This is a genomic window from Kitasatospora sp. NPDC096140 (assembly GCF_040303045.1).
Lineage (GTDB): Bacteria > Actinomycetota > Actinomycetes > Streptomycetales > Streptomycetaceae > Kitasatospora.
Genome location: NZ_JBEOUW010000002.1, coordinates 234,275 through 289,548 on the forward strand (window position 1 = coordinate 234,275; position 55,274 = coordinate 289,548).

The 55,274-nt window shown below is 75.1% G+C and carries 54 protein-coding genes and 1 pseudogene (1 of these 55 cut by a window edge); 30 read left to right on the forward strand and 25 right to left on the reverse strand.

The genetic code is table 11. The annotated features are described in order from the left end of the window. The coding region (locus tag ABT048_RS02800) for a hypothetical protein (RefSeq protein WP_350519499.1) at nt 1–210 on the reverse strand (210 nt) is incomplete at its 3' end. A gap of 24 nt (nt 211–234) precedes the next feature. On the opposite strand from ABT048_RS02800, the gene ABT048_RS02805 reads away from it, so the two are divergent. Further along, nucleotides 235–843, forward strand: a complete 609-nt coding sequence (locus ABT048_RS02805; RefSeq protein WP_350519500.1) for a hypothetical protein — start codon at nt 235–237, stop codon at nt 841–843. Nucleotides 844–909: 66 nt separating this feature from the next. On the opposite strand, the gene ABT048_RS02810 is transcribed toward ABT048_RS02805, so the two are convergent. Further along, nucleotides 910–1,920 carry an endonuclease/exonuclease/phosphatase family protein gene (locus tag ABT048_RS02810; protein ID WP_350519501.1) on the reverse strand — a complete coding sequence of 337 codons (1,011 nt, stop codon included), beginning with the start codon at nt 1,918–1,920 and terminating at the stop codon, nt 910–912. Nucleotides 1,921–1,931: 11 nt separating this feature from the next. After that, nucleotides 1,932–2,552, reverse strand: a complete 621-nt coding sequence (locus ABT048_RS02815) for a M15 family metallopeptidase (RefSeq protein ID WP_350519502.1) — start codon at nt 2,550–2,552, stop codon at nt 1,932–1,934. Between the two features lie 158 nt (nt 2,553–2,710). Here ABT048_RS02815 and ABT048_RS02820 point away from each other — a divergent pair, with 158 nt between their 5' ends. Both ABT048_RS02820 and ABT048_RS02825 read left to right on the forward strand, forming a co-directional pair. Further along, entirely contained in the window at nt 2,711–3,385 is a 675-nt protein-coding gene (locus ABT048_RS02820; RefSeq protein ID WP_350519503.1) for a response regulator transcription factor, read from the forward strand. Beyond that, entirely contained in the window at nt 3,382–4,563 is a 1,182-nt protein-coding gene (locus tag ABT048_RS02825) for a sensor histidine kinase (protein WP_350519504.1), read from the forward strand. The genes ABT048_RS02820 and ABT048_RS02825 overlap by 4 nt, the downstream gene beginning before the upstream one ends. A 14-nt stretch (nt 4,564–4,577) precedes the next feature. Here the strand turns inward: ABT048_RS02825 and ABT048_RS02830 are convergent, their stop codons facing one another. The 3 genes from ABT048_RS02830 to ABT048_RS02840 all read right to left on the reverse strand — a co-directional run bounded on the left by ABT048_RS02830 (nt 4,578) and on the right by ABT048_RS02840 (nt 9,265). Further along, nucleotides 4,578–5,000 carry a carboxymuconolactone decarboxylase family protein gene (locus ABT048_RS02830; protein ID WP_350519505.1) on the reverse strand — a complete coding sequence of 141 codons (423 nt, stop codon included), beginning with the start codon at nt 4,998–5,000 and terminating at the stop codon, nt 4,578–4,580. Between the two features lie 218 nt (nt 5,001–5,218). Continuing rightward, nucleotides 5,219–6,322 carry an NADH:flavin oxidoreductase/NADH oxidase gene (locus ABT048_RS02835; RefSeq protein ID WP_350519506.1) on the reverse strand — a complete coding sequence of 368 codons (1,104 nt, stop codon included), beginning with the start codon at nt 6,320–6,322 and terminating at the stop codon, nt 5,219–5,221. 156 nt (nt 6,323–6,478) lie between these two features. Then, nucleotides 6,479–9,265 (reverse strand): ATP-binding protein, encoded by a 2,787-nt coding sequence (locus tag ABT048_RS02840; RefSeq protein WP_350519507.1) that lies wholly within the window; start codon nt 9,263–9,265, stop codon nt 6,479–6,481. Nucleotides 9,266–9,512: 247 nt separating this feature from the next. Here ABT048_RS02840 and ABT048_RS02845 point away from each other — a divergent pair, with 247 nt between their 5' ends. After that, nucleotides 9,513–10,472, forward strand: a complete 960-nt coding sequence (locus ABT048_RS02845) for a hypothetical protein (RefSeq protein ID WP_350519508.1) — start codon at nt 9,513–9,515, stop codon at nt 10,470–10,472. Nucleotides 10,473–10,646: 174 nt separating this feature from the next. After that, nucleotides 10,647–11,150 carry an allene oxide cyclase barrel-like domain-containing protein gene (locus ABT048_RS02850; RefSeq protein WP_350519509.1) on the forward strand — a complete coding sequence of 168 codons (504 nt, stop codon included), beginning with the start codon at nt 10,647–10,649 and terminating at the stop codon, nt 11,148–11,150. A 59-nt stretch (nt 11,151–11,209) separates the two neighbouring features. Here ABT048_RS02850 and ABT048_RS02855 read toward each other — a convergent pair whose 3' ends face one another. From ABT048_RS02855 to ABT048_RS02865, 3 genes are all read right to left on the reverse strand, one after another. Continuing rightward, nucleotides 11,210–12,613: an MFS transporter gene (locus ABT048_RS02855; protein ID WP_350519510.1), complete on the reverse strand. Its 1,404-nt coding sequence runs from the start codon at nt 12,611–12,613 to the stop codon at nt 11,210–11,212. A 374-nt stretch (nt 12,614–12,987) separates the two neighbouring features. After that, nucleotides 12,988–13,593 (reverse strand): TetR/AcrR family transcriptional regulator, encoded by a 606-nt coding sequence (locus ABT048_RS02860; protein WP_350519511.1) that lies wholly within the window; start codon nt 13,591–13,593, stop codon nt 12,988–12,990. A 79-nt stretch (nt 13,594–13,672) separates the two neighbouring features. Continuing rightward, nucleotides 13,673–14,635, reverse strand: a complete 963-nt coding sequence (locus ABT048_RS02865; protein WP_350519512.1) for a quinone oxidoreductase family protein — start codon at nt 14,633–14,635, stop codon at nt 13,673–13,675. 309 nt (nt 14,636–14,944) lie between these two features. On the opposite strand from ABT048_RS02865, the gene ABT048_RS02870 reads away from it, so the two are divergent. Beyond that, a complete protein-coding gene (locus ABT048_RS02870) occupies nt 14,945–15,358 on the forward strand; it encodes a hypothetical protein (RefSeq protein WP_350519513.1) in 414 nt (137 codons plus the stop codon). Nucleotides 15,359–15,383: 25 nt separating this feature from the next. Here the strand turns inward: ABT048_RS02870 and ABT048_RS02875 are convergent, their stop codons facing one another. Next, nucleotides 15,384–16,208, reverse strand: coding sequence for a MerR family transcriptional regulator (locus ABT048_RS02875; RefSeq protein ID WP_350519514.1), 825 nt, complete (start codon nt 16,206–16,208; stop codon nt 15,384–15,386). Nucleotides 16,209–16,308: 100 nt separating this feature from the next. Between ABT048_RS02875 and ABT048_RS02880 the strand changes: the two genes are divergently transcribed. Continuing rightward, nucleotides 16,309–17,517, forward strand: a complete 1,209-nt coding sequence (locus ABT048_RS02880; RefSeq protein WP_350519515.1) for an erythromycin esterase family protein — start codon at nt 16,309–16,311, stop codon at nt 17,515–17,517. Nucleotides 17,518–17,546: 29 nt separating this feature from the next. Here ABT048_RS02880 and ABT048_RS02885 read toward each other — a convergent pair whose 3' ends face one another. Continuing rightward, nucleotides 17,547–18,059: an NUDIX domain-containing protein gene (locus tag ABT048_RS02885; RefSeq protein ID WP_350519516.1), complete on the reverse strand. Its 513-nt coding sequence runs from the start codon at nt 18,057–18,059 to the stop codon at nt 17,547–17,549. Nucleotides 18,060–18,478: 419 nt separating this feature from the next. Between ABT048_RS02885 and ABT048_RS02890 the strand changes: the two genes are divergently transcribed. From ABT048_RS02890 to ABT048_RS02925, 8 genes are all read left to right on the forward strand, one after another. After that, nucleotides 18,479–19,309, forward strand: a complete 831-nt coding sequence (locus tag ABT048_RS02890) for a helix-turn-helix domain-containing protein (protein ID WP_350519517.1) — start codon at nt 18,479–18,481, stop codon at nt 19,307–19,309. Then, nucleotides 19,306–19,518, forward strand: a complete 213-nt coding sequence (locus tag ABT048_RS02895; RefSeq protein ID WP_350519518.1) for a DUF397 domain-containing protein — start codon at nt 19,306–19,308, stop codon at nt 19,516–19,518. Before ABT048_RS02890 ends, ABT048_RS02895 begins: the two co-directional genes overlap by 4 nt. Before the next feature lie 10 nt (nt 19,519–19,528). Continuing rightward, a complete protein-coding gene (locus ABT048_RS02900) occupies nt 19,529–19,735 on the forward strand; it encodes a DUF397 domain-containing protein (protein ID WP_350519519.1) in 207 nt (68 codons plus the stop codon). Nucleotides 19,736–19,745: 10 nt separating this feature from the next. After that, nucleotides 19,746–19,958, forward strand: a complete 213-nt coding sequence (locus tag ABT048_RS02905) for a DUF397 domain-containing protein (RefSeq protein ID WP_350519520.1) — start codon at nt 19,746–19,748, stop codon at nt 19,956–19,958. Nucleotides 19,959–20,106: 148 nt separating this feature from the next. Further along, nucleotides 20,107–20,436 carry a WXG100 family type VII secretion target gene (locus ABT048_RS02910; protein WP_350519521.1) on the forward strand — a complete coding sequence of 110 codons (330 nt, stop codon included), beginning with the start codon at nt 20,107–20,109 and terminating at the stop codon, nt 20,434–20,436. A gap of 30 nt (nt 20,437–20,466) precedes the next feature. Beyond that, nucleotides 20,467–21,984, forward strand: coding sequence for a WXG100-like domain-containing protein (locus ABT048_RS02915; protein WP_350519522.1), 1,518 nt, complete (start codon nt 20,467–20,469; stop codon nt 21,982–21,984). Continuing rightward, the gene (locus tag ABT048_RS02920) at nt 21,968–22,255 is read left to right on the forward strand and encodes a hypothetical protein (RefSeq protein WP_350519523.1); all 288 of its coding nucleotides are present in this window, start codon (nt 21,968–21,970) and stop codon (nt 22,253–22,255) included. The genes ABT048_RS02915 and ABT048_RS02920 overlap by 17 nt, the downstream gene beginning before the upstream one ends. A gap of 75 nt (nt 22,256–22,330) precedes the next feature. Continuing rightward, entirely contained in the window at nt 22,331–22,627 is a 297-nt protein-coding gene (locus ABT048_RS02925; protein ID WP_350519524.1) for a hypothetical protein, read from the forward strand. A 63-nt stretch (nt 22,628–22,690) separates the two neighbouring features. Here ABT048_RS02925 and ABT048_RS02930 read toward each other — a convergent pair whose 3' ends face one another. Further along, nucleotides 22,691–23,413: a polysaccharide lyase family protein gene (locus tag ABT048_RS02930; RefSeq protein ID WP_350519525.1), complete on the reverse strand. Its 723-nt coding sequence runs from the start codon at nt 23,411–23,413 to the stop codon at nt 22,691–22,693. Between the two features lie 133 nt (nt 23,414–23,546). Further along, on the reverse strand, nt 23,547–24,938 hold the full coding sequence (locus ABT048_RS02935; protein ID WP_350519526.1) for a uracil-xanthine permease family protein: 1,392 nt from the start codon (nt 24,936–24,938) through the stop codon (nt 23,547–23,549). A gap of 297 nt (nt 24,939–25,235) precedes the next feature. Here ABT048_RS02935 and ABT048_RS02940 point away from each other — a divergent pair, with 297 nt between their 5' ends. Beyond that, on the forward strand, nt 25,236–28,202 hold the full coding sequence (locus ABT048_RS02940) for an AfsR/SARP family transcriptional regulator (RefSeq protein WP_350519527.1): 2,967 nt from the start codon (nt 25,236–25,238) through the stop codon (nt 28,200–28,202). Between the two features lie 40 nt (nt 28,203–28,242). On the opposite strand, the gene ABT048_RS02945 is transcribed toward ABT048_RS02940, so the two are convergent. The 3 genes from ABT048_RS02945 to ABT048_RS02955 all read right to left on the reverse strand — a co-directional run bounded on the left by ABT048_RS02945 (nt 28,243) and on the right by ABT048_RS02955 (nt 30,515). Continuing rightward, nucleotides 28,243–28,800, reverse strand: coding sequence for a TetR/AcrR family transcriptional regulator (locus ABT048_RS02945; RefSeq protein WP_350519528.1), 558 nt, complete (start codon nt 28,798–28,800; stop codon nt 28,243–28,245). Nucleotides 28,801–28,911: 111 nt separating this feature from the next. After that, entirely contained in the window at nt 28,912–30,306 is a 1,395-nt protein-coding gene (locus ABT048_RS02950) for an amidase (protein ID WP_350519529.1), read from the reverse strand. Further along, entirely contained in the window at nt 30,306–30,515 is a 210-nt protein-coding gene (locus tag ABT048_RS02955; RefSeq protein WP_350519530.1) for a hypothetical protein, read from the reverse strand. Before ABT048_RS02955 ends, ABT048_RS02950 begins: the two co-directional genes overlap by 1 nt. A gap of 130 nt (nt 30,516–30,645) precedes the next feature. Between ABT048_RS02955 and ABT048_RS02960 the strand changes: the two genes are divergently transcribed. The 7 genes from ABT048_RS02960 to ABT048_RS02990 all read left to right on the forward strand — a co-directional run bounded on the left by ABT048_RS02960 (nt 30,646) and on the right by ABT048_RS02990 (nt 36,064). Continuing rightward, a complete protein-coding gene (locus tag ABT048_RS02960) occupies nt 30,646–31,563 on the forward strand; it encodes an MBL fold metallo-hydrolase (RefSeq protein WP_350519531.1) in 918 nt (305 codons plus the stop codon). Between the two features lie 156 nt (nt 31,564–31,719). Then, nucleotides 31,720–32,205, forward strand: coding sequence for a RipA family octameric membrane protein (locus ABT048_RS02965; protein WP_350519532.1), 486 nt, complete (start codon nt 31,720–31,722; stop codon nt 32,203–32,205). After that, a complete protein-coding gene (locus tag ABT048_RS02970) occupies nt 32,202–32,501 on the forward strand; it encodes a DUF7701 domain-containing protein (protein ID WP_350519533.1) in 300 nt (99 codons plus the stop codon). The genes ABT048_RS02965 and ABT048_RS02970 overlap by 4 nt, the downstream gene beginning before the upstream one ends. 183 nt (nt 32,502–32,684) lie before the next feature. Continuing rightward, complete coding sequence (locus tag ABT048_RS02975) at nt 32,685–33,587, forward strand: SigB/SigF/SigG family RNA polymerase sigma factor (RefSeq protein WP_350519534.1); 903 nt, start codon at nt 32,685–32,687, stop codon at nt 33,585–33,587. A 110-nt stretch (nt 33,588–33,697) separates the two neighbouring features. Then, nucleotides 33,698–34,093: an STAS domain-containing protein gene (locus tag ABT048_RS02980; protein WP_350519535.1), complete on the forward strand. Its 396-nt coding sequence runs from the start codon at nt 33,698–33,700 to the stop codon at nt 34,091–34,093. 148 nt (nt 34,094–34,241) lie between these two features. Continuing rightward, nucleotides 34,242–34,721, forward strand: coding sequence for an ATP-binding protein (locus tag ABT048_RS02985; protein ID WP_350519536.1), 480 nt, complete (start codon nt 34,242–34,244; stop codon nt 34,719–34,721). A gap of 194 nt (nt 34,722–34,915) precedes the next feature. Further along, nucleotides 34,916–36,064, forward strand: coding sequence for a mechanosensitive ion channel family protein (locus ABT048_RS02990; RefSeq protein WP_350519537.1), 1,149 nt, complete (start codon nt 34,916–34,918; stop codon nt 36,062–36,064). 68 nt (nt 36,065–36,132) lie between these two features. Here ABT048_RS02990 and ABT048_RS02995 read toward each other — a convergent pair whose 3' ends face one another. After that, on the reverse strand, nt 36,133–36,915 hold the full coding sequence (locus ABT048_RS02995) for a hypothetical protein (protein ID WP_350519538.1): 783 nt from the start codon (nt 36,913–36,915) through the stop codon (nt 36,133–36,135). 103 nt (nt 36,916–37,018) lie between these two features. Next, the gene (locus tag ABT048_RS03000) at nt 37,019–37,714 is read right to left on the reverse strand and encodes a TetR/AcrR family transcriptional regulator (protein ID WP_350519539.1); all 696 of its coding nucleotides are present in this window, start codon (nt 37,712–37,714) and stop codon (nt 37,019–37,021) included. Nucleotides 37,715–37,846: 132 nt separating this feature from the next. Here ABT048_RS03000 and ABT048_RS03005 point away from each other — a divergent pair, with 132 nt between their 5' ends. Both ABT048_RS03005 and ABT048_RS03010 read left to right on the forward strand, forming a co-directional pair. Beyond that, nucleotides 37,847–40,078, forward strand: a complete 2,232-nt coding sequence (locus ABT048_RS03005) for an MMPL family transporter (RefSeq protein ID WP_350519540.1) — start codon at nt 37,847–37,849, stop codon at nt 40,076–40,078. 92 nt (nt 40,079–40,170) lie between these two features. Further along, nucleotides 40,171–40,974: a hypothetical protein gene (locus tag ABT048_RS03010; protein ID WP_350519541.1), complete on the forward strand. Its 804-nt coding sequence runs from the start codon at nt 40,171–40,173 to the stop codon at nt 40,972–40,974. Between the two features lie 67 nt (nt 40,975–41,041). On the opposite strand, the gene ABT048_RS03015 is transcribed toward ABT048_RS03010, so the two are convergent. Continuing rightward, complete coding sequence (locus ABT048_RS03015) at nt 41,042–41,707, reverse strand: hypothetical protein (protein ID WP_350519542.1); 666 nt, start codon at nt 41,705–41,707, stop codon at nt 41,042–41,044. A 109-nt stretch (nt 41,708–41,816) separates the two neighbouring features. Between ABT048_RS03015 and ABT048_RS03020 the strand changes: the two genes are divergently transcribed. Continuing rightward, on the forward strand, nt 41,817–43,172 hold the full coding sequence (locus ABT048_RS03020) for a M14 family zinc carboxypeptidase (RefSeq protein ID WP_350519543.1): 1,356 nt from the start codon (nt 41,817–41,819) through the stop codon (nt 43,170–43,172). Between the two features lie 11 nt (nt 43,173–43,183). Here ABT048_RS03020 and ABT048_RS03025 read toward each other — a convergent pair whose 3' ends face one another. Further along, the gene (locus ABT048_RS03025) at nt 43,184–43,768 is read right to left on the reverse strand and encodes a TetR/AcrR family transcriptional regulator (protein WP_350519544.1); all 585 of its coding nucleotides are present in this window, start codon (nt 43,766–43,768) and stop codon (nt 43,184–43,186) included. Nucleotides 43,769–43,864: 96 nt separating this feature from the next. On the opposite strand from ABT048_RS03025, the gene ABT048_RS03030 reads away from it, so the two are divergent. Then, nucleotides 43,865–44,761 carry a class I SAM-dependent methyltransferase gene (locus tag ABT048_RS03030; RefSeq protein WP_350519545.1) on the forward strand — a complete coding sequence of 299 codons (897 nt, stop codon included), beginning with the start codon at nt 43,865–43,867 and terminating at the stop codon, nt 44,759–44,761. 74 nt (nt 44,762–44,835) lie between these two features. Here the strand turns inward: ABT048_RS03030 and ABT048_RS03035 are convergent, their stop codons facing one another. From ABT048_RS03035 to ABT048_RS03055, 5 genes are all read right to left on the reverse strand, one after another. Further along, nucleotides 44,836–47,067 carry an MMPL family transporter gene (locus ABT048_RS03035; RefSeq protein ID WP_350519546.1) on the reverse strand — a complete coding sequence of 744 codons (2,232 nt, stop codon included), beginning with the start codon at nt 47,065–47,067 and terminating at the stop codon, nt 44,836–44,838. A 155-nt stretch (nt 47,068–47,222) separates the two neighbouring features. After that, nucleotides 47,223–49,229 carry an NHL repeat-containing protein gene (locus ABT048_RS03040; RefSeq protein WP_350519547.1) on the reverse strand — a complete coding sequence of 669 codons (2,007 nt, stop codon included), beginning with the start codon at nt 49,227–49,229 and terminating at the stop codon, nt 47,223–47,225. Between the two features lie 160 nt (nt 49,230–49,389). After that, a complete protein-coding gene (locus tag ABT048_RS03045; protein WP_350519548.1) occupies nt 49,390–49,812 on the reverse strand; it encodes a GlcG/HbpS family heme-binding protein in 423 nt (140 codons plus the stop codon). Between the two features lie 66 nt (nt 49,813–49,878). Continuing rightward, nucleotides 49,879–51,075: an MFS transporter gene (locus ABT048_RS03050; protein WP_350519549.1), complete on the reverse strand. Its 1,197-nt coding sequence runs from the start codon at nt 51,073–51,075 to the stop codon at nt 49,879–49,881. 243 nt (nt 51,076–51,318) lie between these two features. Then, entirely contained in the window at nt 51,319–51,786 is a 468-nt protein-coding gene (locus ABT048_RS03055; RefSeq protein ID WP_350519550.1) for a MarR family winged helix-turn-helix transcriptional regulator, read from the reverse strand. 297 nt (nt 51,787–52,083) lie between these two features. Between ABT048_RS03055 and ABT048_RS03060 the strand changes: the two genes are divergently transcribed. The 3 genes and pseudogenes from ABT048_RS03060 to sigK form a co-directional block, all read left to right on the forward strand. Further along, complete coding sequence (locus tag ABT048_RS03060) at nt 52,084–53,181, forward strand: baeRF3 domain-containing protein (protein WP_350519551.1); 1,098 nt, start codon at nt 52,084–52,086, stop codon at nt 53,179–53,181. A 323-nt stretch (nt 53,182–53,504) separates the two neighbouring features. Continuing rightward, nucleotides 53,505–54,842 (forward strand): NAD(P)/FAD-dependent oxidoreductase, encoded by a 1,338-nt coding sequence (locus ABT048_RS03065; protein ID WP_350519552.1) that lies wholly within the window; start codon nt 53,505–53,507, stop codon nt 54,840–54,842. 198 nt (nt 54,843–55,040) lie between these two features. After that, nucleotides 55,041–55,274 (forward strand): annotated as a pseudogene (gene sigK, locus ABT048_RS03070) (ECF RNA polymerase sigma factor SigK); its annotated part runs 345 nt beyond the window's last position; the annotation flags it as partial.

Genomic DNA, 55,274 nt, shown 5'->3' on the forward strand with positions numbered 1-55,274 from the left:
GTTCAGCCCGTAGTGCGCCGCCGTGACGTACGGCAACAGGGCCACGCAGAGCGCGGCGACCACCGCCAGCGCCGACTTCCCGCGCCGAACTTCCCTGCCCCCGTGCCGACTCGGGACCGATCCGGGACACGCCGAGGCCTTGTCGGCCACCCCGCCGGGGCGGAACCTGGGACGGCGGCCGCCACCGACGGCCGCCGGGACGGCCCTCACGGCCGGTCGCTACGGGGGGACGCGATGAACCGCATGACGGGGGCTCTGGGCGCGGCGGTGCTGTTGGTGGCGGCGACCGCCTGCAGCCTGATCGGGAGCGGCGGGTCCGACCGCCACAAGGTGACCCTGCCCGAACCCGCCCCGCCGTCGGCCCAGTGGATCGTGGACGGCCTGTCCCGGGAGGGCGTACGGCCCGAGCAGTGTCCGGCGCCGACCCTGTCGACCCTGGCCGTGCTCGACACCGACGGCCGGACCCGGGCCGAGGTCTTCTGGCTGATCGACAGCATCGACGCCTGCTGGGCGGCCGTCGACCTCGCGGACAACGCCGGAGGGACGGTCGGGTTCGGCTCCATCGAGGGCATGACCGTCGGGCAGCCCGTGCCCTCCGGCCCGCCTCCGGGAACGGAGTGGTACGCCGTCACCGCCTTCCACGGCCGGGTGGCGGACATCAGGGCGACCGGCGCCACCGACCACGTCCTCGGTCCCGTCCACAGCCGCACGGTCGACCTCGGCGGCGGCAAGCTCGTCACCTTCGTCTCCTACGGCATCCGGATCCCCGAGCAGGGCGAGATCCTCACCCTGTACCTGTGCCCCCCGGCCGGCGACTGCCGCGACGTCAGCATGACCGGCTGACGGGAGGCGAGGAGGAGCCGCCGGGCCGGGGAGCGTCGGCCGCAGACGGGGGTCTGCAGACGGGCCCTACGCCCCGAACCTCGCCGCCAGGGGCAGGTGGTCACTGGCGGTGGCGGGCAGGGTCCAGGTGGCGGCGGCCGGCAGGCCGCGGGTGAGGACGTGGTCGATGCGGGCCAGCGGGAAGGCCGCCGGCCAGGTGAAGCCGAGACCGGTACGGGCGGGGGCGAGGCGGCCGGTGAGCGGGGCGAGGGCGCGGTCGTCGGCGGCGGTGTTGAGATCGCCCAGCAGCAGGACCCGGCGCAGCGGCTCCCCGTCCAGTGCGCTGCCGAGCGCGGCGAGGTCGCGGTCGCGGTGCCCGGTGGCGAAGCCGGCGGCGGTCACCCGCACCGAGGCCAGATGGGCGACGTAGACGGCCAACGGCCCGCCGGGGGCCTGGACTTCGGCCCGCAGGGAGCGGTTCCAGCCCGGGTCGATGACCAGCCGCCGCGCCTCCGTCACCGGGTAGCGGCTCCACAGCGCGACGGTGCCGCTGCGGGTGTGGTGGGGCAGCGCCGCGTCCAGCACGCCCCGGTAGGCGGGCAGGGCGGTGTCGGTGACCTCCTCCAGCGCGACCAGGTCCGGGTGGACGGCGAGCAGCGCACGGGCGGTGCCGGCCGGGTCCGGGTTGTGGGCGTTCACGTTGTGGGTGACCACGGTCAGGCCCGCCCCACCGGCCGGCACCCCGCCCGCCGGCGCACCGCTCGCCGCCCCGCCGGACAGCAGCAGCGGCCCGAACAGCACTGCCCACACCGCCGCCGCCACCGCGCCCGCGCAGGCCGCCGCCGGTGCCCGGCGCAGCGCCGCGCACAGCAGCACCGCGACCGCCACCAGGGCGCCCCAGGGCAGGGCGCTCTCCCACAGGCTCCCCAGGCCGACGCCCAGGTCCGGCAGCAGCCGGTGGCCGCCCAGGGCGAGCGCGGTGAGCAGCCCCAGCACGGCGGGCACCCGCCCGCGCCGCCACCGGGGCACCGACCGCCACCGCGCCGCCCGCTCCACGCCCTCGGGCGCACCGGCGGTCGCATCCGCACCGGCGGACACCACGCGCCCCCTCACCCGGCGGCGTCCGGCAGCTGCGCCGGGCACGTTCCGCCCGGCGCGGTGAGCAGCTCGAAGTGCCACATCTCGTTGGCGTACACCTGGCACAGCCCGTACCGGGCGCCGTTGCGGATCAGCCAGTCGTCGGCAGCGGTCGGGCCGATGTCCACCGCCCTGCCCGTGACGTGCGCGGACTTCTCCGGCGTGTTGACGAACTGCCGGGCCTGCTCCACGCTCCCGTACCTGGCCACCGCCCGGTCCAGCAGCCGCTGCTGGTAGGCCTTGCTGCGCCAGCCGGACGTCACGGTCATCTCCACGCCCCGCTCCCGCGCGTCGCCGGCCGCCCGCCGCAGGGCCTCCAGCAGCGGCTTGTCGAGGTTGCGCACGGCCGGGGCCTCGTCGTCGAAGGGGCTCAGCGTCGTGCCGTCGGGGATCGCCCCGTCCGCCGCCGTCCCCGCCGGGGAGGGGGTCGCGCCGACGGTGGCCGCCAGGGTCCGCAGAGCGGCCCCGGTGCCCGGCGGGTCGGCGGCGCACGCGCCGGCCAGCACCAGCACCGCCGCCGCCCCGGCCCCCGCCGCCGTCCGCCGCCCGCCCCGGGCCCTCCGCCCGGGTGCCGTCCTGCGCACCGCGTCCATCCCTGCCTCCCGATGTCCCTCGTGGTCCTTCGTCCGTTGCCGGACCATTCGACGGGGCACGGTGTTGCGAGGACGTCTGCGCAGGCCGATACGTTTTCGATAGGCCCCATCGGGTCCAATAGGGGGACGAACGACACAGACAGGCGGGAGAACGGCACGTGCGGGTCCTGGTGGTGGAGGACGAGATCTACCTCGCCGAGGCGGTCCAGGCCGGACTGCGGCTGGAGGCGATCGCCTGCGACATCGTCACCGACGGCGACGCCGCGCTGGAACGCCTGGCCGTCCACGCCTACGACGTCGTCGTCCTCGACCGGGACATCCCCGGCACCCACGGCGACGACGTCTGCCGCAGCATCGTCGAACGCGGCCTGGGCTGCCGCGTCCTGATGCTCACCGCCGCCGCCCGCCTGAACGAGAAGGTCGCCGGCTTCGAACTCGGCGCCGACGACTACCTCACCAAGCCCTTCGACCTGCCCGAACTCGTCGTCCGGCTGCGCTCACTGGCCCGCCGCCCGGCCCAGGCCGCCCCGCCCGTCCTGGAGTACGCCGGGCTGCGCCTGGACCCCTTCCGCCGCGAGGTCTACCGCGACGGCCGCTACGTCGCCCTCTCCCGCAAGCAGTTCGCCGTCCTGGAGGTCCTGATGACGGCCCGCGGCGGCGTCATCAGCGCCGAGGACCTGCTGGAACGCGCCTGGGACGAGAACGCCGACCCCTTCACCAACGCCGTCCGCATCACCATCTCCGGCCTGCGCAAACGCCTCGGCGACCCCTGGGTGATCCAGACCGTGCCCGGCGTCGGCTACCGCCTCGGCGACGAGGACACCACCCGATGACCACCCGGCCCGGCCCCCGCCCCGGCCCCCGCCCCCGCCGTCTGACCGCCCGGATGCGCCTGACCCTCAGCTACGCCCTCTTCGCGGTCACCGCCGGCGCCCTCGCCCTCGCCGTGGTCTACGTCGGCATGCGCTACATCCCGAACTACCCCCTGACCTCCTCCAACCCGCGCTACCGCTCGGACGCCCCCTCCCGCCAGGAGATCCTCGACTCCCTGCTCACTGCCGGCGGCTACGCGCTCGCCCTGATGACCGCCGTCGGCCTGGCCGGCGGCTGGCTGATCGCCGGCCGGGTGTTGCGCCCGCTGCAGGACATCACCCGCGCCGCCCACGCCGCCGCCGGCGGCGCCCTGGAGCACCGCATCGCCCTCACCGGCCCGCGCGACGAGTTCACCGACCTCTCCGACGCCTTCGACGAGATGCTCGAACGCCTCCAGCGCTCCTTCGAGGCCCAGCAGCGCTTCGCCGCCAACGCCTCCCACGAACTGCGCACCCCGCTGGCGATCACCCGCACCATGCTCCAGGTCGCCGCCGCGGACCCGGCCGGCCAGGACTGGGGCAAGCTCGTCACCCGCCTCCAGGACACCAACCAGCGCGGCATCGAGATCAGCGAGGCCCTGCTCCAGCTCGCCGACCTCGGCCACACCCCGCCCGACCTCGCCCCCGTCGACCTCGCCGACACCACCCGCGAGGCCCTGGCCGCCGTCCACGACGAGGCCCGGGCCTCCGGCACCACCCTCACCGCCGACCTGCGCCCCGCCCCGACCACCGGCAACCCCGTCCTGCTGCGCCAGGCGGCCGTCAACCTGCTGCACAACGCGCTGCGCCACAACCTGCCGGCCGGCGGCCGCGTCACCGTCACCACCGGGCCCGACCCCGAGCAGAGCGGCCGGGTGCGCCTCGCCGTCGCCAACACCGGCCCCCTCCTCACCCCGCAGGCCGTGGCCACCTTCACCGAACCGTTCCTGCGCGGACGCGGGCGCACCGCCGAGGCCGACCCGGCCCGCCGCGGCCACGGGCTGGGCCTGGCGATCGTGGCCGCCGTCACCGAGGCCCACCACGGCGAGCTGCGCCTGACCCCCGACCCGGCCGGCGGCCTGCTGGTGACCCTCGCCCTGCCGCAGACCCCGCCTGCCGGGCTTACCGGGCCTGCCGGGCCTGCCGGGTCCGGCGGCTGAGGGCCGCCGGCCCGTCAGGTGCCGGTGACCGGCAGCAGGCCGCGCTCGGCGAACACCTTCTTGGCGACGAAGGTGGCGTTCAGGGCCTTCGGGAAGCCGCAGTAGGCGGCGGAGTGCAGCAGCGCCTCGACGATCTGCTCCGGGGTGAGCCCGACGTTGAGCGAGGCGTTGACGTGGACCTCCAGCTGCGGCTCGCAGCCGCCGAGGGCGGTGAGCATGCCCAGGGTGACCAACTGGCGGTCGCGCGGCGCGAGCTGGGGGCGGCTGTAGATCTCGCCGAAGCCCCAGGCGACGACCTGGTGCCCGAGCTCGGGGTTGATGTCGTCCAGCGACTCCACGACCCGGCGCCCGACCTCGCCGTCGATGCGGTCGAGCACCTCCATCCCGTGCGCGAAGCGCTCCCGGCGGGTTCCTGCGTCGTTCGCGGCCGTATCCATCGTGCTGCTCCTCTTCCGGCCGCCCTGTCGGCGGCCACGTCCCTCGTGACCGGGTCCGGTGCCCGCCGACTGCGGCGGGCCGGACCCACGGCAGAACCGTAGGACTTGGAGTGCACTCCAACTCAAGCCCGACACCTCCGCCCGACATCTCCGCCCGCCGGGAGGGCCGCCGCAACGGCCCGTCGCAACGGCCCGGCGGGCGGAGGTGTGCCGGGGCGTCAGGCGCGGTGGTACTGGACGGGGGAGGGGACCTCGCCGCCGAGCTCGGCGGCGGCGCGGCGGGCCCAGTACGGGTCGCGCAGCAGTTCGCGGCCGAGCAGCACGGCGTCGGCGCGGCCCTCGGCGACGACGGCCTGCGCCTGGGCGGGGTCGGTGATCAGGCCGACGGCGGCCACCGGCAGGCCGGCCTCGTTGCGCACGGCCTCGGCGAAGGGCACCTGGAAGCCGGGCGCGGCCTCGATCCGGGCGTCGGGGACGAGGCCGCCGGTGGAGACGTCCAGCAGGTCCACGCCGTGCGCCTGGAGCTCCTTGGCGAGGCGGACGGTGTCCTGCGAGGTCCAGCCCTCGCGCCCGTCCTGCGGGTTCTCGGTGAGCCAGTCGGTCGCGGAGACGCGGAAGAAGACCGGCAGCTCCTCGGGCCACACCGCGCGCACCGCGTCCACGACCTCCAGCGCGAAGCGGATGCGGCCCTCGAAGGAACCGCCGTAGCCGTCGGTGCGGCGGTTGGTGTGCGGGGAGAGGAACTGGTGGATCAGGTAGCCGTGGGCGCCGTGGATCTCGGCGACCTGGAAGCCGGCGTCCAGCGCGCGCCGGGCGGCGTCGGCGAACTGGCGCACGATCCGGCCGATCTGCTCCCCGGTCAGCTCCTGCGGCGCGCCGTGGCCGGGGGAGAAGGGCTCGGCGCCGGGGCCGACCGGCTGCCAGCCGTGCTCCTCGTCGGCGGCGAGGGCGCGCCCGCGCTCGACCCAGGTCCGCTCGGTGGACGCCTTGCGCCCGGCGTGGGCGAGCTGGATCGCGGCGACGGTGCCCTGGGACTTCAGGAAGGCGGTGATCCGGCGGAAGGCCGCGGCCTGCTCGTCGTTCCAGATCCCGAGGTCGTACGGGCTGATGCGGCCCTCAGGGCTGACCGCGGTGGCCTCCGTGATGATCAGCCCGGTGCCGCCGGCGGCGCGCGCCGCGAGGTGGGTGAAGTGCCAGTCGGTCGGCACGCCGGCCGCGTCCCCGTCCGGCATCGCGCTGTACTGGCACATCGCCGGCATCCAGATCCGGTTGGGGACGGTCAGCTCCCGCAGGGTGTACGGGGTGAAGAGGGTGGTGCTCATGTCGGAGACTCCCGGTGGGGTCGGCGGCGCCGGGGACGGCGTGCATGCCCGCGCAACTGATTGCAGCTGCAACTTATGTCCTCAAGATAGTTGCACGCGCTGGTCATTTGCAAGGGGGTGCCCGGCCCGCCTGGCCCCACCCGCCTCCCTCCTGCCTCAGTCCGCGCCCAGCAGGGCCCGGGCCCGCTCCGCCAGGCCGTCGGCGTGGCACCGCACGGCCAGCTCCAGCCCCCGGACGAGCGCCGCCCGGCCGCCCGCGCCGCCGCCCCGCGCCTCCCCCAGGTCGACCAGGGCCAGCGCGTGCTCGTAACGGGCGGGCGAGCGCTCCAGCCGACCGACCGCCTCGGTCAGCAGCTCCACGGCCCGGGGCCGCTCGTGCACCGCGGCGCACAGCCGTAGCGCACTGCCGACGGCCGAGTCCGTGCCCGACACCCGGGCCCGGCGCACCCCCTCCCCGGCCAGGCCGCGGGCCCGCTCCGGCTCCTCGGCGGCCACCGCGCGCGCCAGGTGGCCCAGCCACGGCGCCCACACCGTGTTGCGCCACCCGCGCGCGTCCAGGGCCTCTCCGGCGGCGGCCAGCGTCGCCGCCGCACCCGCCGCGTCACCCCGGGCCAGCAGCAGCCGCCCGTACAGCGTCGGCGCGTCGGGCAGCGCCATGACCGTCGGGTACGGCGGGCCGAAGGCGTGCTCGCGCGCGAGCTCCAGCGCCTCCTCCAGCCGCCCGCGCGCGGCCAGGGTCTCGGTCAGCGCCCCGACCGCGTCCCAGTGCAGCGGGGTGCCCGGACCGAACCGCCGGGCGATGCGCAGCGCCCGGCGCAGGTAGTCCTCCGCCGCGGCGAGCTCCCCGCAGCGGAAGCGGAGCATGCCGGTCAGCAGGTAGGCGAAGCCGAGGTGGCCGCCGCTCCACCCGGCGACCTCGTAGGCGCGCACCGCCTCCCCGAACAGCTCCTCCGCCCGGTCGACCCGGTCGGCGTAGAGGTAGCTGATGCCCAGGATCCCGGGCAGCTCGAAACCCCAGGTGGTGTTGGTCCAGCCCAGGCTGCGCGGCAGCCGGCCGCCCGGCAGTGCGGACTCGCCCAGCGCGATCGCCTCCGCGCTGTCCACCCCGCGCAGCGTGAGGTCCCAGCAGCGCAGCACGGCCACCGCGTGGGCCAGGCCGTCGTGTTCGAACACGGCCCCGCCCGGCGCCGACCCGTCCCCGCCCGTACCGGCATCGACCTCGGCATCGGCATCGGCATCGCCGTCGGCGCCGAGGTCGGTGAAGGCCAGGCCGACCGTCGCCAGCATCCGGTCGAACTCCGCGAGCCGCCGGGAGCGCCCCGGCCCGTCCGCGTCCTGCGACTGGAACGCGGCGAACATGAAGTGGGCGACCTCCAGGCGCAGCCGCCCCGGCCCCGGCGAGGTCCGCGCGGCCTCCTCGGCGCACAGCGCCGCCGCCTCGTCGACCCGGTTGCTGTGGGCCAGGGCCTGGGCCAGCCGGAACACCGCGTCCACCCGCAGCCCCGGCCCCGGCCCGTACGGGTCGGCCAGCGCCAGGCGCAGCTGGTTGACCGTCGTCGCCGGATCGGTCAGCAGCGCCGAACAGCCCAGCTCGTACAGCACCGTGGCCCGGTCCTCGTCGGCGGGCGGCTCGCTGATGGCGCGGCGCAGGCAGCGCTGCGCCGCCTCGGGCGCGCCGATGGCCAGGTGCTCGCGGGCCGCCCGGCGCAGCTTGTCGACGATCTCGCCGTCCCCCTCGGGCAGGATCTCCAGCAGGTGCCGGGACGCCGCGAGCAGGCCCAGGCCGGCGTTCTCCAGCTCGACGGCGGCGACCCCGTGCATCCCGGTCCGGGCGGCGGGCGGCATCGACTGGTAGACGGAGGTGGCGACCAGCGGGTGGACGAACTCCAGCCGGCCCGACTGGGGGCCGGTCAGCACCCGGTGGCGGCGCAGCTCGCGGACGGACTGGGCGGCGGTCTCCGGGCCCTGGGCGCAGATGGTGGCGGCGAGGTCGGGGCGGATGTCGGTGTCCAGCACGGACGCCGCCCAGGCGAAGCGCAGGGTGGTGGGGCCGAGCCGGTCCAGCCAGTGCCGCAGCGTCATCCCCCGTGCGGTGGCGGCGAGTTCGCGCAGCTGCCCGGTGCTCTCCTCGACCGGGTCGAGCCGCTGGTCGGCCACCTCGCGCAGCAGCGCCGCGGTCTCGTACGGGTTGCCGGCCGTGACCGCCCAGACGTGCCGGCAGAAGGCGTCCTCGGCCTGCGCGCCCAGGGCCGCACGGACCAGGTGCGCCACCGAGTCCGGCCGCAGCGGGCGCAGTTCGTGCCGGCGGTCGGCCCGGTCGGTGAGGCCGCGCTGCAGCGCCAGGGCGTCGTCGGGGAACTCGTCGCGGCAGGCGAGCACCAGCAGCGCCGGCAGCTCCCGGGCGCGCACCGCGAAGCCCGCCAGCCAGCCGAGCGACTCCGGGTCCGCCCAGTGCAGGTCGTCGACGAGCACGGCCACCGGGGAACGCAGCTGCACCAGCCGGGTGAGGACGAAGTCCAGCCCGTCCCGCACCCCCTGCGGGTCGAGCTGCCCGCGCGGCGCCGCCAGCCCCGCCGCCGGGCCGACGACGTCCTCCCACGGCCCGAACACCCGGGCCCGCTCCTCGTCGGACAGCGCCGCCAGCACCGGACGCACCAGCTGGCGCACCACGTGGAACGGCTCGTGGCACTGCCTCTGCCCGCCCCGGCCGAACAGCACCGTGCAGCCCGCGCGCCGCGCCGCCCGCCGCACCTCGGTCAGCACCGCCGTCTTGCCCAGCCCGGCCGCGCCCGTGTACAGCAGCAGCTCCCCGACCTCGGTGCCGACGGGCCCGGTCAGCGCCTCGATCGCCCGCCCCGCCGAGCGGATCTCGGCCTCGCGCTCGTGCAGCACACCGCCCTCCGCGCCGGACCTGCCGTCGTCCCCGGGCTTCGCCTCGGTCACCGTCGCTCGCCTCCAATACACCGTATCCGGACGGTCGTTGAGGGGTCGACGGTACTGCTGCGGGAGCGGCCGCGGTGCGCGCTTGACAAAGCCGACCGGCGGCGGGGCCGAAAATCCGTCGGCCCCGGCCGCCCGGCCCGCGATACTCGTCAGCCGGTGCCGGTGCCGGTGCCGGTGCCGGTGCCGGTGCCGGTGTCGATGTCAGTGCCGGGCCGCGACGGGCCGGAGGGGACGGGGGAGCGCGTACGTGGAGGTCTTCACCTGCGAGGGCTGCGGCACCGCGCTGACCACCCCGCTGTCCCGGGCCGCCTTCCCCCTCTACGCCGGCCACATCTACGGCAACGGCCACCCCATGCCCGTCCTGATGGACGCGGGCACCTACGCCGTCGACGAAAGCCCCGACCGGCAGCACCGCCCGATCGTGATCGCCCCCGGCGACGCCGTCGGCACCCTCCTCGTCCCCGAGCGCAACGCCGGCTTCTGCTGCGGCCTCGACGGCCGGGACGGCCCCAACCTCGCCTGCGCCGGCTGCGGCCGGGAGGTGGCCACCCGGGTCGACGACTGCTCGCTGTGGCAGGCGACCTGGCTGGAGCCGACCGCGGTGCGCCCCGTCGCGGTGGGCCCCGCCCGTCCGGTCGCCGACTGGGCGCAGCTCGGCGAACAGCGGCGCGGCACCCCGCTGCTGGACCTGCAGGGGGAGTGGGACCCGCGCTGGGAGTCGGAGCTCTCCGTGACACTGGCCCACCTGGTCGCCGCCGCGGACGGCTCGCCCGTCACCGTCCCCGACGGGCCCCTCGCGGACGCCTTCCGCCGCTTCCTCGCCGCCCTCCCAGCGGGGCGGCCGCCCAAGCGGGCGGTCCTGGCCGGCCCGGGACTGCCCCTGCCCGAGCCCCTGCCGGACATCGCCGTCGTCCCGCAGCACCCGCAGACCGCAGAGCCCTGGCCGACACCCCCCGGGGTGGTCGCGGCCCCGCTGGCCCTCGGGTTCTGGCGCCACCTCGCCTTCCACCAGGAGCACCCCACCAGGCCCACCGCCGGCGGCCTGCCCCCGGGCGTCGAACGCGACGACCCCCTGCCGCCCCACCCCCGGCGCCCCGTCCTGCCGCTCGACCACACCTTCCTCCAGGCCCTGGAACGGATCCCCGGCATCCGCCCGGCCTGGCTGGCCTCCGTCCGCGACAACGCCCGCGCCCTGCTCCTGCCCTGACCGGCGGCCGGTCAGGGCAGGACCCGCAGCGGCTCACGGCCCCGTCACCCGGATGACGAGCAGAGAGCGCCGCGCCCCTTCGTCCACCGCACTGTGGGACGGGCCCGGGCAGATCGGATGCCAGGTGACACCCGGTCACCGGCCGCTGCCCGCGAATCAGCCGGGAGAGGCAACATGTCCCGTTTCAAGGATCTCGGCCCGACTGCCGCCGGCACTCTGGCCGCCGTCCTGCTGTGCGGCCCGTCGGCCGTGGCCGCCGGGCCTCCCGCCGACCACGGCCCGTCCGGGCAGCAGAAGACCTTCACGCTGCTCGCTCAGGTGACCAGGGAAAGCCTGCTGCACCTGGGAACGGGCGACGCCCCCAGCCAGGGCGATCAGATCGTCTTCGCCGAGGACCTCCTGCGCGACGGTGAGAAGGTCGGACACGGCGGCGGTGCCTGCACCGTCACCTTCCTCGCGAGGCCCGGCGCCGGTGAGGCGCAGTGCCAGGTCACCACCGCGCTGCCCGGCGGGCAGCTGACCACGCAGGGGCTCCAGTCCTTCGCCGACCACGTGCTGGGCGAGTTCGACGTCGCGATCACCGGAGGAACCGGAGACTTCCGCTCCGCCGGCGGCTTCGTCCACGGCGTTCCGCGCAGCGCGACCGAGATCGAGCTGACCTTCCACCTCGACCGCTGAGTACGGACGGCGCCGCCCGGGAGGATCCCGGGCGGCGCCGTCGGTTCATGTACCGGTCGTCAGCGCACCGGCTGGGGGACGCGCTGGGCCGGGACGCCCGACGCCGCGCTCCTGGCGGCCCCGGCGGCCTCGGCGGACGCGGCCGGCGAGGCGCCCAGTGCGGTGCCGCGGGTCTCCTCCGCCCACAGCACGCACACCAGCAGGCCGAGCGCGGTGGTGCCGGCGGCGATCAGCATGGTCGGGCCGGTGCCGAGCCCGGTCAGGGACAGCGGCAGCAGGTAGGTGCCGACGGCCGCGCCGATCCGGCTGACCGAGGTGGCCACGCCCACGGCGGTGGCCCGGATCTCGGTGGGGAACAGCTCGTTGGGGTAGGTCCAGTCGAGCACATTGGGCCCGCCGCACAGGAACGCGTACGCGCACAGCGCGGTCAGGGCGATCGCGGCCGGGGCGGTGGGCCACACGCCGAGCAGGGCCAGCGGGACGGTCATCAGCGCGAAGGACCAGATGATGACGGGGCGCCGGCCGCGGCTGTCGATCAGGCGCAGCGCCGGGTAGCAGCCCAGCAGGAAGACCAGGCTGATCAGCCCGGTGCCCAGGGTGTCCATGACGGTGCCGCCCGGCATGCCGAAGGACGACAGGATCTGCGGGCCGAAGGTGAGCATCGCGAACAGCGGGCCGACCTGGAACAGGAAGAACAGGCCGCAGAACAGGGTGCGGCGCCGGTAGGGCTGGGTCATCAGCAGGCGCAGCCCGGCGGGCCGGCCGCGCTCGGCCGGATCGGGCATCAGCTCGCGGCCGTCGACCCGGACCCCGAGGTGCTTCTCGACCACGCGCACCGCATCGCCGACCCGCCCGTTGGCGGCCAGCCAGCGCGGCGACTCCGGCGAGCCGCGGCGGATCACCAGGAAGACCACGCACAGCACCGTGGAGCTCGCCAGCATCCACCGCCAGCTGCCCGGACCGGCCAGCTCCAGGAACAGGTAGCCCACCACGTAGGCGAGCACGGAGCCCGCGTACCAGGCGACGATCTGCTGGCCGAGCAGGCGGCCCCGGTGCTTGGCGGGCAGCCACTCGGCGAGCAGTGAGGTCGCGATCGGGTAGTCGGCGGCCACGGCCATGCCGAGCACGAAGCGCAGCACGGCGATCGCCCACACCTGGTCGACCCAGAACGAGAGCACCGAGCAGGCGACCATCACGAGCAGGTCGGCGGTGTACATCACCTCCCGGCCGATCTTGTCGGTCAGCACGCCGAAGAGCGCGCCGCCGACGAACATGCCGACCAGGGCGGCGGCGCCGATCAGGCTGACCTCGGCGGTGGACAGCCCGAGGTCGGGGCGCATCCCGATCAGGGCGACGCCGACGATGCTCAGGATGTAGCCGTCCAGCAGCGGCCCGCCGGAGCAGGCGAGCGCCAGCCTTCGGTGGAAGGCGGTATACGGGGCGTTGTCGATGGTCTGGGACATGGGCTTGGGGTCCTCCGGAGCGTACGGCGGCGGGCGGGGCCCGCTCCCGTGCGCCGGGTAGACGGCAGGGGAACGACGCCGCCCACGTCGGACGGCGCCATCGCCCGATCACACCGGGCGACCGTCCAGGGTTGCCCCGGTCGGCCAGGGTCACCACGAGGTCCAAGGTCAAAGGGATTGATGACCTTGGTCCCGAAGCGGACAGGACCTCCGACCGTGCCGATCCAAGGCATTCCCAGTCCTGCCGGGGCCGAGCGCCGCCCAGCCGCCACAGCGGCGCCGAACCGCACACACAGCGTGACCCTCGTCACCCCGAGGGCCTGAAGCGGCCTTTGTCTGTGGGGCTTCCCACAACGGCGGGGGTGCGGCCCCCCTCAGCCGGCCGCACCGGGCCGGGCCGCCCGCAGCCGGTCGAGACCCACGTCCAGGGCGGCCTCCAAAGGCGCGATCGAACCCGTGGTCATCAGGATCAGCACCCCGCCCTGGACCCCGGCCAGCAACGCCGCGGCCTCCCGCTCGGCGTCCAGCGCCGGGTCCACCTCGCCGGCCCCCTGCAGATGCCGCACGCCCGCCGCGAGCTGCCCCTGCCACTGCGCCAGCAACTCGCCGGCCACCGCCCGGGCCGCGCCGGTGGCCGAACCCAGCTCGGACAGCGCCACGTGCAGCGGGCAGTCCACGCCCTGCGCGCGGTAACGGGCGACGACCTTCTCCCGCCACCGCCGCCACGCCGCCCAGGAGGTGAGCGCGCCCAGCTCGGGCTGCTGGTCGTCGAGGACCCGGGCCGCCTCGTGGCGGGCGACGGCCAGCAGCAGTTCGTCCTTGCCACCGGGGAAGTAGTGGAACAGCTGGCTCTTGCTGGTCGCGGTGCGGGCCATGACGTCCTCCAGCCGCAGCGCGAAAACGCCCTCCTCGCGGATCCGCCCGGCCGCGCCCTCCACGATGCGCTGCCTGGTCGCGGCACCCTTGCGGGTCAACGGCACGTGCCCTCCCGGTACTGGTCGTCCTGCTCGTCCTGGTCGTCCTGGTCCTCGGGTCCGATCCTCGCGCAGCGCGGGCCCCTCACGGGAGGAGCATCAGCTTGCCGGTGGTACGGCGGGACTCGATGTCCGCGTGCGCCCGGGCCGCCTCGGCCAGCGGGTAACGGCCGGAGACCCGCATGGTCAGCCGCCCGTCCAGGAGCAGGTCGAACAGCTCCCCGCTGCGCCGCACCAGGGCCTCGCGGGTGGCGACGTGGTGGTGCACCACCGGGTAGGTGAGCAGGATGCTGTTGGGCAGGTCCGTGGGCCGCAGCGTGGGCACGCCCATGAACGGGCCGTAGTACGCGTGCACCCCGTGCGGGCGCAGGGCCAGCTGCGAGGAGGCGAAGGTGTCGGCGCCACCGCCGTCGTAGACGACGTCGGCCCCGCGGCCGCCGGTCAACTCCCGTACGGCCTCCTCGAATCCGGCGCCGGAGTGGACCAGCACCCGGTCGGCGCCGGCCTGCCGGGCGGCGTCGGCCTTCTCCTCGCGGGAGACCAGACCGATCACGTTCCCGCCGCGGGCCTTGACCAGCTGGGTGAGCAGCAGGCCCACCCCGCCGGCCGCCGCGTGCACCACCGCCGTGTCGCCCGGGCCGATCCGGTAGGTCTCGGTGCTCAGGTGGTTGGCGGTCAGGCCCTGCATCAGCACACCACCGGCGACTTCGTCCGGCACGCCGTCGGGCACCTTGACCAGGGAGGCGGCCGGGACGGCGAGCAACTCGGCGTAGCTGCCCGGGTGGTAGAACCAGGCGACCCGCTCGCCGACGGCCAGGCCGTCCACCCCCGGACCGAGGGCGGTGACGTACCCCATGCCCTCGGCGCCCAGCACGGCGGGCGCCGCCCAGCCGCCGGTGCCCTGCGTACGGGCGCCGACGTCCATGTAGTTCACGCCGGCCGCCCCCAGACGCACCAGCGCCTCGCCGGGGCCCGGCACCGGGTCCGGCAGCTCGGTCCAGCGCATGACCTCGGGGCCGCCGTGCTCCTCGATCCTGATCGCGTGCATGGGGTGACCGCCTTCCTGTGCGGGCTCGTCCGGGAGGGAACGAACAGCACGGTAGGCAGCAGGAATTGGACCCTCAAGTCCAGAAAACCTGCAGGCGGAGGCGGCGCGGCAGGCGTCGCGGCAGGCGTCGCCCACGCCCGCTCGCGCCCGGCGGCGGGCGCATCGTTTCAGCCGTCGTCGAACCTTCGACGGATCGCACGGCATGCGGTCCCCCTATCCTGCTACGGCAGCTCGTGGGTCGGCGGCGGCGAGCTCGGACGGCCTCCGGCGGCCGCCGCGCCCGTACCCGTCCGGAGGAGAGGCGGCAGAATGACCACCGATCAGACAGTGGGGATCCCCGGCTGGGCGGAGGGCCGGGGAATGATCATCCGCGGGGGGACGGGCCGGAATGCGGACTCCCTGGTCCACTCCTACGCGCACGGCGGCCGGCGCGCGCTGCCGGTCGTCGTCTTCGCGCAGTCGACCGTACGGGACCAGACGGACGCGGCGGTCAGGAACCTGCTCGGGCGGGGGGACCGGCCCGAGTGGCTCGACCTCGTCGAGGAGGCGCCCGCGCCGGTCGTGGTCGAGGGCGCCGCCGTCGCCGCACGGCGCCGCCGCTCCGCCGACGGCCGCGTGTCGTGCGCGAGCTTCGCCTGGCGGGGGGCCTTCGTCGCCGTCGCCTCGTGGGAACACCCGCTCGACGCCGCGTTCTTCGCCTCGCTCGGCGCCGTCGCCCCCTAGGTCGCGGCGTCGCCGTCCCGGGCCGCTACCCGGCGGGAGCCAGCGGTACGGCGACGTCCGCCACGTGCTCGTCCGGGGCGGCGGTCGCCCAGTTGGGGTGGTACACCTCCCGGTCGGAGCCCGCGCGTTCGTGGCCGTGGTCGGCGAGCCAGGCGGCGACGGCGTCGTGGGCGGCGGCCATCGTGGCGAAGTCGCCCTGGCGCCGGGTCAGTTCGGTGTACGCCTCGCGGTGGGCGGGCTCGACGCGCAGCCCGAAGGGGCCCTCCGGTTCGAGGGCGGCCCCGGTGGGCGCGCAGACCTCGACCAGGGCGTCGGAGTCCTCGGACACCAGGCCGTGGTAGACGGCGAACAGCGGCCCGGACAGGCAGGCTCCGGCCTGCTCCAGCCGCGCGAACAGCAGCTGTGAGGCCTCGGCGAGGAAGCCGGGCAGCTCGGCGGCGCCCACGTGCCGCCGCACGAACAGCACCTGCTGCTCGGGCACGTCACGCTCGTTGATCTCGTACACGGTCGGGGTCCTTCCGGTCAGCACTGCTCGGGCGTAGCCCACCGCCTCCCGGCGGGCCGCGTGCACGTCCTCCTGCTCGCGCCAGTACGCGAGCAGCAGCTGTTCACCCTCGGAGCCGCCCGCGTCGAGCACGGCGGCGATCGGCGCCAGCGGCAGCCCGGCGGCACGCAGCAGCGCGATCCGCCGGGCCCGCTCGACCTGCCCGGGGCCGTAACGGCGCACCCCGCTGTACGGGTCGGTGACGGCGGGCCGCAACAGCCCCCGCTCGTCGTACAGCCGCAGGGCCTTGACGCTCAGCCTGGTGCGGGCGGCGAGCTCCCCGATGGTGATCAGTTCCTCTGGCACGCGGGCCACTGTGCCCCCTGCCCCTGGGGGAGGGGCAAACCGGGGCCGAACCGGATCGGGGCTTGACTTCAAGTCAGCTTGAGGAACCAGGCTGAGCGGCATGCCGAACGACACCGCACCCCTTCGCCACCCCGCCCCTCACCAGGCCGACCCGACAGACCGTCAGAGCGCCCCTGTCCTCCCGCTGGCCGACGCCGAGCTCGACGAGATCGCCGGACGACTGGCCGCCGGGGCGACGGTGGTCGGCATCGGGGAGTCCACGCGCTTCTCCCGGGAGACCTTCGGCGTACGGGACCAGCTGTTCCGCCGGCTGGTACGGGACCACGGCTTCCGCGCACTGGCCGTCCAGGACGGCGCCGGTGCCGCCGCGGCCCTCGACGCCTACGTGGGCGGCGGCGAGGGTACGGCCGCCTCCGCGCTGGCCGGCGCCTGGCGGCCGTGGCGCACCGAGGAGATGGCCGGCGCCCTGGAATGGATCCGGGCGTTCAACCGCGACCACGCGGACGACCCGGTCCGGATCATCGGCGTGAAGCCGGCCCAGGCGGCGCCCGCCGACTACGACGCCGTCCTGGAGCACGTGCGCGCGTCGGCGCCGCAGCGGCTCGCGCAACTGGCGGCCCACCTGGACCCCATCCGCACCGCCCACGCCGTCGACGAACACGTGCAGCGCGCGCAGGGAGTCCACCCGGGGCGGCCGTTCGCCGAACACGCCCGCGACGCACTCGCGCTCGTCGAATCCCTCCCGGGCGGTGATCACGACGTGCTGGCGCGGATGCGGCTGATCCTGGAGTTCCACGAGCGCAGCGTCGCCGGCCGCGGCACCTACGCCGGCGAAGCCGAGGTGGGGGCCGACATCATCGCCGACTTCCAGCACGGCACCGGCCTGCGCACCGTCTACTGGGACGGCATCGCCCACACCTCCGCAGCCGAGACGGTACTGGGCCTGGCACCCGAGCGCGGCCCGCAGGCCACCGTCGGCAGCCTGCTGCGCAAGCACCACGGCGGGCAGTACGTCTCCGCGGCGATCGGCTTCCACCACGGCTACCTCGGCATCGCGCTCGTCCCCGACCCGGGCGCGGACCTGGTCGACGCGAAGCTCGGCGAGCCGGACCGGCCCGCCCGCTGGCTGGACCTGCGCCACGACGACGCCCGCAGCCGGTGGGACGGGCCGGCGAAAGCGCGTGTCATCAGCGGCGTCTACACCCCGGAGCGCGACGCCGCCGAACACCTGGCCGTCGCCTCCCTGGCCGAAGCCTTCGACATCCTCGTCCACCTCCGCGAGGTCACCCCGGTGCACTGGCTGCCGTGAGCCCGGCCGGGGCCGGCCCGGGCCCCCGGTCAGCCGACCGGGACCGGGACGCCCCGGATGAGGAGCGGGAGGCCGGCGCCGTGCTCCCAGGCGTCCCAGGCGTCCTCGACACGGCGGTACTGGTCATCGGCCATGACCCGGTGCAGCTTGGCCTGGGCGACCCAGTGCAGGGCGCGGACGCCCTGCGGAGGCTGGTACGGGCGGACGACCCCCGCCTGCCGGGGCGTCACCACGCCGCCTGCGTAGACGAAGTCCAGGCCCTCGGGAAGATTATCGGTCGCGGGGGAGTAGTCGACCGTGAGGATGGTGCGCAGCGGTAGGACGAGCCCGGTCTGCGTTTCGAGATGACGGCGGGCCGCGAGATGGGGCAGCTCGTCCTGCTCGGCGGAGCCGCCGGGCAGCGTCAGCCCGTCGTGGTGGACGGAATCGACCAGGAGGACGAAGAAGTCGCCCGACCCTCCGGGATCCTCCCGCAGGACGAAGGCCTGGTGGCCCCATCGCCGTCCGGGGGGCTTGCTGACGAGGCGGGGCGACGTGCTCAACTCTGCTCCAGGTATGAGGAACTGCTGTCGGACGAGAGCGGCCACCCGTCGAACGGCCGACGCCGCGGCCTCCCGCAGGTGCCCGGCGCGAACTCCCGCGGATCCAGCGACCGGATCGCGGAGAGGGGGACCCGCCGCTGGGGCCCGCTCGCCCCCAGCGGCCGAAGCACCGCCTTGCCGAACACGGCCTCCACGAAGACGCCCTCACTCGGCTTCCCGTTCCCCGAGTCGCTGAAGTCCCGCACCACCTCGTGGAGTTGGAACAGGGGGTCGGGTCTCTGCGCGTCAGGCATAGGGTCTCCAGGAGTCGCGCTGCGCTTCCGGTAAATCACCGGCTGTAGCCATGATGGCGCGATCGCCCTTACGATTGCCAGCGTCTTACCTTTGACAGCAATGTCGTGTGAAGGAGTCGAAGGATCATGGCTGAAGCCGATGTTGATGCTCAGGTGTCACCGCAAGTCCGCTTCGGTCAGGAGCTTCGCAGGTCACGACGGGCGAAGCGCTGGTCGCAGACCGAGGCGGCCGGGCGCCTGGGATACTCGGGTGCACACATCTCATATGTCGAGAACGGGAAGCGTTCCCCAACACGGTCATTGGCTGTTAAGGCTGATGAGGTGTTCGGAACAGGCCAGCGGTTCTACGAGTTGTGGCGGCGATTCAGCCGGGCAGCGCTCTTGGAAGGATTCGCCGAGTTCGCCGACGCCGAAGCTCGATGTCGACGGTTGCGAACGGTAGGCCTGGTCATCGTTCCCGGCCTCCTCCAGACTCCTGGGTATGCAAGGGCGCTGGCGCAGGCAGCTGTCAGGCGTGGTGCGATCACACAGGTCGAGGCCGATGAACGCACCGACTACCTGGCTTTGCGTCAGGAGATCTTCAGCCAGAAGAGCCCGCCTGCGCTTCACGCGGTGGTTGAGGAGGGGGTGTTGCTGCGTCCCGTCGGTGGACCGCAGGTCATGGCCGAGCAACTGAGGCACCTTGAGGGCTTGGCCGAGCGCCCGAACATCACCGTACAGGTCGCCCCGTTCAGCATGGGGGAGAACCTTGCGTTCACACTGCCGGTCGTTCTGTTGAACCTCCCCGACCACACGGTCGTGGGCTACGCGGAATCGACGGCGAGGGGTCACCTAGAGCGGTCACGTGCAACAGTTGCGGGATGGGAGAGTGACTACGATCAGCTCCTGGTGGAGGCGCTGCCGAAGGCCGCATCCCAGGAGATGATCCGCAGGGCCCGAAAGGAACTCCAATCATGACCGACCGCGTAGACCTGTCCGGCGCTTCCTGGATCAAGTCCTCGTACTCCAACAACGGGGGCGACTGTGTCGAGGTTGCTGCCGACTTCCCTGGCCTGACTCCGGTTCGCGACTCGAAGGACCCGCAGGGGCCGGCCCTGCTCTTCCCCGCCGAGGCCTGGGTGTCGTTCGTTGCCGCTGTCCGCAGCGGCGAGTTCGGTGCAGTCTGAGAGGAATGCCATGACCGACCGCGTGGATCTGGCGAGCGCCAAGTGGCGCAAGAGCACCTACAGTAACGGCGGGGGCGGCTGCATCGAGGTGGATGATGCACACCCCGGCAGGGTCCGTGACTCCAAGGACCCGGACGGTCCGGCCCTGATCTTCCCGGCCGAGGCCTGGGCGTCGTTCGTCGCTGCTGTCCGCAGCGGGGAGTTCGGCGAAGTCTGAGAGGAGCGTCATGATTCCCCGTGTAGACCTGTCCGACGCCGCATGGTTCAAGAGCAGCTACAGCAACAACGGTGGTACTTGCGTCGAGGTGGCTCCTGACTTCCCCGGCCTGGTCCCGGTCCGTGACTCGAAGGATCCCCAGGGGCCCGCTCTCGTCTTCCCCACGGCGGCTTGGGCGTCGTTCGTCGCTGCTGTCCGTGGTGGCGAGTTCGGCTCGGTCTGAACCTCATATGCCGCAGGCCCGGACCGCCTCCGTAGGCGGTCCGGGCCTGCGGGCGTGATCGATGTCACGCTCCAGAACTGAAACCTCGCCAGTTCGTTGGTCAGTCTGACCACGGGACTGGTCAGTCGACAGACAGCGCGGGGGCACCATGGCGGATGACGGGGCGAAGGCGGGTGGGCCGGAGTTCAAGGTCCGGCCGGGGGAGTTGACGGACGCCGCGCCGACCTTCGAGAACCAGAGCAAGGCGCTGAAGACGGCGCTCGACACGCTCAAGCGCAGTCTGGCCGACGCGGGCAGTCCGTGGGGTGGTGACAAGCAGGGCAACGAGTTCGCGACGGCGTACAACGGTCCGCACGACAAGGTGCTCTCGGCGCTGGACGTCCTGGTCCAGGGGCTCGGCAGCATCGGCGCGGGGCTGCGCGCGCATGCCGACAACCATGCCGGGGCCGACGACCACGCCAAGAACCTGCTGTCGTGACCCGTCCCGTCCCTTGCCTCGGGCCGGCCTGTGGGTGAGTCCACGGTCGCGAAGGCCGTCCAGAAGGTCACCGGCATGTGGTGGCCGGATGCGGACCCGGACAAGTTGCGCAAGGTCGCCGACGCGTGGGAGGCGATGGCCACGGCCATCGACAACGTCACCGCGCCGACCAATCAGGCCGCGGCCGCCATCGTGGCCAACAACCACGGCCCGGCGATCGACGCCTTCGGCACGTTCTGGGGCCGGTACTACGGCGGCAAGGACAGTGCGGGCAAGGGCAAGGGCTGGTTGCCCGACACCGCGGAGGCGTGCCGGAGTCTGGCCAAGGCGCTGCGGGAGTTCGCCCACGAGGTCGACAAGGCGATCAAGAAGCTGGAGGAGGAGGCCGCGATCGTCGGCGGCACCCTGCTCGTGGGTGGCGCCCTGGCGTTCGTGACCTTCAGCATCTCGGCGGACATCGCCGTCGCCACCGCCGCGGGCATCGTCGCCACCGCCGCGTCGGTCGGTGTCGCGGTCTCCGAGGTCGTGGCGACGATCGCGGCGACGATTCTGGTCGGTGCCGTGTTCGGTGCGGTCGAGGCGATCGCCGTGGACGTTGCCGTGGCTCAGCCGATTCGGGTGGAGTTCTTCGGTGACGGGGGCTACAGCCTGACCGAGGCCGCCGACTCGGCCGAGACCGGCGGCATCATGGGTGCGGCCGGCGGCGGGCTCGGCGCCGGCGGCCGCGTCGTCGTCAACGCCGCCGAGCGCGCCGAGAGCGCGTCGGTCGTCCTCGCTGGCCTGGCCAAGGCCGCCAACGCCGCCGACACCGTCCCCGGGCGCATGATCACCGGCGCCGGCCTCAGTGTCGGCTACGACGCCGAGTTCAAGACCGGGCCCGTCATGCCCCTCGACGTCGTCGTCGGCGCTGCCGGCGGCGCGGCAGGGCCACGCGGACGCCCCGGCGAGAACGTTCCACGCGGCCCGAGGCATGCCAAGCCAGTCGAGCTGCCGATGCCCGGGAAGCTGCCGCTTGAGTACGTTGAGGATCACCCGAGTATCGCGAAGGTGGAAACGGAGCTGGCACTTGTGCCGGGCCCTATCCTCGACAAGGTCTGGGACCATCTGAAAGAGGTGCCGGGCGGCGGGATCAGCATCGGCCCCAGGCCCATCACGCAGCTTCCGGGCGGCTACCATCTCGCCGGCGTGAACCCGGTGGGGGGCACTTCACCGGCGGAATACATACCTGGCATGTACGTACCCGGCCAGCGTAGACTCCTGGTCAATTCGATTGCCGAGACACCCACTAGTGTTGCGGTCCATGAGTTCGGGCACGCGGTCGATGAGGCCTACGGCAATCTGAGTCGCCAGCCGGAGTGGCTGCATGCACGACAGCAGGCCCTGGACCGGATCGGCGACAATCCGCTTTTGGATGCGTACACCCGCCAGCCGCACGAGTACTTCGCCGAGGCGTTCAATCACTGGACTGCAGGAACGCTGGACCAATTCACTTACGGCGACCGCGTGGCGGCGCAGATTCTGGAGGGTTACTTTGAGCGAGCATTCTGATTCCGAGACTTACCACGTCACCGGGCATCCGATGCTCGACGCCAATGGTGTCACGATCTGGCAGCGGTACGGGGGAAAGGCTCCGGAGGGGTTCTTCTACGACGGGTGGCACAAGTTCGTTCCGGGGGACCCTCGCTACGACGAGCTGCTTCCGGCAGCTCGGCAGAATCCGCAGGTCGTCGCGGAGAGCAAGACCCCGGTCAACCCCGAGAACTTGGCCAAGGTGAAGGAGATGCTGCGCCAGACGCGCGAGCGGGACGCGGAGCAGTAGCAGGACCCGTGGGACCGGTTTGTTCGCAGGTACTGCCGCGCAAGCTGCGGGGCGGCGCAGATTCTGGAGGGGTATTTGAGCGAGCATTCTGATTCCGAGCCCTACCACGTCACCGGGCACCCGAGGCTCGACGCCGACGGCGTCACCATCTGGCAGCAGTACGGCGGAAAGGCTCCGGAGGGCTTCTTCTACGACGGGTGGCACAAGTTCGTGCCGGGGGATCCGCGTTACGACGAGCTGCTCCCGGTGGCACGGCAGTATCCGCTGGTCGTCGCGGAGAGCACGGCCCCGGTACGCCCCGAGAGCTTGGCCAAGGTGAAGGCGATGCTGCGCTGGACGCGCGAGCGGGACGCGGAGCACGAGCAGCCCTGACATGCCGCAGGCCCGGGCCGCTCCCACATGCGGTCCGGACCTGCGGACGTTTCCGCGCCCCTCTTACGAGCCGGCGGTGGCGGCCTCCAGCGTGGTGGCCATCACCGGGCTGGTGAAGGTGTTCGTGGCGTCGCCCGTGGACTCGTGGTACGAGCCCCACTTGAGGTAGTTGCGGTTGCCGTCCCAGGTGGTGCCCTTGAAGGTGCCCGAGCCGGTGGTGAAGGTCTGCTTCTTGCCGTCGAACCAGAAGTCGATCGTTCCGTCGGTGCGGCCCAGGCGGATCTTCAGCGCGTAGGAGTGCCACTGGCCGTTGGCCGTCGGCGCGGTCCACAGGGTGTGCGAGACGTGGTCGGTGTCCCACTCCTGGAGCCGGATGCGGCCGTTGGTCGCGTCGATCTCGATCGGGTGGTTGGCCGTGTCGGTGCTGGGGTCGCACTTCAGCTGGAAGACGTAGCGGCTGTTGGCGTCCTTGATGTCCACTTTGGACGACCAGCCCAGGTAGAAGGTGTCGCCGTTCTTCAGGTCGGGGCTCAGCGTCTCGCAGCGTTCCTGCCCGGCGGCCTGGTAGGCCCGCCACACCTTGCCCTTGGCGGTGTCGTTCACGACCTTGAAGTTTCCCGAGGCGCACTGCACGGCGGCGAAGGAGGACGCCCCCTTGCCGGTGTTCGGGGTCCACAGGACCTGCCCCGCCGCGCTGCTGGGGGTCACCGAGGCCCAGGAGAGTGCGAGCACGGCGGCTGCCACGCTCCCGTAGGCGAGCTTGCGGCGGTCGGTCAGGTCGGACATGCCTCTCCCGGGGTGGTCGGACGGTCGGCGTGGGCGTATGCAGCGATTCGACCATCCGTCGGGCCCGCGAACCAGGCGGAATCACGGGCGGAAGTAACCCCGGGGCCACTTCCGCCCGTGTCCTCGCGAGCCGTCAGCTGCCGCCCTCGGCGGCCTGCTCGTCGTACGAGGAGGTGCCCTCGTCCAGCAGCGGCTCCTGCGTCTTGAGGTGGGCGGGGGCGAGCGCCCGCAGCGCGTGGTAGCCGGTGATGACCACGAGGGTGCCCAGGGCGATGCCGCTGAGGCTGAAGGTGTCGGTGAACTTCAGCGTCACGTTGCCGATGCCGATGATGATGCCCGCCGCGGCCGGCACCAGGTTGAGCGGATTGCGCAGGTCCACCCCGGACTTGGTCCAGATCTGCGCGCCGAGCAGGCCGATCATGCCGTACAGGATGACGGTGATGCCGCCCAGTACTCCGCCGGGGATCGCGGCGACGACGGCGCCGAACTTCGGGCAGATGCCGAACAGCAGGGCGAAGCAGGCCGCCGCCCAGTACGCGGCGGTGGAGTAGACCCGGGTCGCGGCCATCACGCCGATGTTCTCCGAGTACGTGGTGTTGGGCGGGCCGCCGACGGCGGTGGAGAGCATGGAGGCCACGCCGTCCGCCGAGATCGCGGTGCCCAGCTTGTCGTCCAGGTTCGCGCCCGTCATCTCGCCGACGGCCTTGACGTGTCCGGCGTTCTCCGCGACCAGCGCGATCACCACGGGCAGCGCGACCAGGATCGCGGACCACTGGAAGGACGGGCCGTGCAGGGTGGGCAGGCCGACCCAGTCGGCGTTGCCGACGCCCGACAGGTCCAGCCGCCAGTGGTCGGTCATGTGCCCGCTCGCGTCCACCGAGTGGATCTTCCCGAAGACCCGGTCGAACAGCCAGGAGATCCCGTACCCGAAGACCAGCCCCAGGAAGATCGCCACCCGCGACCAGAAGCCGCGCAGGCCCACCACGGCCAGCCCGGTGAAGAACATCACCAGCAGCGCCGTCCACTGGTCCTGCGGCCAGTACGTCGACGCCGTCACCGGGGCCAGGTTGAAGCCGATCAGCATGACCACCGCGCCGGTGACGATCGGCGGCATCGCCGCGTGGATGATCCGCGCCCCGAACCGCTGGACCGCCAGGCCCACCAGGAACAGCACCGCGGCCACGACGAACACCGCGCCGGTCACCGTCGCGCTGGTGCCGCCCTGCGCCCGGATCACCGCGGCGACGCCCACGAAGGACAGCGAGCAGCCCAGGTAGCTGGGCACCCGGCCGCGGGTGGCCAGCAGGAAGATCACGGTCGCCACGCCGGACATCATGATCGCGAGGTTCGGGTCGAGCCCCATCAGGACGGGCGCCACGAAGCTGGCCCCGAACATCGCCACCACGTGCTGGGCGCCCAGTCCTGCGGTACGGGGCCAGGAGAGCCGTTCGTCGGGGCGGACCACCGCCCCCGGTGCGGGCGTGCGCCCGTCACCGTGCAGCTTCCAGCGCACGCCGAGATCCATGATGAGGTATCGCTTTCTCTGTACTTCCGGGTAATGTTCCGCACCATTCTGGTGGCCGCCGGGTGTTCCGCCGAATCGCCGCGTCCCGTCCGTGCGTTCCAGGGGCCCGGCATCATGCCTGGTCAGAGCCTGCCCGGGCGTTCCAGCGTCCCGGACTGCCCGGGACGGCTGGCGGCCGGGACGGATCACCGCGCACGCTTCGGTCATCCGGCGGGCGGCGTCCCGCCGCCCGGGCGGCTCCCGTGATCGACATGCCGTCCGTCGTCATATGCTTGTCACATGAATGAGGGGCGGGTCTTGGATTTCCGACTGCTGGGCTCGGTGGCCGCGGTGGCCCCGGACGGTCGGGAGCTTCCGACCGGGTCCGCCAAGCGCCGCAGCCTGCTGGCCATGCTGCTGCTGAACCCCGGCGCGCCGGTCACCGTCGACCGCCTCACCGAGACCCTCTGGGACGAGGAACCGCCCCGGCACTCACGCACCGTCATCCACAACCACATCTCGGGCCTGCGCGCCCTGCTCGCCGCGCACGGCGCGCCCGACGGCGGCGTCGAACTGGTCACCGACGGCGGCGCCTACCAGCTGCGGGTGCCCGAACTCGCGGTGGACACCGCCCGCTTCGAACACCTCCTGCGCTCCGCCCGGTCCACCCCCGACCCCGCCGACACGATCGCCGCGCTCCAGGAGGCACTCGCGCTGTGGCGCGGCCCCGCACTCGCCGGCACCGCCCCCAGCGTCCCGCTGCAGTGCGCCGCGCACGCCCTGGAGGAACTGCGCCTCGCCGCCGTCGAGGAACTCGCCCGCGCCCACGGCCGGCTCGGCGACCACGGCGCGGCGGCCGGCGTGCTGTCCACCGAGGCCACCATGAACCCGCTGCGCGAGCCGCTGGTCACCGCGCTCGTCCTGGCACTCGGCCGGGCCGGGCGGCGCTCGGAGGCGCTCGACTGGTTCCACCGCACCCGCCGGGCCCTGGCCGAGGAACTGGGCATCGACCCCGGCCCCGAACTCGTCGAGGCCTACGACTGCCTGCTGCGCACCGACGCCGCCGCCCTGCGGCCCGGCCGGGTCCCGCCGCCGCGGGTGCCCACCGTCGGCGGCCCGTCCTGCGCCGACACCCCGGCGCCCGGACGCGGCACCGCCGAACCCGCCCCGGAGCCCGTACGCGGCACCGCCGCACCCGCACCCGCACCCACCCCCGCCCCGGCCACCCCGGCCGCCCCGGTCACCGCCGCCGCCCCGGTCGCGCCGCCCGTCCCCGTCCCCGCCGCCGCCGGGCCCGCCCCCGCGCTCCGACCGCCGCGCGCCACGCCCTGGCCCTTCCCCCGCCGCCCGCGCGGCTTCTCCGGCCGGGAGGACGAACTGGCCGCGCTCGACCGGGCCACCGCCGGCCCCGGCGCGATCGCCGTCGTCACCGGCGGCGCCGGCGTCGGCAAGACCACCCTCGCCCTGTACTGGGCCCACCGCCGCCAAGGCGACTTCCCCGACGGCCGGCTGTTCGTCGACCTGTGCGGCCACAGCCCGCTGCCCGAACGCTCCACCCCCGCCGTCCTGCGCGAACTGCTGCTCGGCCTCGGCCTGCCCGCCGAGCAGATGCCCGCGACCCCCGAGGCCCTGGCCGCCCGCTACCGCGAACTGACCGCCGAGCGCAGGATGCTCATCGTCCTGGACAACGCCCGCCGCTCCGACCAGGTCCGCCCGCTGCTGCCCGACGGCGACGGCTGCATCACCCTGGTCACCAGCCGCGACCGGCTCGGCGGCCTGGTCGCCTCCGACGCCGCCCGCCCCGTCCCGCTCGCCGAACTGTCACCGCCGCAGGCCGTCACCCTGCTCGCCGCCACCCTCGGCGCCGACCTGGTCGCCGCCGAACCCGAAGCCGCCGCCCGCCTGGCCGGCCTGTGCGACGGCCTGCCGCTCGCCCTGCGCCTGGCCGCCGCCCGCGTCGCCACCGGCCCGGCCCGCGACCTGGCCGGCCTCGCCGACGAACTGGCCGACGAACAGGGCCGGCTGGGCATCCTCGACGTCGAGGACACCAGCGTCGCCGCCGCCCTCGCCCTCACCGTCCAGCACCTGCCCGGCTCCGCCCGCCGGATGTTCCACCGCCTCGGCACCCACACCGGCACCACCCTCGACAGCCGCACCGCCGCCGCCCTCGCCGACTGCAGCCCCGCCGAGGCCTCCGGCGCCCTCGGCCGGCTCGCCACCGCCCACCTCCTCGTCGAGATCGGCCGCGACGCCTACGCCCTCCACGACCTCGTCCGCCTCTACGCCCGCAGCCTGCCCGGCGACATCGACGACGAGGTGCTGCCGCGCCTGCTCGACCACCTGCTGAACACCCTGGTCGCCGCCTGCGACGCCGCCGAACCGGGCAGCGAACCCTGCTGCACCCTGCCGCCCGGCACCCGGCGCCCCGCCGACGTCCGCCCCTTCCCGGACCGTGCGAGCTCGCTCGCCTGGTACACCGCCGAGCGCGACACCCTGCGCGGCGCGGTCGAGGCGGCGGTCGCGGCCGGACTGCACGACCGGGCCTGGCGCCTGGTCCTGCTGCAGTGGCCGCTGATCGTGTGGCAGGTCCGGGACGGCTGGGTGCCGCTGCTCGAACACGGCCTGGCCGCCGCCGAGGCCGACGACGACCCGGCCGCCCAGTCCCGCGCCCGAGCCCTGCTCGGCTGGGTCCTGCTGGAGGAGGGCCGCCACGAGCAGGCCCTCGTCCACCTGGAACGCGCCCCCGACCTCGCCGCCCGGGCCGGCGACGGCACCGCCCAGGCCGTCGCCCTGATGAACCTGGCCGTCGCCCTCGGCCGCTACGGTCCCAACGCGCGGGTCCGCGGCCTGCTGGTGCGCGCCCTCTCGCTGTCCGAGCGGGCCGGGCGCGCGGACCTGGTCGCCCTCGCCCGCCAGCACCTCGCCCAGGAGTGCCTGAGCGCCGGCGCCCCCGAGGACGCCGCCCACCACGCCGCCCGCGGCCTGGCCGTCGCCGAACCGCCCTTCCCCGCCGCCCGCCGTGTCCTGCTGCAGACCCTCTACGGCCGCGCCCTCGCCGCCACCGGCCACCCGGAGGAAGCCGCCCTCCACCTCGAAGCCGCCGTCCGCGCCGCCCGCGCCCACCAGTACGGCGAGGGCGAGGCGGGCGCCCTGGCGGCCCTGCGGGCCCTCCCGGCCACGGCGGCCCCCGGGGCAGCGGCAGCGGCCACGCCGGCGCGGGCCACGGCGACGGCGACGGCGACGGCGACGGCCACGGCCGGGGTGTACGGCCGGGGGCCCTGCTGACCCCGGCCGGGCGCGGTGCGCGTCCCCGGCCGGCGGCGGGTCAGGCGCCGAGGAGACCGGTGACCAGCCGGCCGGCGTACGCGGCGTCGAGCCCGGCCGGGCGGAAGAGGATCCGGTACATCAACGGGGCGACGACGCGGTCCACCGCCTCCTCGACCCCGGGCGGCTGCTCCCCGCGTTCGCGGGCGCGGGCGAACACGGTGTCGAGCTGGTCGGCGGCGTAGGCCGAGCACCGGCCGGCGTTGCCGCCGTCGGGATCGCCGAGCAGGGCGTCGCGCACGTAGGCGCGGCCCGCGGGGGAGGCCATCTCGTCGAGGAACTGCTCGGCCCAGGCCGTCAGGTCGCGCCGCAGGTCGCCGTGGTCCGCCGGCGCGGTGTCGGGCCGCAGGCGCTCCACCGCGACGTCCGACAGCAGCTCCTGCAGGTCGCCCCAGCGGCGGTAGACCGTCGAGGGGGTGACCCCGGCCCGCTGGGCGACCATCGGCACCGTCAGCCCGTCCCGGCCCGCCTCCGCCAGCAGCTCGCGCACGGCGGTGTGCACCGCCGCCTGGACCCGGGCGCTGCGCCCGCCGGGGCGCACCATCTGCCTGCCACTCATGGGGCCATCTTAAAGCGCAGCCGTTGCTTTTAGCCCGGCCCGGCGCCACCCCGGCCGCCCGGCCCGGCTCCCGCGACCCGGCCCGGCTCCCCGCCCGGCCCGCCCCGCCCGTCAGCCGGCCGCCGGGGCGAGGGTGCGGACCGGGTGGGTGCGCTCGTGGGCCTGGGCGACCCGCAGCAGGGTGTGTTCGCCCAGGGGGCGGGCGAGCAGCTGCATGCCGATCGGCAGGCCGGCCGGGTCGTGGCCGACGGGCAGGGACAGGGCGGGTGCGCCGGTGATGTTGGCGGGGGCGGACAGCCGGACGTAGGCGTCGGGGACGCTCTCGGTGGTGCCGTCGGGCCACTCGACGCTCTCCTGGCCGGCCGGCACGGCGGTCATCGGGACGGCCGGGGCGGCGATCACGTCGACCTGCTCCCACAGCCGCGCCCACTCCTGCCGCATCAGGGTCCGGGCGCGCTGGGCGCGCAGGTGATCCGTGGCGCTCATCAGTGCCCCGGCCTCCAGCAGGACGCGGACGTCCTCCCCGTAGCGTTCGGGTGCCGAGCGCAGGGCGGCCTCGTGGTAGGCGGTCGCCTCGGGGACCATCAGGCCCCAGTGGGTGGCCCGGATGTAGCGGGTGAGCGGGATGTCGACCGGGACGAGCGTGGCGCCGAGCTCCGCCAGGTGTCCGACGGCCCGGCGGACGGCGCTCTCCACCGGCTCGGTGACGCGGTCGAAGTAGTAGGTGCGCGGCACGCCGACGCGAAGGCCGGTCAGGTCGTCGTCCGGGTGGGGCCGGTGGTCGGGGGCGGGGACGTCGAGCGAGGCGGGGTCGCGCGGGTCGTGGCCGGCCAGGGCGGCCAGCACGAGGGCGGCGTCCTCGGCGGTGCGGGTGAGCGGTCCGACGTGGTCCAGCGACCAGGACAGCGGGGTGACGCCGTGGCGGGGGATCAGCCCGTAGGTGGGCTTGAGGCCGACGACGCCGTTGAGCGCGGCGGGCACCCGGATCGACCCGCCGGTGTCGGTGCCCAGGGTGAAGGGCGCCGCGCCCGCGGCCACGGCGGCCGCCGAGCCGCCGCTGGAGCCGCCGGCGATCCGCTCGCGGTCCCAGGCGTTGCGGGTCCGCGGGGTGACCAGGCCGTACGCGAACTCGTGGGTGTGGGTCTTGCCGACGAGGACGGCGCCGGCCGCCGCGAGCCGGGCGGTCACGGTGGCGTCGGCGTCCGCGCGGTGGCCCTCGCGGACCAGGGAGCCGGCCCCGGTGGCCAGGCCCGCGACGTCGATCAGGTCCTTCAGGGCGACCGGGACGCCGTGCAGCGGCCCGCGCGGCCCGCTGCGGGCGATCTCCCGTTCCGCCTCGCGCGCCCCCTCGCGCGCCCGCTCGGCGGTGACCTCGGCGTAGGCGCCGAGGCCGGGCTCGACGCGCTCGATGCGGTCGAGGACCGACTCCACCAGGTCGACGGGGGACAGGCGCCGGGCGCCGATCTCCCGCGCGGCGGCGGCCAGTGACAGCTCGTACGGCTGCATCACGCCACCTCCGTGCCGTGGTCGGGCACCGCGCGGTAGGCGGCGGCCGGCGGGGTGTCCGCGAGGTCCAGCTCCCGCAGGACGGCGACCACCGAGCGGATGTGCTCGGCGGTGGCCGCGACCGCGGCGTGCCGGTCGGCGGGCAGCGGGACGCCGGCGCGGGCGGCCTGGCGGGCCGCCTCCGGCGGGGTGAGGTCGTCGGTGGGCATGGGTCCTCCCCTTCCAAAAGCTAACGGTTTGCTTTAGGTGACTGTAGGTTCTACCGTCTTCCTAACGCAAACGCGTTGCGTTTAGATCGGTCCGGCCCCCGGGCCGCCGCCCGCACCGAAGGAGCAGCCCATGCCCGCCCCCGCCGCCACCCCCGCTCCCGCATCCGCATCCGCCCCGACCTGGACCGTCGGCGACATCACCGTCCACCGCATCGACGAGATCGCCCTGCCCCGCGAGACCGGCCCCTGGCTCCTGCCCGACGCCACCCCCGAGCTGGTGACCGGTCAGGACTGGCTGCACCCCCACTTCGCCGACCCGGACGGCACGCTGCGCCTGGCCAGCCACACCTTCGCGTTCACCGTGGGCGGCCTGCGCGTCCTCGTCGACACCGGCATCGGCAACGGCAAGCAGCGCGCCAACCCCGCCTGGCACGACCTGGACACCGACTACGAGCAGCGCCTGGCCGCCGCCGGCTTCCCCGCCGACGCCGTCGACCTGGTGATCCTCACCCACCTGCACGCCGACCACGTCGGCTGGAACACCCGCAGCGTGGACGGCCGCTGGGTCCCCACCTTCCCCGGCGCCCGCTACCTCACCTCCCGCACCGAGCGGGAGTTCTGGGCCGGATACCCGATGGAGGACGCACGCCGGCAGATGTTCGAGGACTCCGTCCTCCCGGTCGAGCAGGCCGGCCTGCTCGACCTCCTCGACGTCCCCGCCGAGGGCCTCGCCGTCGCCCCCGGCCTGCGCCTGCTGCCCACCCCCGGCCACACCCCGGGCCACGTCGCCGTCGAACTGACCAGCCGCGGCCGCACCGCGCTGATCACCGGCGACTGCGTCCACCACCCCGTCCAGCTCGCCCACCCCGCCGTCGGCGCCTGCGTCGACATCGACCCCGAGCGCTCCCGGGTCACCCGCCACGACCTGCTCGCCTCGCTCGCCGACACCGGGACCCTCCTGCTGGGCACCCACTTCGCCCCGCCCACCGCCGGGCGCGTCCGCATCCACGGCGACGCCTACCGCCTGGAGCCCGTCCCCGCGGCCTGAGCCGTGAGCCGCACGGTCGCCGGACCGGTCCCGCGCGGCCGGTAGAACGCCCCGCCGCAAGGGAAGTGACGTCGCATCAGTGACGGCGGGGCGCCACCGTGCCCGAACGGTTCGTCCCCGCCGTCTCGCCCGCCCCGCCCGCCCGAGGGAGCCGCGATGACCGTGCCGCCGCCGCCGGACCGACCGAGCGAACTGCTGGAGCTCTACAAGCTCGCCGTGGAGATGGCCGACCGCGTCTCGGCCCGCCGGGGCACCGCGAACACCTTCTTCCTGTCCGTGCAGACCGCCCTGGTCACCCTGATCGGATTCGGCATACCCCGGCTCTCCGAGTCCCCGTGGTGGGTGCCGACGGCCGTGGCGCTGGCCGGCATCACCCTCTCCGTCGCCTGGTGGATGCAACTGCGCAGCTACCGGGACCTCAACGCCGCCAAGTTCAAGGTCATCAACGCCCTGGAGGACGAACTCGCCGCGCGGATCTACACCGACGAGTGGGACACCCTCAGGAACGCCTCCCGCCGCGGCCGTTGGCACAAGCACTACACCGAACTCGGCACCACCGAGCGGGCCGTGCCGGTCGTCTTCGCGGCGGCCCACCTGATCCTCCTCACCGGCACCCTGGTCAGCGGCACACTGTCCCCATGAGCCACCTCGACCCGATCGCCGACCTGATCCGCGACTGCCTGCCCACGGAGGCGAGACCTCCCGCGGGCTCCGACGACCTGTTCCGCATCTACGCCGTCCTGCTCCAGGCCAAGGGCGAAGCGGTCACCGACGAGGACGTCCACAACGCCTGGACCGCCTGGACCCAGGCCACCGACGACACCCACCGGGCCCTGGTGCCCTTCGACGAACTCGACGCCCCCACCCGCGCCCTCGACACCCCGTACACGCTGGCCATCCGCACCGCCGCCCGCAAGCTCCACCACCCCACGGCCTGACGGCGTCCGGGAGCGCGGCACGGTACGTACCAGTAGGTACAGTACGGGGGGCGGGCGGTTCGCCGACCACCCACCCCGCTCCCGGACGGGTTTCACGAAACCTCCACCCCGGGAGGCCGCATCGATCGGCGGGCACCGGGTATCCGGGGCGTTCGACCGTGCCGACACGAGGAAGGGAATCCGATGGTCACGCCCACTGGTGAACTGCCCGTTTCCGCCGATCCGTCGACGGGCGCCCCGTCGTCCCGTCCGGCCGTGCCCGACACGGGGCCACAGGGCCTGCTGCCGCCGCAACTCGCCGCGGTCGACGACCCGCGGCAGATCGCCCCGGCCGACGCGCGGGAGCTCACCCGGGTGCTGCTGCGCCGCCTCGCCGCCCTGGAGGAGGGGACGCGCGAGTACTCCTACGTCCGCGCCACCCTGGTGGAGATGAACCTGTCCCTGGTGCGGTTCGCGATCCGCCGCTTCCACACGCACCGCGAGCCCCAGGAGGACCTGCTGCAGGTCGGCGCGGTCGGCCTGATCAAGGCCATCGACCGCTTCGACCCCGGCCTGGGCGTCGAGTTCACCACCTTCGCCGTGCCGACCGTCCTCGGCGAGATCCGCCGCCACTTCCGCGACACCACCTGGGCCGTCCACGTCCCGCGCCGCCTCCAGGAACTGCGCATCACCCTGGCCCGGGCCCAGGAGGACCTGGCGCAGGAGCTGGACCGCGCACCCACCGTGGCCGAACTCGCCGACCGCCTGGGGCTCTCCCCGGAGGAGGTGATCGAGGGCATGACCGCCGCCAACGCGCACACCGCGGGCTCCCTGGACACCGGCACGGACGACGACGACCGCCCCGGCCCCCTGGGCGAGCGCCTCGGCGAGGACGACCGGGACCTCGCCCTCGTCGAGGACCTGGTGGCGCTCAAACCGCTGGTCGCCGCGCTGCCCGAGCGCGAACGCCGCATCCTCTCGATGCGCTTCTGCGAGGACCTGACGCAGTCCCAGATCGGCGAACGCCTCGGGCTGTCCCAGATGCACGTCTCCCGGCTGCTGAGCCGCACCCTGCGACGCCTGCGCGAGGGCCTGGAGGACTCCTGACCGTGCGCCGCGGGGAAACCGCCCGGAGCGGGGCCGGTTCACGCCCCCCTGCTTGGCCGACGGGCGCGACCTCCCTAAGGTCGGAGGGCACGGACATGGAGGGGACGACGATGATGCCATCCGACGACGACCGGCGGGACACCGTCCTGGCGGCCGCCGAGCCCCGGACGGAGCCCGCGGTGCGGACCCGCCCCGGCGCCGGCGGCGCGCTGGTGTGCGCACTGGAGGGCGACCTCGACATCGAGACGCTCGCGCCGGCCGCCGACGCGCTCACCGCCCTGGTCGCACAACGCCCCCGGGCGCTGGTGATCGACCTCGCGCAGGTGGGCTTCTGCGACTCCTCCGGCCTGAACCTGCTGCTCAAGACCCGCCTCGCGGCGGCGGAGGAGGGGGTGGCCCTGCACCTGGCCGCGGTGTCCCCCACCGTCATGCGGGTGCTCGAACTGACCGGCGCCCAGGCGGTGTTCTCCCTGCACCCGTCGGTCGAAGCGGCCCTGACGGCCTGAGCCCGGCAGGCCCCGGTCCCCCCTGCGGCCGGTCCCGCGCGGGCCGCGCCGTTCGGACCCGACCCGGGCCCGGGCCGGTGCATAATCCCGAAAGCGCCGGGAAACCGACCAAGCGACAACCGCCGTCGATCCGAAGGGGTGCCCTCACATGACGATGAGCCGGGGAACCCTGGACGGTGATCCCCACCGGACCGGGCCCGCGCTGCCCCCCGGCGGCCAGCGCCGGCGGCTGACCCTGGCAGGGCTCCCCAAACCGGTCGCCCACGCCAGGACGTTCACCCTGGACGCCCTCGGCGACTGGTACGGCCCCGCCGCCGAGCCGGACGCCCGCGACGGCGTCGCCGCGGACGTCGTCCTGCTGGTGGCCGAACTCGTGGCCAACGCCATGCTGCACGGCGACGGCCCGCTGGAACTGGTCCTGGACGCCGCCGCGGACCGGCTGCGGGTCGAGGTCAGCGACCGCAGCCCGGCCATGCCCGCCCCGCGCCTGCCGCACCAGCCGGCCCTGCCCGGCGGCCACGGCCTGGTCATCGTGCAGCGCATCGCCGACCGCTGGGGCGCCGAACCGCACAGTCAGGGCAAGGCGATCTGGGCCGAGTTCGACGCCGCCCGCCTGACCGGCGCCTGACCGGCGGCCCGCCACCACCACCCGTACGGCGACGGGCCCGGCGAGGGGGGTTCCCCGCCGGGCCCGTCGCCGTACGCGGTGGCGCCGACGGCCGTACGCGCGCGCCGACCGGACCGGGCCGACCGGACAGGAATGGCCGCGCGCCGTCGGGAAAAACGAGCGGGCGACCCCACGGCGGAAGGGAAGAACGGACGATGTGGTGGAGTCTGGTACGCCTGGTCCTCGCGGGCGCCGCGGCGCTCCTCGTCGCGTACGGCCTGGACCGGATCGCGCAGTTCGCGGTGCGGCGGCTGGCCGCCCGCGGGAGCACCACCGGAGTGCCGCGGCTGGTGCGCCGGTGCCGGATGCCGATCCTGGCGCTGACGGCGTGCCTGCTCCTGCTCGGCGCCCTCCCGTGGGTCGCCGCGCCGCCCGCCGCCCGCGAAGGGCTGCGCCACCTGGCGGTGATCCTGGCCATCGCCGCAGGCGGCTGGCTGTGCGCCCGGGTGGTGGCGCTGCTCGCGGACGGCGCCCTCCGGCTCGCGGTGCACCGGCGCGACCCGGTGTGGGCCGGCCGCGCCCGCACCCAGGCCGACCTGCTCGGCCGGATCGGCCAGGCGATCGTGGCGCTGGTGACGCTGGGCGCGGTCCTGATGACCTTCCCGGCGGTGCGCGGCATCGGCACGAGCCTGCTCGCCTCGGCCGGCCTGGTCGGCGTGGTGGCCGGTGTGGCGGCCCAGAGCACGCTGGCCAACGTCTTCGCCGGGGTGCAGATGGCCTTCGGCGACCTGGCCCGGATCGGGGACGTGGTCGTGGTGGCGGGCGAGTGGGGGACGGTGGAGGAGATCACCCTGACGGCGGTGGTGATCGAGACCTGGGACCAGCGGCGGCTGGTGATGCCGATGTCGTACTTCGTCGGCCGCCCCTTCGAGAACTGGTCCCGCCGCTCCAGCCGGATCACCGGCACTGCGCTGCTCCACCTCGACCACCACGCCCCGGTCGCCCTGCTGCGGGAGGAGTTCGACGCGTTCCTGGCGAAGAACGAGCTGTGGGACGGCGAGGGCAGCGCCCTGCAGGTGGTCGACACCACCCCCACCACCATCGTGGTCAGGGTGCTCGCCACGGCGGCGAACGGTGCCGACGCCTTCGAGCTGCGCTGCGAGCTGCGCGAGCACCTGGTCGGCTTCCTGCGCGACCACCACCCGTACGCCCTGCCCCGCCTGCCCGTGGCGCAGGCACCGGGCCGGTACCCGCAGGTCCCGGACCCCCGGGCCGCAGACGAGGCGCCCCGCCCGCCCCAGGACCGGCCCCGCCCGCCGCAGGACCGGCCCCGCCCTCCGCAGGGTCCGCCGTCCGGGCCGTGACCGCCGGTGCCCCCCGGCGGTTGCCTCGACGGCTCGGTTCCCTCGACGGTTCCCTCGGCGCGCCGCCCTCAGCGGCCCTGGACCGCGCGGGCGTCGCCGGTCAGCGCGTAGCGGCGGCAGGCCAGCAGCTCCTCGCAGGTGCTGCCGATCTCCTTGCCGAGCAGGTGCAGCACGCCCTCGGCGTCGCGGTCCGGGACGTAGCCCGGCGCGACCCGCAGGGCGAGCAGGCCCAGTTCCCGGAAGCCGCCCAGCAGCCGCTGCTGCGCGCCCAGGCCGCGGGCGACGACGGTGCGCCAGGCCTCGACGTCGTGGCCGTCGGGGCTCTGGACGGCCTGGAGGTCGACGGGCGGGACGTCCGGGCGGTCGCGCAGTTCGGTGACGGCGTCGGCGACGGCGGCGCCGACCAGGGCGGGCTCCGCCGGTGCGTCGCCGGCCTCGGCGCGCACCCGGGCCAGCCGCTCGGCGATCAGGTCGGAGAGCTCGGCCAGCCGGCCGCGCAGGTCGACGACCGCCTGGACGGACAGCACCGGCCAGGAGTCCCAGGTGTGTGCGAGCGAGGGCCCGGCCTCGCGTTCCACGGTCGCCTCGATCGCCTCGGCCACCGCCGCGAGGTCCAGCAGCCGGTAGGCCGTCGGCCGGGACAGGCCGAGTTCGGCCATCGCGTAGGCGCCCCAGGAGGGGAAGCCGAGCGCCGTCCAGACCCGGCCGCCGTACGCGGCGTGCACCCGGCCGGTCAGCACCAGGGCGGCGGTGCGCGCATCCGCCACCGCCGCCCGCAGCTCCTCGGTCAGCCGCCGTGCCTCGGCCGCGCCGACCGCGCGGTCCGGTCCGCTGCCTCGTCGTGTGCCCATGTGTCTTCTTGTGCCCGCTCCCGCAAGGGGCGAACCGGGACGCAGTGGGACGAATCGCCCGCCCGGCCCCGCCGGTCGCCGCCCGCGGCCGGCGGGGCCGCGGTCATCCGGCCGCGCCCGCGCTCTCGTCTGGGCCGGCCGTTGCCGCTGCCCCTGCCGCTGCCCCTTCCCCGGTGTCGGCCCCTGCCCCGGCGTCGGCGCCGGCGAGGAGGGTGTGCACGGTCGCGGCCATGGTGTGCCGTGCCTGTCCGACGTCCAGGCCGCAGCCGCGCCAGTGGTGCCAGGTGCTCCATGTGGTCGCCGCGTCCAGGCCGTTGAGCAGGTCCGTGCGGGCGGGTTCGGGTAGCGGGTCGAGTTCCGCGGCGAAGACCTGGGTGAGCCGCAGGCGCGCGAAGTCCAGCATCTGCCGGACGGCCTCCTGGACCCTCGGGGAGGGGTTCTCCAGGCGCATGATGGCGAGCCTGGCCGGGGTGACGCCCTCCAGGATGCGCGCGCGCTGTTCGGTGAGCGCCGCCACCCGCACCTCGCGCGGCCCTTCGGTGGGCAACGGCCTGATCTGGGCCGCGAGTTGTTCCAGGCGCCGGTTGACGGCCACTTCGGCCAGCTCGGCCATGTCCGCGAAGTGGTGGAAGACCAGCCGGCGCGAGACGCCCGCCCGCTCGGCCACCTTGTCGGCGGGGAAGTGCGCCTGGTTCTCGTCGAGCAGCGACAGCACCGCGTCGGCGATCTTCTCGCGGGTCTGCCGTCCGCGTTCCGTGCGCCCGTCGGGGACGGGCGCGGCGGCCTCGGTCCGTTTCACGTGGGCCCCTCGACCTCTCGTTGACATTCTTGCACCGCGAGTGCAAGTGTACGCGTTGCACGCCGAGTGCAATAAGTTTGGCGGGGGCCCCTCACGTGCCGCCCGCCGCACGAGAAGGGCCGTCCGCCGCCGATGTTCACCACTGTGGGGCGCTGGTGCGCCCGCAGGCCCAAGCGCGTCCTCGCGGCCTGGCTGCTGCTCGCCGCCGCCGCCCTCACCGCCCTCGCCACCTTCGGGCGCGTCACCAGCGAGGCCGTCTCCATCCCCGGCAGCGACAGCCAGGCCGCGAAGGACATCACCGACCGCGCGTTCCCCGCCCCGGCCTCCGGCAAGCAGCCCGTCCTGCTGCACACCCCCGACGGCGCCGACCCGCTCACCGCCCCCGCCGCCACCGCCGCCGTCCGCAGCGCGGCCGCGGCCATCGCGTCCGTGCCGCACGTCGTCGCCGTCACCACGCCCTACGACCCGGCCGGCGCCGGCGCCGTCAGCGCCGACGGCCACACCGCCTACCTCTCGATCGAACTCGACGTCTCCGGACGGGACGTGACGCCCGCGACGACCGACGCCGTGCTCGCCGCGGCCGCCCCGGCCACCGCCGCCGGCATCGAGGTCACCCCGGGCGGCTACCTGGCCGCCGCCGTCGACAAGGGCAGCACCGGGCGCAGCGAGGCCATCGGCCTCGGCACCGCCCTGGTGATCCTCGCCCTCACCCTCGGCAGCCTCGTCGCCGCCGCCCTGCCGCTGCTCGCCGGCGTGGTCGGCCTCGCCATCGCCCTGCCCGTCCTCGGCCTGGCCGGCCACCTGATGGACGTGCCCGAGGCCGGCGAGACCATCGCCGCCATGATCGGCCTGGGCGTCGGCATCGACTACACCCTCTTCGGCCTCACCCGATTCCGGGAACTGCGCGCCGCCGGGGTCGGCGTCGAGGACGCCGCCGTGCGCACCACCGCCGGCTCCGGCAAGTCCGTCGCCTTCGCCGGCAGCGCCGTCGTCGCCGCGCTCGCCGGACTGGCCCTGGGCGGCCTGCCGCTGCTGTACGCCCTGGCGCTCGCCCCCGCGATCGCCGTGCTGACGGCGCTGGGCGTGAACCTCACCCTCCTGCCCGCGACCCTCGTCCTGCTCGGCGCCCGCCTGACCCCCCGGCCCGCCGCCCCCGCCTCCGCCGGGCGCCCGCGCGGCTGGGGGAGGATCGCCGCCCTGGTCGCGGCCAGGCCCTGGCCCCTGCTGCTGGCCGGCCTGGCCCTGCTCGGCACCCTCGCCGCCCCGGCCGCCGGCCTCCACCTCGGCCAGCTCGACGCGGGCAGCAAGGCCGCGGGGAGCATGAGCCGCACCGCCTACGACCGGATGGCCGCGGCCTTCGGCCCGGGCGCCAACGGCACGCTCCAGGTCGTCGACGTGCTGCCCGCCCCGGCCGCCGGGGGAGCCGCCGACCCGCGCGCCGCGGCCGTGACCGCCGCGCTGCGCACGGCCGAGGGCGTCGCCGCCGTCAGCCCGCCCGCGCTCGCCGCCGACGGCCGCACCGTCCGCTGGCAGGTCACCCCGACCACCGCCCCCTCCGACCCCGCCACCGCCGCGCTCGTGCGCCGGCTGCGCGCGGACGTGCTGCCCGCCGCCACCGCCGGCAGCGGCCAGGTGGCGCACGTCGGCGGCGCGCCCGCCGCCCAGGCGGACCTCAACGCGCGGATCGCGCAGCGCATGCCGCTGGTCGTCGGCTTCGTCCTGACCGTCGCGGGCCTGCTCCTGCTGCTGGCCTTCCGCGCGCCGGTGGTCGCGGTGAAGGCCGCGGTGATGAACCTGGTCTCCGTCGCCGCCGCCTACGGCGTGCTCACCGCGGTCTTCCAGCACGGCCACGGCGCCCGGCTGATCGGCCTGGACGGCGCCGTGCCGATCCCCGGCTACGTGCCCCTGCTGATGTTCGCCGTGCTGTTCGGCCTGTCGATGGACTACGAGGTCTTCCTGCTCAGCGCCGTGCGGGAGGGCTACCTGCGGGAGCGGGACAACCGCCGCGCCGTGGTGGCCGGCCTCACCGCCACCGGACGGATCATCAGCTCGGCCGCCCTGATCATGGTTGCGGTCTTCCTCAGCTACCTGCTCTCCGACGACCCGGTGGTCAAGATGTTCGGCATCGGCCTGGCGACCGCCGTCGCCCTGGACGCCACCGTGGTGCGCGGCCTGCTGGTCCCTTCCACCATGGTCCTGCTCGGCGACGGGAACTGGTGGCTGCCCCGGTTCCTCGACCGCCTGCTGCCGCACATCGACATCGAGGGCGACGGCCACCGGGAGCACCCCGCCGCTGCGCCGGAGGCCGCCGCCGCGTCGGAGGCCCCGCCGACCGCCCCGCCGGCTGCGGCCGACGCCCGGTGAGCGCCCCGCGGCCTTCCCGTACCCGGACCCGCGTCCGAACCCGTACCCGTACCCGTACCCGTACCCGATCCACCCGCCAGGAGCAGTTCCCGATGCACCCGCACCCGCGCCGCCCGTCCGCGCGCACCGCCCTCCCGCTGACCGCCCTCTCGCTGACCGCCCTCGCCCTGGGCGCCGGAGCCGTCGTCGTCGCGGCGCCCGCCGCCCACGCCGCCCCCGACTGCGGGCGGGCGCCGGTCCAGTACTCCGTCGACGGCGGCGCCCACTGGACGGCCGGCGCGACCATGCCCGCCGAGTCCGCCGTCGTCCAGGTCCGGTTGGCCGGCGTGCCGGCCGCCGGCTGCGACTACCACGTCTCCCTGGGCTCCTACGAGACCCAGGGGCCGACCTGGGCCACCTCCGGCCGGCAGGCCTTCCTCGGCTGGGCGACCGTCACGCTCACCCGCGAGCACTACCGCGACACCCTCGACGTCACCGGCCACCTGCCGCACTGCTACGGCGAGTTGGCTCTCTACACGGTCGGCGAGAAGTACGACGGCAGTGACAGCGACCACCCGCTGCCGCACTACCCGGACGAGCCGTTCTCCGGCCTGGCCGTCGCCACCTGGAACGGCGGCACGGCCTGCACGCCCGAGCCCACTGCCGGCCCGGCGACCCCGACGGCCCCCGCCCCCACCACTGCCGCCCCGACGACTGCCGCCCCGACCACTGCGGCCCCCGCCCCCGTACCGTCCCCGACCGGGCCGGCCACGCCGTCCCGGACCCCGACCCCGACGGCCGCTCCGACGCTGGCCGCCACCGGTCCGGACGACGGCCTGCTGACCGCCGCCGCGGTGGCCGCCGCGCTCCTGCTCGCGGCCGGAGGCGCGGCCGCCTACGCCGCCCGTCGCCGCTGACGCAGCCGCTGACGGCCCGGCAGCGGCTGCGCCGGGGGCCGCCGTACGGCGGCCCCCGCCCGCCGGCTCAGCGGGTGTCGAGCGCGGCGTCGACGGGCTGCCCCGCGGCGGCCTGCTCGACCCGCCGGGCGAGCATCGTCGCCAGCGCCTGGAGCCGGGCCGTGTCCGTCGAGTCCTGCACCATGACGCCCGAGAAGGTGGTGCCCACCCGCATCAGGACGACGTTCCGCGGCCTGCCGCCGGACGCGGCGGTGTAGGCGACGCTCTCGTTGCCGACGGCCGGCACCGAGAGCTTGGTGGCGCCCTTGTCGGCCTTCTTCTCGAACTCGCCCGCGGTGGTCGCCAGGTACGCGCTCGCCTCGGTGGCCGAGCCGAAGGTGATGACCTTGAAGGCGGCCTTGGCGCTGCCGGACTCGAACTCCACGGTGCCGTCGATCTCGCAGCCCCGGCACTCCTCGTCGGTGCCGTCCGCGGTGGAGACGTCGGGCCGGTGGCCCTTCCAGCCGGGCAGCGCCGCGGAGTCCGGCAGGGCGCGCTTGACCGTGTCCTTGTCGGCGAGCACGGTCTTGAAGTCCGCCCACTTCTGCGCACCGGGGGCCAGCTGGTCCGAGAGCGCACCGGAACCGCAGGCGGTCAGCGCACCCCCCAGCACGACCGATGCGATGCCGATGCCCAACCCCCGTGCGGTGGCGCCGATGTGCGCGGCCATGCCGAACTCCCCGTTCCCAGTCATCAAGATCATCGGATGATATGTCAGATCAAGGGGGGTGCCACAAACTCCCGCTCCGCCCCCGTCCGTCGTACTCTCCGAGCCCGGGGGAGACGACCACAGGGGGAACCGCATGCTCACCGACACGACGACCGGCGCGGGCAGGGCCGTACTGATCCACGACCGCTGCCCCACACTCGCCGAACTCACCGACACCGCCAGACAGTTGACCGACCGCCGGCCCGACCTGTGCCGGCTGCGCACCGTCGGCGCCTCCCGCGCCGGCCGCCCGCTCACCCTGCTGTCCGTCGGCCGCGCCGAGCGCCCCGGCCGCCCCGAGCGCAACGTCCTGGTCGTCGCCGGCGCCCACGCCGACGAGTTCGCCGGCCGCGCGAGCATCGTCGAACTCGCCCACCGGGTCCTCGCCCGCCCCGCCCTGCGCACCGCCGCGACCTGGAACTTCCTGCTCTGCCTCGACCCCGACGGCGCCCACCTCGCCCGCGGCGCCCTCACCGCCCGCACCCTGCCCGAGTACTTCGCCGGCTACTACCGCCCCGCCGCCGAGGAACAGCCCGAATGGGCCCCGGCGATCGGCGCACGCCTCCCGGAGAGCCGCACCCTGCTCGACCTGATCGACGAACTGCGCCCCACCCTCCAGTTCACCCTGCACAGCATGGACGTCGGCGGCACCTTCGTCCAGGCCACCTGCGACCCGGCCGTCCTCGCCGCCCCGTTCGCCACCTCCGCCGCCGCCCTCGGCATCCCGGTCGAGACCGGCACCTACGACACCTTCTGGCTGCGCGAGTCCGGCCCCGGCGTCTACCTGATGGAGCCCCACCACATCGACCGCCAGGAGAGCAGCACCGGCATGCTCACCCCCCACCCCGCCCGCCGCCCCGACGACACCGGCGGCGTCCGGGCCTCCACCTGGTTCGCCCCGCAGCGCCACGGCGGCCAGACCGTCATCGTCGAGGTGCCCGCCTGGACCAGCGACCGCCTCGGCGACACCCGCCCGGCCGACGACGCCCCCGAACGCCTGACCGCCAGCGCCGACCGGCTGCGCACCCGCACCGCCCTGCTCGCCGACCTGCTCACCGCCGCCCTGCCCCACCTGCCCGACCAGGACACCGCCCTGCTCCGGGCCGCCCGCACCCCGCTGGCCGCCTCCCGGCAGCTGGCCGACGAATGGGACCCCCGGGCCCTGGGCCGGCGCCTGCTGCGCCCGGGGCTCATGACCCGCGCGAAACTCGCCGGCATCGACCTGTGGGCGCACCGCATCCCGGTGCGCGCCGCCGCCCTGCTGCGCCGCGCCGTCGAGCCCGCCGGAGCCCGCGCCGCCTGCGACGCCGCCCGCCTCGACGCCCTCCTGCAGGACTGGTGCGCCCGCTACCAGCGGCGCTTCCGCCCGGCCTGGCTGCCGGTGGCCCGCCAGGCCGAGCACCAGGCCAACATCGTCCAGGCCGCCGTGGAGCTGCGCCACCCGGCCTGACCGCCGCGGGCTCAGGGCACGGGCACCAGCGCGGCGACCAGACGGCGGACCAGCGCCGGGCCGTCCGCCGGCCGGTCCCCGTGCATCAGCAGGTGGTGGACCGTGCCGGTGAGGGCGAGCGCGAGCATCGCGCAGTCCGCGCCGGCCGCAACCCGCCCCAGGCGCTGCTCGGCCTCCAGGTAGCGGGCGAGCGCGCCCTCGATCGCGTCCGGCCCGGGCGCGCCGGCCTCCCAGGCCGTCCGCACCCGCTGCGTGACGCCCTGCCGGGACAGCGCCACCGCCGCGACCGCCGGCCCGGCGGCGCCGAGCAGGACGAGCGCCGCGCCGGCCGCGTTCTCCCGCACGTCCCCGCTGCCCGCCCGCCCGGGCAGCGGGGCGACCTCGGCGGCGACCCGCTCGAAGCGGTCCAGGACGAGCTGGGCCACGAAGTCGTCCAGGTCGGCGAAGTGGTTGTACAGCAGGCCCTTCGCGCAGCCCGCCTCCTCGGTGACGGCCCGGTTGGTCAGCCCGGCCGGCCCCTCCCGGGCGAGCACCCGCTCGGCCGCCGAGAACAGCCGCTCCCGCACGTCGGGGATCGCTACGCCGCGTGGTGACATCCAGGTCCTCCGGAAGGGGGCTTGCACAGTATGGGCGAGTGCCCATACCTTGCTATGGGCACTCGCCCATACTAGTGGTCCGACAGGAGCGAACCCATGCGCACACCCGTCAACACCGCACAGTCCCAAGCCTGGAACGGCGACGAAGGCCGCTACTGGAGCGAGCACCACGACCGCTGGAACGCGGTCAACGAAGGCTTCGACCGGCCCCTGCTCGCCGCCGCCGCGATCGCCCCCGCCGACCGCGTCCTCGACATCGGCTGCGGCGCCGGCCAGACCACCCGCCTCGCCGCCGAGGCCGCCGCCCACGGCTCGGTCCTCGGCCTCGACCTCTCGGCCCCGATGCTGGCCCGGGCCCGCGCCCTGGCCGCCGACCGGGACCCGCGACGCCCCGCCGGCCGGATCGCCTTCGAACAGGGCGACGCCCAGGTCCACCCGCTGCCCGCCGCCGCCTTCGACGTCGCGATCAGCCGCTTCGGGATCATGTTCTTCGACGACCCCGCCGCCGCCTTCGCCAACATCGCCCGCGCCCTGCGCCCCGGCGGCCGCCTCGCCTTCGTCTGCGTCGCCGACCCCGCCCGCACCCAATGGGTCCGGGTCCTCGACGAGGTCCGCGCCGCACTCCCGCTCCCGCCGCGGACCGCCGCCCCGCACAGCGGCCCCGGCATGTTCTCCCTCGCCGACCCCGCCGTGATCCACCGCGTCCTCACCGCCGCCGCCCTCACCGACGTCCGCACCGAACCCGTCGAAGCCCACGGACACTTCGGCCGCGACGCCGCCGACGCCGCCGACCACCTCCTCGGTTCCGGCCCCGCCCGCGACCTGGCCGAACAGCTCGACCGGGCCGACCCGGCCGCCACCGGAACGGGCGCCCGCAGCGGCACCGACCGCGTCCGCGCCGCCCTCGCCACCGCCCTCGCCCCCCACGAACGGCCCGACGGCGGCCTGCGGCTGCGCACCGCCGCCTGGCTCGTCACCGCCACCCGCCCCTGAGGCCCCCGGCCCGTAGGGCCCGTCTTCGAGCCCTCGCCTGCGGGGCGATGCCGGGGGTTCGAAGACGGGCCCTGTCAGGCCTGCTCGCCCTCGCCCTCGGTGTCGATGTGCGGCAGGATCCGGTCCAGCCAGCGCGGCGTCCACCAGGCCGCCGCGCCCAGCAGGGTCATCACCGCCGGGACGAGCAGCAGCCGCACGATCGTCGCGTCCACCAGCACGCTCACCGACAGGCCCAGCCCCATCATCTTGATCACGATGTTGTCGCTGACGATGAACGCGGCGAAGACGCTGACCATGATCAGCGCCGCGCAGGTGATCACCCGGGCGGTGATCTCCAGGGCGTGGGCGACGGAGTCCTGGGCGCGCCCGGTGCGCAGCCAGGCCTCGTGCACCCGGGAGAGCAGGAAGATCTCGTAGTCCATGCTCAGCCCGAAGACGATCGCGAACATCATCATCGGCACGTAGCTCTCGATCGGGACCTTCCCCGCCACCCCGAGCGCCGGCCCGCCCCAGCCCCACTGGAAGACCGCCACCACCACGCCGTACGAGGCCGCGATCGACAGCAGGTTGAGCACCGCGGCCTTGAGGGCGACCAGCGGGCCGCGGAAGACCGCCAGGATGACCAGGAAGGCCAGGGCGACGACGACCACGATGATCAGCGCCAGCCGGCTCGCGACGATGTCCAGGAAGTCGACCTGGGCCGCGGTGTTGCCGGTGACGTAGGTCTTCGCGCCGGTGCCGGCCACCGCGTCGGGCAGCACGGTGTCCGACAGCCGGTTGACCAGGTCGGTGGTGGCGCGGTCCTGCGGTGCGGTCGCCGGGATGACGGTGTCGAACAGCACCGCGCCGTCCGGGCTGGTCTGCAGCGGGGTGCTGCTGGCGGCGCCGGGCACGCCGGTGAGGGCCTGCTGCACCGAGGACAGCACGGCCGGCCGGGCCTCGGCGGGCACGGCGCTCTGGTCGACGACCACGGTCAGCGGGCCGTTCGAGCCGGGGCCGAAGGCGGCGGACATCAGGTCGTAGGCGCGCCGGTCGGTGAAGTCGGTGGAGTCGGCGCCGTCGTCGATGTGGCCGAGCTGGATGGAGAACAGCGGGATCGACAGCACCGCCAGCACCACCACCCCGGCCGTCAGGAAGCGCCAGGGGTGCGCCTCCACCCGCCGGGCGTAGCGGTGCCAGGTCCCGCCCTCCGCGCCCTCGGCGCCGCCGGCCTCGGCGATCGGGCGGCGCACGCAGAAGCGGTCCATCCGGGGCCCGATCAGCCCCATCAGCGCCGGCAGCAGGGTGAGCGCGCCGAGCACCGCCGACACCACGGTGACGGCCGCCGCGGCGCCGAGCTTGGCGATGAAGGAGATGCCCGACACCGACAGCCCGGACAGCGCGATGATCACCGTGCAGCCGGAGACCAGCACCGCGCGTCCGCTGGTGGCCACCGCCTGCCCGGCGGAGGCCACCGGGTCCACGCCGTCCATCAGGTTCTGCCGGTGACGGGTCAGCAGGAACAGCGCGTAGTCGATGCCCACCCCGATGCCGATCATCGTCGCCAGGGTGGGCGCGACCGTCGCGAAGGTGGACAGCGCCGCGATCAGGCCCAGCACCCCCAGGCCGACCACCGCCGCGAACAGCGCCGTGACCAGCGGCAGCCCGGCCGCGATGAGGCTGCCGAACCCCACCAGCAGCACCACGATCGCCACCGCGAAGCCGATCGCCTCACTGGCGCGGTCGTCCGGCGCCGGCCGGGCCAGCTCGCCCAGCGGCCCGCCGTACTCCACCTGCACCCCGGCCTGGCGCAGCGGCGCCACCGCCGCGTCCACCCCGTCCAGGTAGTCGGTGCCCAGCAGGGCGGGCGTGGTGTCGAAGCGGACGGTGATGTAGCCGGTCTGCCCGTCGGCGGACAGCGGCCCGTTCGGCGGCGCCGGCTGGCCCGGGGGCGGCAGCGGGCTCTGCGCCGAGATGACGTGCGGCAGCTGCTGGAGCGAGGAGACGGCCTGGGAGATCTGCGGCTGGAAGCCGGTCAGCGGCGCGGCGTCGTGCAGCACCACCTGGGAGCTGGTGCCCGCGGCGGCCGGCTCGTGCGCCTGGAGGACGTCGCGGCCCTGCTGGGCCTGGGTGCCGGGCAGGGAGAAGTCGTCGGAGTAGGAGCCGCCGATGGTCTTGTTGGCGGCCTGGATGCCGGCCAGGGCGACGATCCACAGCACGATGACGATCAGTGAGTGGCGTGCGCACCACTCGCCCAGGCGGCGCAGTGCCGCGCGCTTGGTCGGGCTCGCGGCGGCCTGGGGGGCCTGGCGGGCGGACGGCGGCATGGACGGCTCCCGGGTCGGCTGCGCGCTGGTGCGCCGGATCGGCGCAGTGTTCCCGGTGGGCCGTCCGGGTCACCGGTACCGGCGGGTAGTCGCCCCGACGGCCCCGGCCGTCGGTGGGGCGGACGGCCGGGGCGGGGGTGGTCGGGGCGGTGCGGTCAGGGCCGGGCGGGCCCGCCGAGCAGGGGGGTGCGGACGGGGGCGGCGGCGCCGATCAGGACGACGAGTTCGTGGCCGCCGGGGTTGGTCTGCACGGGCACGGTGCGCCAGTTGTTGGCCAGCCAGACGTTGCCGGAGGGGTCGATCTGCAGGCCGGTGTTGCGCTCCAGGCCGTCGCTCGGGTAGCCGGTGTCGGGCGGGGAGATCGGCTGGCCGGTGCGGTGGCCGGGCGGACAGGCGGCGAGGTCGGTGCCGCACAGCCGGGCGACGCGGTGGCCGCCGAAGTTGGCGACCCAGACGGTGTCGTCCCCGTCGACGGCGACGCCCCAGGGCAGGAACAGGCCGCCGTTGGTGAAGGGTTCGGGGGCCGGGGTGCCGTCGGGCCCGATCAGGGTGACGGAGGCGCCGGGGCGCGGGCCGGTGTCGCCGCCGGTGGCGGCGGTGGCGAGGTCGTCGGCGGTGGTGTCCGCGCAGGGCACCGGCAGGATGCCGCTGTTGCTGACCCAGGTGTAGCCCTTGCTGTCGGTGGCGACGGCGAGCGGGCGGCGCAGGCCGCCGCCGGTGACGGTCCGCTCCACGGTGCCGTCGGGGGCCAGGACCTGGACGCTGTCGTTGCCGTTGCCGCTGACCCACAGCCGTCCGGCGGGGTCGACGGCGGCGCCGAAGGGCTTGCTGAGGGCGGGGGTGGGCACCTCCCGGGCGCGGGTGGCGTCGCCGTCGGGGATCCGGGTCACGCTGTCGCCGCCGCAGTTGGCGACCCAGACGGTGCCGGCGCGGTCGGCGGCCATGCCCTGGGGCTGGGCGATGCCGCCGGCGCGCCAGCCCCGGCGGGGGGAGAGCGGGGTGCCGTCGGGGGCGAACTGCGAGACGCTGCGTTCGAGTTCGGTCGGGTCGACGGTGCAGCCGTGGCCCTGGAAGCCGAAGTTGCCGATCCAGGCGCTGCCCCGGGCGTCGACGGTGATGCCGAAGCCCGCGCCGTACAGGCCGCCGCCGCGGTAGGGCGCGCCGGGGGCGTCGTGGCCGGTGGGGGTGAACTTGAGCACGGTGCGGCCGCCGCAGACCGGGACGGTGGGGTCGGCGTCGTACGCGTAGTTGTTGGTGACCCAGGCGTTGCCGTCGGCGTCGAAGGCGAGGTTGCCGGGGCCGTCGAGTTCGTGGCCGTTGCCGTCGTAGCGCAGGGCGACGGTCCAGGCGTCGGGGGCGGCGGGCAGGGCGGGCCGGTAGGTGGGGGTGGTGGCGGCGAGGGCGAAGAGGTCGGCGGCGTTGTGGCCGGGGTCGTGGGCGATGTCGACGGCGGCGCGCAGGGTGTCGTGCGGCCGGTCGTGGCCGGGGCGGCGGGCGAGGTCGAACAGCTGGTCGCAGGCGCCGCCGGTGACGCAGGCGGCGAGCAGGTCGGCCAGGGTGTTGAACTCGGCCATGGTGGAGGTGAGGGCGCCGTTGGGCGGGGTGGCGAGCGGGGCGGCGATGTCGCCGGTGGCGGTGTCGGCCAGGTTGTGGGCGACGGCGGCGGCGTTCTGCAGGCCGGGGTGGGGGCCGGAGACGCCGGCCGGGCCGGTGAAGCGGGCCAGGGCGTAGGCCACGGCGACGGTGGTGCGCTCGTTGACGACGAGTTCGGGCGGGGCGTCGGCCCCGCTGAGCACGGCGGCGAGGGTCACGGGCCCGTCCGGCGGCGTCCCGTGCGGCGCGGTGCGGTCCCGGGGGCGGCCGAGGTCGGCGAGCACGTAGAGCACGGCGCGCGGGTCGTGCGGGCGGCGGTAGTCGAGGGTGAAGCGCCCGTCCTGGGCGCTGCGGGTGCGGGCCAGCACCCGCGGCGCGGCGCCCTCGCCGTCCCCGGCCTGGTAGAGCGTCACCTCGGCGCCGCCGAGCGGGGTGTCGCCGCTGCGGACCACCCCGCACTGGTCGGCGGGCTCCCACCCGGCGGGGGCGGGGGCCGCCGCGTGGGAGGGGCCGGCGGCGAGTTGGGCCAGGAGGGCGGCGGTCAGCAGGACGCCGTGGCGTCGGCGCATGGGGGCTCCGTTCGGTCGCAGGGGCGCGGCGGCCCCCGCCCACCGGGGGCGGGGGCCGCCGTCGTCCTCCTGCCTGCCACATCCGGGGGCCGCCCGCGTGCGACCGGCCGGGGGCGCGGCGGAAATTGCCCGGTACGGGCGAGGCGCCGGCGCCGGGGCGTCAGCCGAGCCGGGTCAGGGCGGCGGCGGCGAAGACGTGGTCCTGCTCGGGGGCGCCGCCGCCGACGCCGATGGCGCCGATCAGGCGGCCGTCGCGGCGCACGGGGATGCCGCCGGCGATGAACAGCAGGGGGCGGTCCAGCGCGGTGGACAGCGAGTGGAACGGGCCGTCGGGCTTGACCAGGTCGACCAGGTCGGCGGTCGGGGCGTCCAGCTGGAGGGCGGTGTAGGCCTTGCGGGTGCTGGTCTCGCCGGCGATCAGCACGGCGCGGTCGTCGCGGCGGAAGGCGAGCAGGTGCCCGCCCGCGTCCAGGACGGTGATGCCGACCGCGACCCCGGCCGCGTCGGCGGCGGCGCGGGCGGCGGCGACGAGGGTCTCGGCGTCGGTGACGGTCAGCGGGGCGACGGCGGTGGTGGTGCTCATGACGGTGCGTTCTCCGGGTGAAGCGGAAGGGGGGAGGGGAGGGGAGGGGGAGAGGGGGAGGGGCGGTCAGTGGTGGACGGGAACGGGGGCCGCGGCGGTGGCGGGGCCCTGCGGCGCGGGGGCGCGGCGCTCCAGGGCGGCGGACCAGAAGGCGAGGACGAGCGCGGCGGCGGCGAGGGCGGCGCCGACCCAGTTCGGGGCGGTGTAGCCGAGGCCGGCGGAGATGACGATCCCGCCGAGCCAGGCGGCCAGCGCGTTGCCGAGGTTGAACGCCCCGATGTTGACGGCCGAGGCCAGGGTGGGCGCGCCGTGGGCCTGGTCCAGGACCCGCTTCTGCAGCGGGGGGACGGTGGCGAAGCCGAGGGCGCCGACGAGCAGGACGGTGACGGCGGCGAGGACCTTGCTGTGCGCGGTGAGGGTGAACAGCGCCAGCACGACCGCCAGGCCGCCGAGGCTGGTGTAGAGCATCGGCATCAGCCTGCGGTCGGCGAACCTGCCGCCGAGCAGGTTGCCGAGGAACATGCCGACGCCGAGCAGCACCAGCAGCCAGGTGACCGCGCCCTCGGAGTAGCCGGCGACTCCGGTCATCATCGGCGCGATGTAGGTGATCGCGGCGAAGACGCCGCCGAAGCCGAGCACGGTCATCGCCATCGCGAGCAGCACCTGCGGGTTGCGGAAGGCGGTCAGCTCGCGGCGCAGGTGGGCGCCCTCGGGGCGGGGCATGGCGGGCACCAGCCTGGCGATGCCGAGCAGGCCGAGCACGCCGAGCACGGCGACGATGCCGAAGGTGGCGCGCCAGCCGACGGCCTGGCCGACGAAGGTGCCCGCCGGCACGCCGACGATGTTGGCGACGGTCAGCCCGGTGAACATGGTGGCGATGGCGCCGGCCTTCTTCTGGGGGGCGACCAGGTCGGCGGCGACGACGGAGCCGATGCCGAAGAAGGCGCCGTGGGCCAGCGAGGTGACGATGCGCCCCGCCAGCATCAGCGGGAAGGTCGGCGCGACCGCGGAGAGCAGGTTGCCGACGACGAACAGGCCCATCAGCAGCATCAGCATCGTCTTGCGGTTGATCCTGGTGCCGAGCACCGTCATCAGCGGTGCGCCGATGACGACGCCGAGGGCGTAGCCGGTGACCAGCAGGCCCGCGCCGGGGATGGAGACACCGTAGTCGTCGGCGATCAGGGGCAGCAGGCCCATGATCACGAACTCGGTGGTCCCGATCCCGAACGCGCCGATGGCGAGGGCGAGGAGAGCGAGAGGCATGGCCGTCCCTTCTGAGATTGCTTGAACGGGCGCCTAGCGTGCTTTCACAATAGTTGCAGACGCGCGATAAGTGCAAGCGAAGGTAACGGGCATGCGCCATGGAGTCGGCGGGGGTGTTCGGTAGGGCGCGGGCGGGGTGTCGGGCGGGGGGACGCGAACGGGCCCGACACCTCCGTGCCGCCGTGCGGCGGGGAGGGGTCGGGCCCGGTGGGGGAGCGGGGGCGGCCGGCGGGCCGCCCGGGGTCAGTGGCGGGGCGAGGCGGCGTCCACGGCCTCGACCGCCCTGACCAGCGAGGCCAGCTCGGGGTTCCTGGCGGCCTCGTCGAGCGCCTCCCGCAGGGCGGCGTCATTGGTCGGCCGGGCCTCCTCCAGGAGCTTCAGGCCGTCCTCGCTCACGTTGGTGTAGATCCCGCGGCGGTCGGTCGGGCACAGGTAGCGCGCCAGCAGGCCGCGGTCCTCCAGCCGGGTGACCAGGCGGGTCGTGGCGCTCTGGCTGAGCACCACGGCGTCGGCGACCTGCTTCATCTGCAGGTGCCCGCCCTCGCCGTCGTGCTGACGGCTGAGCACGTCGAGCAGCGAGTACTCCCGCACGCTCAGGTCGTGCCCGGACTGCAGGGCGCGCTCGATGTGCGACTCGATCCTGCCGTGCAGGAGGGACAGGGCGCCCCAGCCGCTGGCGAGGGCGGTGAGCGCGGGGTCCGTGGCGGTCATGGGGCCCGGCCTCCTTCCCGAGGGGGTAGCGGTACCAGGATAAGCCATGGCGAAAAATATCGGCTAGAGCAGATATAGCGCTTGTGCAAGTAGATGTGGGTCCGGTCGGCGGCTCCGTCCGGCCGCTCCGCCCGGCGCCCCCGGTCCGGCCGCCGCCCGCCGGTGCGCCCGCCGGTGCGCGCGCCGGGAAAGCCGCAGATCGGTACATTGATGGACATTCAGGAGCAGCGCCAGGCTTCGCGCGGCCACGCGCGGAAGCACGCACAGAAGGCCGAACCGCCTTCGGAAAGGGTCTCCATGCACCCCGCCCTCAGCCCCGCCGTCCTCGCCGAGCTGCGCCGGCCCCGTCCCTACCCGGCGGTGTCGATCCTGATGCCCACCCACCGCCGGGAACCGGACAACACGCAGGACCCGGTCCGGCTGCGCAACCTGCTGGCCGAGGCGAAGGAGAAGGTCCAGGCCGACCCCGAGGTCTCCCGCGCCGAGCGGATCGACGTGCTGGAGCAGCTCGACCGGGCCATGGCCGAGGTCGACCTGGTGCACGCCGAGGACGGCCTGGCGATCCTCGCCGCACCCGGCGAGCACCAGGTCTGGTCACTCGGGCGCAGTGCCCCCGCGCGGGTGGTCCTGTCCGACACCTTCCTCACCCGCAACCTGGTCGCCGCGCACACCGCCGAGCGCCCCCACTGGGTGGTCGCGATCGCCGCCGACCGGGTGGCGCTGTGGGGCGGCAACCGGGAGCGGGTCACCGAGGAGACCGGCGACGGCTTCCCACTGGTGCGCGTCTTCGACAACCCCGACCCGGAGCGGCAGGAGCAGATCGGCGACACGCCCAGCACCTTCCGCGACGAGGAGACCAAGACCTTCCTGCGGCAGGCCGACACCGGGATCGGCAAGGTGCTCGCCGCGGACCCGCGCCCGCTGTACGTGGTCGGCGAGGCCGCCGCGCTCGCCCTGCTGGACGCCGTCGGCCCGATCGCCCAGCAGGCCACCGCCCAGATCCCGCACGGCGGCCTCGCCCAGGCCGACGCCGAGACCGTGCGCCGGGTCGTCGACCCCGCCGTGCGCGCCCGGGCCGAGCAGGAGGTCGCCGACGCCCTCGCCCAGCTCGACAAGGCCCGCGGCGGCAAGGGGTTCGCCGCCGGCCTGGACGAGGTCTGGCAGGCCGCCGGCCAGGGCCGGGTCGAACGGCTGGTCGTGGAGGAGAACTACCGCACCACCGTCCGCGACGACGGCGACCACCTCGTCCCCGCCGAGGCCGACCAGACCGGCGCCCGCGAGGACATCGTCGACGAGGTCATCGAGCGCGCCCTCGACACCGGCGCCACGGTCAGCTTCGTCCCCGACGACACCCTCGCCGACAGCGGCCGGATCGCCGCCGCCCTGCGCTACTGAACCCACCACCCGGACCACCCGAACCGTCCCCGTCGCCCGGACCACCCGACCGATCCCGACCCGCCCCGACCGCGGCCGCACGCCGGAACCCCTCCGACGGGCGGCCGCGGCGCGTCCGCACGGCCGACGCACCGTCACCCCTCCCACCGCGCCCGCCCGATCCGCCGCCAATCCGCGGTCCCGCCCGCTCCGAACACCGGATGCGGCCCCCACGGGCGCCGCCGAGCCGGCCGTACGCGCCGCATCTGCCGCACACGCCGCACGCACGTACGACCCGCACCGCACGCACCGCACCGCACCGGGCCGACCGGGAGGGAACCCCGTTGACCACACCCACGACCGCACCACCCGCCGCCCGGCGCGCCCCGCGCGCCCCGCGCACCCCCGGAGGGCGCCGCATCGCCGTCATCGGCGCGGGCGTGGCCGGCCTCACCGCGGCCTGGGAACTACGGCGCGCCGGCGCCGAGGTCGAACTCTTCGAAGCCGACACCCGCCTCGGCGGCCACGCCCACACCCAGCGCGTCACCGCCCCCGACGGCCGCGAACTCGCCCTGGACACCGGCTTCCTGGTCCACGACGCGCCCACCTCCCCGCACCTGGCCCGACTGCTGCGCGACCTCGGCGTCCCCACCCGGGACGCCGACCCGAGCATCTCCGTGCACTGCGAGGGCTGCGGCCTCGAATACGCCGGCGCCGACGGCCCGGCCGCCCTCCTCGCCCTCCCCGACCCCCCGCTGCGCCACCGCTACCTGCGCCTGCTCGCCGACATCCCGCGCTTCCGGCGCCGTGCCCGCCGCCTGCTCGCCGACCCCGGCGCCGGGGAGCCGACCCTGCGCGACTTCCTCCTGGACGAGTGCTTCTCCGGCTACTTCCTCCACCACTACCTGATCCCCCTCACCGCCGCGGCCCCGCCCGGCGCCCCCGAGCCGTCCGGCGACCACCCCGCCCGCCACCTGTTCGCCTTCCTGGACCACCACGGCCTGCTCTCGGACGACGGCCCGCCGCCCCGGCGCACCGTCACCGGCGGCTCCGCCGCCTACGTGCGGCGGATCGCCGAACGCCTCACCACCGTCCACCGCCACACCCCCGTGCGGGCCGTCCACCGCCACCTCGACGGCGTCACCCTCACCACCGGCGACGGCCGCCGCGCCGAGGCCGACGCCGTCGTCGTCGCCACCCACGCCGACCAGGCCCTGCGCCTGCTCGCCGACCCCACCCGCGCCGAACGCGAGGTCCTCGCGGCCTTCCACCACACCCGCACCCCCACCGTCCTGCACCACGACGCCTCCGTGCTGCCCCACGCCCGGTGGGCCCGCGGCTCCTGGAACTACCGCATGCCGCACTGCACCGCCCCGGCCGGCGCCGCGCGGATCAGCCACCACCTCAACCGGCTGCTGCGCCTGGACGCGGGCGAGGACTACCTGCTCACCCGCAACGAGCCGCCCCACGACCCCGTCCCCGAGCACCTGGTGATCTCCCGCACCGTCCACGAGCACCCCGTCCACACCGCCGAGAGCGTCGCCGCCCAGCGCCTGCTGCCCCGGCTCACCACCGGCCGCACCGCCTTCGCCGGGGCCCACCACGGCTGGGGCTCCCACGAGGACGGCTGCCGCTCCGGCCTCGCCGCCGCCCGCGCCCTGCTCGAAGCGGCCGCCCCCTGACTCCCGCCCGGCCCGGGGCGCGGGCGTGCCCCGGCGCTCCCCGGGCCACCGCCGTCGGTGGCGGAAACGCTGCGAAAGCGATGCGAATACCGGCCCGGACCGCTGCTGCGGGACGGTCGGAAGGTGCAGGCGACGATCGAGCGGCCGCCCGGCGGGCCCGCCCCCGAGACGCCCGCCCCCGAAACACCCGGCGCCGGGGTGCCGACCCCCGAGGCACCCGGCGCCGGGCCACCGGACGACCGGCGGGCCGGGCTGCGCGGGCTGATGGCCCGCACCGCCCGCGGCGACGAGCGGGCGTTCGAGGACCTCCACGGCGCCACCGCCGCGGCCGTCCTCGCCCTGGTGCTGCGGGTGCTGCGCGACCCCGCCCAGGCCGAGGAGGTGGCCCAGGAGGTGTTCTGGCAGGTGTGGCGGGAGGCGCCGCGCTACCGC

Coding starts and splice junctions, on each gene's coding strand:
- ABT048_RS02880 (WP_350519515.1), top strand. CDS start 16,309: ATGCCGAACGACACCGCACCCCTTCGCCACCCCGCCCCTCACCAGGCC.
- ABT048_RS03060 (WP_350519551.1), top strand. CDS start 52,084: ATGCACCCCGCCCTCAGCCCCGCCGTCCTCGCCGAGCTGCGCCGGCCC.
- ABT048_RS02955 (WP_350519530.1), bottom strand. CDS start 30,515: ATGCCCACCGACGACCTCACCCCGCCGGAGGCGGCCCGCCAGGCCGCC.
- ABT048_RS02835 (WP_350519506.1), bottom strand. CDS start 6,322: ATGAGCACCACCCTCTTCACCCCGTACACCCTGCGGGAGCTGACCGTC.
- ABT048_RS02870 (WP_350519513.1), top strand. CDS start 14,945: ATGACCACCGATCAGACAGTGGGGATCCCCGGCTGGGCGGAGGGCCGG.
- ABT048_RS03040 (WP_350519547.1), bottom strand. CDS start 49,229: ATGCGCCGACGCCACGGCGTCCTGCTGACCGCCGCCCTCCTGGCCCAA.
- ABT048_RS02935 (WP_350519526.1), bottom strand. CDS start 24,938: ATGGATCTCGGCGTGCGCTGGAAGCTGCACGGTGACGGGCGCACGCCC.
- ABT048_RS02910 (WP_350519521.1), top strand. CDS start 20,107: ATGGCGGATGACGGGGCGAAGGCGGGTGGGCCGGAGTTCAAGGTCCGG.
- ABT048_RS03020 (WP_350519543.1), top strand. CDS start 41,817: ATGCTCACCGACACGACGACCGGCGCGGGCAGGGCCGTACTGATCCAC.
- ABT048_RS02815 (WP_350519502.1), bottom strand. CDS start 2,552: ATGGACGCGGTGCGCAGGACGGCACCCGGGCGGAGGGCCCGGGGCGGG.
- ABT048_RS02895 (WP_350519518.1), top strand. CDS start 19,306: ATGACCGACCGCGTAGACCTGTCCGGCGCTTCCTGGATCAAGTCCTCG.
- ABT048_RS02830 (WP_350519505.1), bottom strand. CDS start 5,000: ATGGATACGGCCGCGAACGACGCAGGAACCCGCCGGGAGCGCTTCGCG.
- ABT048_RS02985 (WP_350519536.1), top strand. CDS start 34,242: ATGACGATGAGCCGGGGAACCCTGGACGGTGATCCCCACCGGACCGGG.
- ABT048_RS03035 (WP_350519546.1), bottom strand. CDS start 47,067: ATGCCGCCGTCCGCCCGCCAGGCCCCCCAGGCCGCCGCGAGCCCGACC.
- ABT048_RS02950 (WP_350519529.1), bottom strand. CDS start 30,306: ATGCAGCCGTACGAGCTGTCACTGGCCGCCGCCGCGCGGGAGATCGGC.
- ABT048_RS02990 (WP_350519537.1), top strand. CDS start 34,916: ATGTGGTGGAGTCTGGTACGCCTGGTCCTCGCGGGCGCCGCGGCGCTC.
- ABT048_RS02855 (WP_350519510.1), bottom strand. CDS start 12,613: ATGTCCCAGACCATCGACAACGCCCCGTATACCGCCTTCCACCGAAGG.
- ABT048_RS03030 (WP_350519545.1), top strand. CDS start 43,865: ATGCGCACACCCGTCAACACCGCACAGTCCCAAGCCTGGAACGGCGAC.
- ABT048_RS03015 (WP_350519542.1), bottom strand. CDS start 41,707: ATGACTGGGAACGGGGAGTTCGGCATGGCCGCGCACATCGGCGCCACC.
- ABT048_RS02900 (WP_350519519.1), top strand. CDS start 19,529: ATGACCGACCGCGTGGATCTGGCGAGCGCCAAGTGGCGCAAGAGCACC.
- ABT048_RS03025 (WP_350519544.1), bottom strand. CDS start 43,768: ATGTCACCACGCGGCGTAGCGATCCCCGACGTGCGGGAGCGGCTGTTC.
- ABT048_RS02945 (WP_350519528.1), bottom strand. CDS start 28,800: ATGAGTGGCAGGCAGATGGTGCGCCCCGGCGGGCGCAGCGCCCGGGTC.
- ABT048_RS02805 (WP_350519500.1), top strand. CDS start 235: ATGAACCGCATGACGGGGGCTCTGGGCGCGGCGGTGCTGTTGGTGGCG.
- ABT048_RS02960 (WP_350519531.1), top strand. CDS start 30,646: ATGCCCGCCCCCGCCGCCACCCCCGCTCCCGCATCCGCATCCGCCCCG.
- ABT048_RS02970 (WP_350519533.1), top strand. CDS start 32,202: ATGAGCCACCTCGACCCGATCGCCGACCTGATCCGCGACTGCCTGCCC.
- ABT048_RS02850 (WP_350519509.1), top strand. CDS start 10,647: ATGTCCCGTTTCAAGGATCTCGGCCCGACTGCCGCCGGCACTCTGGCC.
- ABT048_RS02865 (WP_350519512.1), bottom strand. CDS start 14,635: ATGCACGCGATCAGGATCGAGGAGCACGGCGGCCCCGAGGTCATGCGC.
- ABT048_RS02980 (WP_350519535.1), top strand. CDS start 33,698: ATGATGCCATCCGACGACGACCGGCGGGACACCGTCCTGGCGGCCGCC.
- ABT048_RS02905 (WP_350519520.1), top strand. CDS start 19,746: ATGATTCCCCGTGTAGACCTGTCCGACGCCGCATGGTTCAAGAGCAGC.
- ABT048_RS03010 (WP_350519541.1), top strand. CDS start 40,171: ATGCACCCGCACCCGCGCCGCCCGTCCGCGCGCACCGCCCTCCCGCTG.
- ABT048_RS02825 (WP_350519504.1), top strand. CDS start 3,382: ATGACCACCCGGCCCGGCCCCCGCCCCGGCCCCCGCCCCCGCCGTCTG.
- ABT048_RS02890 (WP_350519517.1), top strand. CDS start 18,479: ATGGCTGAAGCCGATGTTGATGCTCAGGTGTCACCGCAAGTCCGCTTC.
- ABT048_RS03005 (WP_350519540.1), top strand. CDS start 37,847: ATGTTCACCACTGTGGGGCGCTGGTGCGCCCGCAGGCCCAAGCGCGTC.
- ABT048_RS02930 (WP_350519525.1), bottom strand. CDS start 23,413: ATGTCCGACCTGACCGACCGCCGCAAGCTCGCCTACGGGAGCGTGGCA.
- ABT048_RS03045 (WP_350519548.1), bottom strand. CDS start 49,812: ATGAGCACCACCACCGCCGTCGCCCCGCTGACCGTCACCGACGCCGAG.
- ABT048_RS03050 (WP_350519549.1), bottom strand. CDS start 51,075: ATGCCTCTCGCTCTCCTCGCCCTCGCCATCGGCGCGTTCGGGATCGGG.
- ABT048_RS02975 (WP_350519534.1), top strand. CDS start 32,685: ATGGTCACGCCCACTGGTGAACTGCCCGTTTCCGCCGATCCGTCGACG.
- ABT048_RS02995 (WP_350519538.1), bottom strand. CDS start 36,915: ATGGGCACACGACGAGGCAGCGGACCGGACCGCGCGGTCGGCGCGGCC.
- ABT048_RS03055 (WP_350519550.1), bottom strand. CDS start 51,786: ATGACCGCCACGGACCCCGCGCTCACCGCCCTCGCCAGCGGCTGGGGC.
- ABT048_RS02965 (WP_350519532.1), top strand. CDS start 31,720: ATGACCGTGCCGCCGCCGCCGGACCGACCGAGCGAACTGCTGGAGCTC.